Annotated in this window: 55 protein-coding genes and 1 tRNA gene (1 of these 56 only partly in view); 26 read left to right on the forward strand and 30 right to left on the reverse strand. The window is 71.3% G+C overall.

Features of this window, described 5'->3' with window-relative positions; translation table 11 throughout:
• Positions 1-168: 168 nt before the first annotated feature.
• Positions 169-672 carry an SRPBCC family protein gene (locus tag AB0M59_RS23955; protein WP_364618485.1) on the reverse strand — a complete coding sequence of 168 codons (504 nt, stop codon included), beginning with the start codon at positions 670-672 and terminating at the stop codon, positions 169-171.
• A 226-nt stretch (positions 673-898) separates the two neighbouring features.
• Here AB0M59_RS23955 and AB0M59_RS23960 point away from each other — a divergent pair, with 226 nt between their 5' ends.
• Positions 899-2,296 carry a S28 family serine protease gene (locus AB0M59_RS23960; RefSeq protein WP_364618487.1) on the forward strand — a complete coding sequence of 466 codons (1,398 nt, stop codon included), beginning with the start codon at positions 899-901 and terminating at the stop codon, positions 2,294-2,296.
• A 74-nt stretch (positions 2,297-2,370) separates the two neighbouring features.
• Entirely contained in the window at positions 2,371-2,760 is a 390-nt protein-coding gene (locus AB0M59_RS23965; RefSeq protein ID WP_364618490.1) for a VOC family protein, read from the forward strand.
• Here AB0M59_RS23965 and AB0M59_RS23970 read toward each other — a convergent pair.
• The 6 genes from AB0M59_RS23970 to AB0M59_RS23995 are packed head-to-tail and all read right to left on the reverse strand — an operon-like array spanning position 2,757 to position 8,386.
• Positions 2,757-3,104: an MmcQ/YjbR family DNA-binding protein gene (locus AB0M59_RS23970; RefSeq protein WP_364618493.1), complete on the reverse strand. Its 348-nt coding sequence runs from the start codon at positions 3,102-3,104 to the stop codon at positions 2,757-2,759. The two genes, AB0M59_RS23965 and AB0M59_RS23970, sit on opposite strands and share 4 nt — an antisense overlap.
• Positions 3,101-3,499 carry a type II toxin-antitoxin system VapC family toxin gene (locus AB0M59_RS23975; protein WP_364618495.1) on the reverse strand — a complete coding sequence of 133 codons (399 nt, stop codon included), beginning with the start codon at positions 3,497-3,499 and terminating at the stop codon, positions 3,101-3,103. Before AB0M59_RS23975 ends, AB0M59_RS23970 begins: the two co-directional genes overlap by 4 nt.
• Positions 3,496-3,771, reverse strand: a complete 276-nt coding sequence (locus AB0M59_RS23980) for a type II toxin-antitoxin system VapB family antitoxin (protein ID WP_364618497.1) — start codon at positions 3,769-3,771, stop codon at positions 3,496-3,498. Before AB0M59_RS23980 ends, AB0M59_RS23975 begins: the two co-directional genes overlap by 4 nt.
• Before the next feature lie 48 nt (positions 3,772-3,819).
• Positions 3,820-5,976 (reverse strand): excinuclease ABC subunit UvrB, encoded by a 2,157-nt coding sequence (gene uvrB, locus AB0M59_RS23985; protein WP_364618500.1) that lies wholly within the window; start codon positions 5,974-5,976, stop codon positions 3,820-3,822.
• 46 nt (positions 5,977-6,022) lie between these two features.
• Complete coding sequence (locus AB0M59_RS23990; RefSeq protein WP_364618503.1) at positions 6,023-6,643, reverse strand: carboxymuconolactone decarboxylase family protein; 621 nt, start codon at positions 6,641-6,643, stop codon at positions 6,023-6,025.
• Between the two features lie 12 nt (positions 6,644-6,655).
• Positions 6,656-8,386, reverse strand: a complete 1,731-nt coding sequence (locus AB0M59_RS23995; RefSeq protein WP_364618506.1) for a DUF5685 family protein — start codon at positions 8,384-8,386, stop codon at positions 6,656-6,658.
• A 105-nt stretch (positions 8,387-8,491) separates the two neighbouring features.
• Between AB0M59_RS23995 and AB0M59_RS24000 the strand changes: the two genes are divergently transcribed.
• The 7 genes from AB0M59_RS24000 to AB0M59_RS24030 all read left to right on the forward strand — a co-directional run bounded on the left by AB0M59_RS24000 (position 8,492) and on the right by AB0M59_RS24030 (position 15,773).
• The gene (locus AB0M59_RS24000) at positions 8,492-9,010 is read left to right on the forward strand and encodes a DUF402 domain-containing protein (protein ID WP_364618509.1); all 519 of its coding nucleotides are present in this window, start codon (positions 8,492-8,494) and stop codon (positions 9,008-9,010) included.
• A 116-nt stretch (positions 9,011-9,126) separates the two neighbouring features.
• Positions 9,127-10,032 (forward strand): ABC transporter ATP-binding protein, encoded by a 906-nt coding sequence (locus AB0M59_RS24005; protein ID WP_364618512.1) that lies wholly within the window; start codon positions 9,127-9,129, stop codon positions 10,030-10,032.
• Positions 10,033-10,042: 10 nt separating this feature from the next.
• Entirely contained in the window at positions 10,043-10,786 is a 744-nt protein-coding gene (locus tag AB0M59_RS24010) for an ABC transporter permease (RefSeq protein ID WP_364618514.1), read from the forward strand.
• Positions 10,777-12,282, forward strand: coding sequence for a glycosyltransferase family 39 protein (locus AB0M59_RS24015; RefSeq protein ID WP_364618517.1), 1,506 nt, complete (start codon positions 10,777-10,779; stop codon positions 12,280-12,282). Before AB0M59_RS24010 ends, AB0M59_RS24015 begins: the two co-directional genes overlap by 10 nt.
• Before the next feature lie 94 nt (positions 12,283-12,376).
• Entirely contained in the window at positions 12,377-13,885 is a 1,509-nt protein-coding gene (locus AB0M59_RS24020) for a glycosyltransferase family 39 protein (RefSeq protein WP_364618519.1), read from the forward strand.
• Positions 13,882-15,153, forward strand: a complete 1,272-nt coding sequence (locus AB0M59_RS24025) for a sensor histidine kinase (RefSeq protein ID WP_364618522.1) — start codon at positions 13,882-13,884, stop codon at positions 15,151-15,153. The genes AB0M59_RS24020 and AB0M59_RS24025 overlap by 4 nt, the downstream gene beginning before the upstream one ends.
• Positions 15,150-15,773 (forward strand): response regulator transcription factor, encoded by a 624-nt coding sequence (locus AB0M59_RS24030; RefSeq protein WP_364618524.1) that lies wholly within the window; start codon positions 15,150-15,152, stop codon positions 15,771-15,773. The genes AB0M59_RS24025 and AB0M59_RS24030 overlap by 4 nt, the downstream gene beginning before the upstream one ends.
• Here AB0M59_RS24030 and coaE read toward each other — a convergent pair.
• Positions 15,770-16,954 (reverse strand): dephospho-CoA kinase, encoded by a 1,185-nt coding sequence (gene coaE / locus AB0M59_RS24035; RefSeq protein WP_364618527.1) that lies wholly within the window; start codon positions 16,952-16,954, stop codon positions 15,770-15,772. The two genes, AB0M59_RS24030 and coaE, sit on opposite strands and share 4 nt — an antisense overlap.
• A gap of 205 nt (positions 16,955-17,159) precedes the next feature.
• On the opposite strand from coaE, the gene AB0M59_RS24040 reads away from it, so the two are divergent.
• On the forward strand, positions 17,160-17,414 hold the full coding sequence (locus AB0M59_RS24040) for a hypothetical protein (protein ID WP_364618530.1): 255 nt from the start codon (positions 17,160-17,162) through the stop codon (positions 17,412-17,414).
• A gap of 122 nt (positions 17,415-17,536) precedes the next feature.
• Here AB0M59_RS24040 and AB0M59_RS24045 read toward each other — a convergent pair whose 3' ends face one another.
• Both AB0M59_RS24045 and AB0M59_RS24050 read right to left on the reverse strand, forming a co-directional pair.
• Positions 17,537-17,983: an OsmC family protein gene (locus AB0M59_RS24045; protein WP_364618533.1), complete on the reverse strand. Its 447-nt coding sequence runs from the start codon at positions 17,981-17,983 to the stop codon at positions 17,537-17,539.
• A gap of 5 nt (positions 17,984-17,988) precedes the next feature.
• Complete coding sequence (locus tag AB0M59_RS24050) at positions 17,989-18,609, reverse strand: HD domain-containing protein (protein ID WP_364618535.1); 621 nt, start codon at positions 18,607-18,609, stop codon at positions 17,989-17,991.
• A gap of 181 nt (positions 18,610-18,790) precedes the next feature.
• On the opposite strand from AB0M59_RS24050, the gene AB0M59_RS24055 reads away from it, so the two are divergent.
• Positions 18,791-19,405 (forward strand): TetR/AcrR family transcriptional regulator, encoded by a 615-nt coding sequence (locus AB0M59_RS24055; protein WP_364618917.1) that lies wholly within the window; start codon positions 18,791-18,793, stop codon positions 19,403-19,405.
• Between the two features lie 228 nt (positions 19,406-19,633).
• On the opposite strand, the gene rpsA is transcribed toward AB0M59_RS24055, so the two are convergent.
• Positions 19,634-21,145: a 30S ribosomal protein S1 gene (rpsA, locus tag AB0M59_RS24060; protein WP_364618537.1), complete on the reverse strand. Its 1,512-nt coding sequence runs from the start codon at positions 21,143-21,145 to the stop codon at positions 19,634-19,636.
• A 304-nt stretch (positions 21,146-21,449) separates the two neighbouring features.
• Here rpsA and AB0M59_RS24065 point away from each other — a divergent pair, with 304 nt between their 5' ends.
• From AB0M59_RS24065 to AB0M59_RS24090, 6 genes are all read left to right on the forward strand, one after another.
• Positions 21,450-22,301, forward strand: a complete 852-nt coding sequence (locus AB0M59_RS24065) for a class I SAM-dependent methyltransferase (RefSeq protein ID WP_364618539.1) — start codon at positions 21,450-21,452, stop codon at positions 22,299-22,301.
• A complete protein-coding gene (locus tag AB0M59_RS24070; RefSeq protein WP_364618541.1) occupies positions 22,298-23,212 on the forward strand; it encodes a GNAT family N-acetyltransferase in 915 nt (304 codons plus the stop codon). The genes AB0M59_RS24065 and AB0M59_RS24070 overlap by 4 nt, the downstream gene beginning before the upstream one ends.
• 20 nt (positions 23,213-23,232) lie before the next feature.
• On the forward strand, positions 23,233-24,153 hold the full coding sequence (locus AB0M59_RS24075) for a GNAT family N-acetyltransferase (RefSeq protein WP_364618543.1): 921 nt from the start codon (positions 23,233-23,235) through the stop codon (positions 24,151-24,153).
• A 151-nt stretch (positions 24,154-24,304) separates the two neighbouring features.
• Complete coding sequence (locus AB0M59_RS24080; RefSeq protein ID WP_364618546.1) at positions 24,305-24,994, forward strand: ABC transporter ATP-binding protein; 690 nt, start codon at positions 24,305-24,307, stop codon at positions 24,992-24,994.
• Complete coding sequence (locus tag AB0M59_RS24085; protein ID WP_364618548.1) at positions 24,991-26,886, forward strand: YhgE/Pip domain-containing protein; 1,896 nt, start codon at positions 24,991-24,993, stop codon at positions 26,884-26,886. Before AB0M59_RS24080 ends, AB0M59_RS24085 begins: the two co-directional genes overlap by 4 nt.
• Positions 26,883-27,455, forward strand: coding sequence for a TetR/AcrR family transcriptional regulator (locus tag AB0M59_RS24090; RefSeq protein WP_364618551.1), 573 nt, complete (start codon positions 26,883-26,885; stop codon positions 27,453-27,455). Before AB0M59_RS24085 ends, AB0M59_RS24090 begins: the two co-directional genes overlap by 4 nt.
• A 169-nt stretch (positions 27,456-27,624) precedes the next feature.
• Here AB0M59_RS24090 and AB0M59_RS24095 read toward each other — a convergent pair whose 3' ends face one another.
• The 3 genes from AB0M59_RS24095 to polA all read right to left on the reverse strand — a co-directional run bounded on the left by AB0M59_RS24095 (position 27,625) and on the right by polA (position 32,836).
• Entirely contained in the window at positions 27,625-29,235 is a 1,611-nt protein-coding gene (locus AB0M59_RS24095) for a trypsin-like peptidase domain-containing protein (RefSeq protein WP_364618554.1), read from the reverse strand.
• 213 nt (positions 29,236-29,448) lie between these two features.
• The gene (locus AB0M59_RS24100; RefSeq protein ID WP_364618557.1) at positions 29,449-29,982 is read right to left on the reverse strand and encodes an EF-hand domain-containing protein; all 534 of its coding nucleotides are present in this window, start codon (positions 29,980-29,982) and stop codon (positions 29,449-29,451) included.
• A gap of 103 nt (positions 29,983-30,085) precedes the next feature.
• Entirely contained in the window at positions 30,086-32,836 is a 2,751-nt protein-coding gene (gene polA / locus AB0M59_RS24105; protein ID WP_364618560.1) for a DNA polymerase I, read from the reverse strand.
• A 62-nt stretch (positions 32,837-32,898) separates the two neighbouring features.
• Between polA and AB0M59_RS24110 the strand changes: the two genes are divergently transcribed.
• Together AB0M59_RS24110 and AB0M59_RS24115 are read left to right on the forward strand one after the other, a co-directional pair.
• On the forward strand, positions 32,899-33,339 hold the full coding sequence (locus AB0M59_RS24110) for a hotdog fold thioesterase (protein ID WP_285480053.1): 441 nt from the start codon (positions 32,899-32,901) through the stop codon (positions 33,337-33,339).
• Between the two features lie 4 nt (positions 33,340-33,343).
• The gene (locus tag AB0M59_RS24115; protein ID WP_364618564.1) at positions 33,344-34,315 is read left to right on the forward strand and encodes a LysR family transcriptional regulator; all 972 of its coding nucleotides are present in this window, start codon (positions 33,344-33,346) and stop codon (positions 34,313-34,315) included.
• Here AB0M59_RS24115 and AB0M59_RS24120 read toward each other — a convergent pair.
• Entirely contained in the window at positions 34,281-35,051 is a 771-nt protein-coding gene (locus AB0M59_RS24120) for an alpha/beta hydrolase (protein ID WP_364618567.1), read from the reverse strand. The two genes, AB0M59_RS24115 and AB0M59_RS24120, sit on opposite strands and share 35 nt — an antisense overlap.
• Before the next feature lie 561 nt (positions 35,052-35,612).
• Here AB0M59_RS24120 and AB0M59_RS24125 point away from each other — a divergent pair.
• The 5 genes from AB0M59_RS24125 (at position 35,613) to AB0M59_RS24145 (ending at position 40,447) form a co-directional block, all read left to right on the forward strand.
• Complete coding sequence (locus AB0M59_RS24125) at positions 35,613-36,767, forward strand: branched-chain amino acid ABC transporter substrate-binding protein (protein ID WP_364618570.1); 1,155 nt, start codon at positions 35,613-35,615, stop codon at positions 36,765-36,767.
• Positions 36,768-36,878: 111 nt separating this feature from the next.
• The gene (locus AB0M59_RS24130) at positions 36,879-37,850 is read left to right on the forward strand and encodes a branched-chain amino acid ABC transporter permease (RefSeq protein ID WP_364618573.1); all 972 of its coding nucleotides are present in this window, start codon (positions 36,879-36,881) and stop codon (positions 37,848-37,850) included.
• Positions 37,847-38,974, forward strand: a complete 1,128-nt coding sequence (locus AB0M59_RS24135) for a branched-chain amino acid ABC transporter permease (RefSeq protein WP_364618576.1) — start codon at positions 37,847-37,849, stop codon at positions 38,972-38,974. The genes AB0M59_RS24130 and AB0M59_RS24135 overlap by 4 nt, the downstream gene beginning before the upstream one ends.
• On the forward strand, positions 38,971-39,744 hold the full coding sequence (locus AB0M59_RS24140; RefSeq protein WP_364618579.1) for an ABC transporter ATP-binding protein: 774 nt from the start codon (positions 38,971-38,973) through the stop codon (positions 39,742-39,744). The genes AB0M59_RS24135 and AB0M59_RS24140 overlap by 4 nt, the downstream gene beginning before the upstream one ends.
• Entirely contained in the window at positions 39,734-40,447 is a 714-nt protein-coding gene (locus AB0M59_RS24145; protein WP_364373441.1) for an ABC transporter ATP-binding protein, read from the forward strand. The genes AB0M59_RS24140 and AB0M59_RS24145 overlap by 11 nt, the downstream gene beginning before the upstream one ends.
• Positions 40,448-40,488: 41 nt before the next feature.
• Here the strand turns inward: AB0M59_RS24145 and AB0M59_RS24150 are convergent, their stop codons facing one another.
• Positions 40,489-41,016 (reverse strand): DUF4352 domain-containing protein, encoded by a 528-nt coding sequence (locus AB0M59_RS24150; protein ID WP_364618920.1) that lies wholly within the window; start codon positions 41,014-41,016, stop codon positions 40,489-40,491.
• A 31-nt stretch (positions 41,017-41,047) separates the two neighbouring features.
• A complete protein-coding gene (locus AB0M59_RS24155) occupies positions 41,048-41,662 on the reverse strand; it encodes a response regulator (protein ID WP_364618582.1) in 615 nt (204 codons plus the stop codon).
• Positions 41,663-41,836: 174 nt separating this feature from the next.
• On the opposite strand from AB0M59_RS24155, the gene AB0M59_RS24160 reads away from it, so the two are divergent.
• Both AB0M59_RS24160 and AB0M59_RS24165 read left to right on the forward strand, forming a co-directional pair.
• Positions 41,837-41,910, forward strand: a tRNA-Leu gene (locus AB0M59_RS24160).
• Positions 41,911-42,294: 384 nt separating this feature from the next.
• Positions 42,295-42,753, forward strand: coding sequence for a hypothetical protein (locus AB0M59_RS24165; RefSeq protein WP_364618585.1), 459 nt, complete (start codon positions 42,295-42,297; stop codon positions 42,751-42,753).
• Positions 42,754-42,790: 37 nt separating this feature from the next.
• Here AB0M59_RS24165 and AB0M59_RS24170 read toward each other — a convergent pair whose 3' ends face one another.
• The 13 genes from AB0M59_RS24170 to AB0M59_RS24230 all read right to left on the reverse strand — a co-directional run.
• A complete protein-coding gene (locus AB0M59_RS24170) occupies positions 42,791-45,160 on the reverse strand; it encodes a penicillin acylase family protein (protein ID WP_364618588.1) in 2,370 nt (789 codons plus the stop codon).
• Positions 45,161-45,238: 78 nt separating this feature from the next.
• Positions 45,239-46,396 carry a TetR/AcrR family transcriptional regulator gene (locus tag AB0M59_RS24175; protein WP_364618591.1) on the reverse strand — a complete coding sequence of 386 codons (1,158 nt, stop codon included), beginning with the start codon at positions 46,394-46,396 and terminating at the stop codon, positions 45,239-45,241.
• Complete coding sequence (locus AB0M59_RS24180) at positions 46,393-47,928, reverse strand: long-chain-fatty-acid--CoA ligase (RefSeq protein WP_364618594.1); 1,536 nt, start codon at positions 47,926-47,928, stop codon at positions 46,393-46,395. Before AB0M59_RS24180 ends, AB0M59_RS24175 begins: the two co-directional genes overlap by 4 nt.
• A gap of 23 nt (positions 47,929-47,951) precedes the next feature.
• A complete protein-coding gene (locus AB0M59_RS24185) occupies positions 47,952-48,179 on the reverse strand; it encodes an acyl-CoA dehydrogenase family protein (protein ID WP_364618597.1) in 228 nt (75 codons plus the stop codon).
• On the reverse strand, positions 48,179-48,544 hold the full coding sequence (locus AB0M59_RS24190; RefSeq protein WP_364618600.1) for an acyl-CoA dehydrogenase family protein: 366 nt from the start codon (positions 48,542-48,544) through the stop codon (positions 48,179-48,181). Before AB0M59_RS24190 ends, AB0M59_RS24185 begins: the two co-directional genes overlap by 1 nt.
• Positions 48,541-49,368, reverse strand: coding sequence for an SDR family oxidoreductase (locus AB0M59_RS24195; RefSeq protein ID WP_364618603.1), 828 nt, complete (start codon positions 49,366-49,368; stop codon positions 48,541-48,543). The genes AB0M59_RS24190 and AB0M59_RS24195 overlap by 4 nt, the downstream gene beginning before the upstream one ends.
• Before the next feature lie 15 nt (positions 49,369-49,383).
• On the reverse strand, positions 49,384-49,788 hold the full coding sequence (locus AB0M59_RS24200) for a MaoC/PaaZ C-terminal domain-containing protein (RefSeq protein ID WP_364618606.1): 405 nt from the start codon (positions 49,786-49,788) through the stop codon (positions 49,384-49,386).
• A complete protein-coding gene (locus AB0M59_RS24205; protein WP_364618609.1) occupies positions 49,785-50,246 on the reverse strand; it encodes a MaoC family dehydratase N-terminal domain-containing protein in 462 nt (153 codons plus the stop codon). The genes AB0M59_RS24200 and AB0M59_RS24205 overlap by 4 nt, the downstream gene beginning before the upstream one ends.
• A gap of 1 nt (position 50,247) precedes the next feature.
• Entirely contained in the window at positions 50,248-51,429 is a 1,182-nt protein-coding gene (locus AB0M59_RS24210) for a lipid-transfer protein (RefSeq protein ID WP_364618612.1), read from the reverse strand.
• A 122-nt stretch (positions 51,430-51,551) separates the two neighbouring features.
• Positions 51,552-52,361: a DUF3592 domain-containing protein gene (locus AB0M59_RS24215; protein ID WP_364618614.1), complete on the reverse strand. Its 810-nt coding sequence runs from the start codon at positions 52,359-52,361 to the stop codon at positions 51,552-51,554.
• A 9-nt stretch (positions 52,362-52,370) separates the two neighbouring features.
• Positions 52,371-52,901, reverse strand: coding sequence for a hypothetical protein (locus tag AB0M59_RS24220; RefSeq protein ID WP_364618616.1), 531 nt, complete (start codon positions 52,899-52,901; stop codon positions 52,371-52,373).
• A gap of 52 nt (positions 52,902-52,953) precedes the next feature.
• A complete protein-coding gene (locus AB0M59_RS24225) occupies positions 52,954-55,914 on the reverse strand; it encodes a hypothetical protein (RefSeq protein ID WP_364618619.1) in 2,961 nt (986 codons plus the stop codon).
• A gap of 1 nt (position 55,915) precedes the next feature.
• On the reverse strand, positions 55,916-56,190 hold the final stretch of the coding sequence (locus AB0M59_RS24230; RefSeq protein ID WP_364618622.1) for a hypothetical protein. Its footprint extends 727 nt past the window's final position; the window shows 275 of its 1,002 coding nt (coding positions 728-1,002); its start codon lies off the right edge, out of view — the gene reads right to left on this strand; its stop codon occupies positions 55,916-55,918.

The following is a 56,190-nucleotide window of genomic DNA, read 5'->3' on the forward strand; positions in this document are numbered from 1 at the left end:
TTGTTCCCTAGACAAGAACAATCATCCCAGGTCAGAGGGCATCTGCGCGTCTACGACACCGCCTCACCCACCACATTCACCGGTGGATCCAGGTCGGAGGTCCTGAATGACTCATTCAAGACGTTCGCACTCGCCGTCGCGCTGTCAACGAACCTCGGACGCGCGACACTAGGCGGCGTGCACGCCGGTCTCGGCGAGGGCCTTGATGCCTTCGACCGTCTTCTGCATGTTGCTCTGCAGCTCGCCCAGCCGCATCGCGACGATCTCCTCCTCGTGCTCGGGCATCGAGCCGATGATCGTCGTCAGGTTGGATGGGCCGGGACCGATCTGGGCCCACTGGCGCAGGATCGTGCCGTCGCCGTCGGGGACGAGCTCGAAGCGCCACGACGCGGCCGGGTTCGTCACGTCCATCACGGCCCACGCGAACAGCCGCTCGGGCTCGTAGCCGGTCACGGTCGAGACCGTCTCCCACTCCCCGGCGACCGGGTGGGAGTTGCGGCCGCGGAACCGCGCGCCCAGGCCGGGCTCGGCGCCCTCGACCCAGCCGCCGCCCTGGAACTCGTTCGAGAACCGGGCCGGCAGGTCGATGTCCAGCAGCCAGGACCAGACCTCGGCCGGCCGCGCAGCGATGTGCACTTCGACCTGTGTCGTAGGGCAGTCGGAAACCTTCATGGCGGACCCCTCGCTCGATGCCGGTGCCTACGGTTCCGGACCGTAACGTGGCGCTGATCACCCGGACAACTCGCACGGTGCCCGCGGTTGCGCACGGCGGAGGACGCGCGCGCCACCCGACGAAAGTCGGAACCTGACCGAATCTGGCCCCGGACAGCCGATTGCCGACCGCGGCCGGTTCTGTGAGGGTCCCACGGTGGGATCCGAAGCCGGGAAGGGTGCGTCCATGCGCAGACTGTTCACTGCCGCCGCGGCCGCCGTGCTGGCCGTGGTGGGGCTCGCGCCCCCCGCGGGCGCGGCGACCGACATCGAGACCGCCCTGCGGAAGATCCCCGGCCTGACGATCGTCAAGGAGGACGCGGCGCCGGCCGGGTTCCGGTTCTTCGAGCTGACCTTCACCCAGCCCGCCGACCACCGCCACCCCGGCGCGGGCACGTTCCAGCAGCGGTTCACCCTGCTGCACCGCGACTTCGCGGCGCCGACGGTCGCCTTCACCAGCGGCTACAACGTCAGCACCGCGCCGAACCGGTCGGAGCCGACGCAGATCGTCGACGGCAACCAGCTGTCGATGGAGTACCGGTACTTCACGCCGTCGCGGCCCCAGCCGGAGAACTGGGCGAAGCAGCTGACGATCTGGCAGGCCGCCGCGGACGAGCACCGCGCGGTGCAGGCGTTCAAGGCGATCTACCCGGGCAAGTGGCTGGCCACCGGCGGCAGCAAGGGCGGCATGACCGCGACGTACTTCCGGCGCTTCTTCCCCGACGACGTCGACGGCACGGTCCCCTACGTCGCGCCCAACGACGTCATCGACCCGATCGACGTCTACAACAAGTTCCTCTCCCGCGTCGGCAACGACCCGGGCTGCCGCGACGCGCTGAAGGCGATCCAGCGGGACGCGCTGAAGCGACGTGACGAGCTGGGCGTGATCGCCGCGGCGGACGCAGCGAAACGCGGGCTGACGTTCTCGATCGTCGGCTCGGCGGACAAGTCCCTCGAGATCTCGGTGATCGACTCGTACTTCGCCTTCTGGCAGTACCAGAAGCAGGCGGACTGCGCGACGGTGCCCGCGCCGGGTGCGCCCGCGGTCGACGTCTACGCCTGGTACGAAAAGGTGGAGAGCCTCAACACGTACTCGGACCAGGACCTCGAGCCGTTCATCCCGTACTACTACCAGGCGGCCGCGCAGCTGGGTTCGCCCGAGGCGTACGACGGCTACCTGCGCGACCTGCTCCGCTACCCCGGCGCCGACCAGCCGAAGACGTTCGTGCCTTCGTCGGTCAAGATCCCGCGGTTCGACTACCTGGCGATGCCGGACATCGACTTCTGGGTGAAGTCGCGCGGCACCCGGCTGCTGTACGTGTACGGCTCGAACGACCCGTGGGGCGCCGAGCCGTTCGAGCTGGGCTTCGGCAGCCGCGACTCGTACCGCTACTACGTGCCGGGCGGCAACCACGGCTCGAAGATCGCGCAGCTGCCCGCGGCCGACGCCGCCGCGGCGACCGCCACGGTCCGGCGCTGGGCGGGTCTGCCGCCGGCTTCGGCGGCCTTGACGGCTCGCAGCGCCCCGGCCGGGTTCCCGGACTTCGACGCCGACCTCACCCTTTCGGCGCGGCCACCGCTGTGAATTTCCCGGCTGGGACTTTCCTCGGGCCGGGCGTACTCTCACGGCACCCTGCCGGCCCGGCCTGAGGAGGCGGCATGCCTCGTCCCGTCCACTTCGAGATCCACGCGGGCGACCCCGAACGCGCGGTCGCCTTCTACACGGCGGTGTTCGGCTGGAAGTTCGAACGCTGGGGCGACGTCCCGTACTGGGTGATCACGACCGGCGAAGGCGACGGCATCGACGGCGGGCTGGTCCCCCGAGTCGGCCCGGCTCCCGAGGAGTCGGCGCCGGTGCACGGTTTCGTGAACACGATCGACGTCGCCGACCTCGACCACGCGCTCGCCGCGGTGACCGAGGCGGGCGGATCGCTGGCCCTGCCGAAGAACCCGGTGCCGGGGGTCGGGTGGCTGGCGTACGTCAAGGACACCGAGGGCAACATCTTCGGCATGTTGCAGCCGGACCCGGAGGCACCGGCGCCGGGCTAGGGCCGCTTCGCCTTCGGCAGCCGCCGGACGACGTCGTCGTAGGAGGCATCGATGAGTTCTTCGAGTTCGGCGCCGGGGACACCGGCGCCGAGTTCGACGCGGTTCCAGCCGTAGCGGCCGAGGTAGTCCATGACGGTGACGGAATCCGGGTACCGTTCCCGGACCTCGGCGGCTTCGTCCTTGGTGGCCCCGCACTTGACGGCGACGCTGCCGGGCTCGTCCTGCCCGATGAAGGCGAAGCCCTTGCCGCCGACCTTCGCGACGAGCACGTGGTCGCCGAAGGGGTAGGTCTCCTCGGCCCCGCGCTTGCCGAGGCAGTACGCGACGACGGCTTCGACGTTCACGACTCGAGCTTGACGAGGTCGAGGTCGGTCTGCGGGAAGTCCTTGCCGATGCAGAGCAACGGTTCCCTGGCTATCTTGGCCGTCGCGTAGCAATGGCAATCGCCCAAGTTGAGCTTCGCCGAGTGCCTGCCCTTTCCGAACCTCTGGAACGCCTCGATGGCAACTTCGGCATGGCGGTGGTCGAACGGGAGTGTGACCACCCCCCACTCCTGCAGGAACCGTTCGAACAGGCTCCGGCCACGCATTCCGAACTTGGCCTGCAGCACGATTCCCGCCTCCGCCCTGGTCGGTGCACCGATCTTGGGCTCGGCGGCCGTGATCAGTGCCCGCTCGAGGACCATGCTTTCCGGCTCGCGGTTGATCATCGCGATGATGGCCGACGAATCGATGATCACACGCCCTCCGGTCCGAAGCCGAGGATGTCTTCCTGCTCTTCCTTGGTGATCGGCACGCCCAGCTGATCAGGTGGCAACTGGGACCAGACCTCCTCCTCCAGGAAGCGATGCAACCGCGCAAGGCGCTCTTCGGGCGTTTCCGTGTCCGCGAGCAGCTGGTCACGCCGCAGACGCAGCGCCTCCCGGACGGCACCGGTCTTGGTGTTGCCCGTCAGCTCGGCGACCTCGGCGGCCAGGCGCTCGGCCTCCGGGTCCTTGATGTTCATCGCCATGGTGTAACCATACCGCGAAGGGTGTAATACTCGGTCGGGTGATCGGTGTCACTTGATGCCGGCGGCGTCCATCCCCCGGAGCTCCTTCTTCAGGTCCTGGATCTCGTCGCGCAGCCGGGCGGCCAGCTCGAACTGCAGGTCCCGCGCCGCTTGCATCATCTGGTCCGTCATCTGCTGGATCAGGTCCGCCAGCTGGGCGCGCGGCATCGCCGACACGTCCTTGTCCACCAGCATTCCCGAGCTGCGCACCCGGTCGCCCTGTTCCGGCTTCTTGCCGCGGGAGGAGTTGCGGCCCGAGCCGCCCACCGAGACCTGCTCGGTGTCCTCGGCCTCGCTGTAGACCCGGTCGAGGATGTCGGCGATCTTCTTCCGCAGCGGCTGCGGGTCGACCCCGCGCTCCACGTTGTAGGCGACCTGCTTCTCGCGACGGCGGTCCGTCTCCTCGATCGCGTGCTTCATCGAGTCGGTGATCTTGTCCGCGTACATGTGGACCTCGCCCGACACGTTTCGCGCCGCGCGGCCGATCGTCTGGATCAGGGACGTCCCGCTCCGGAGGAAGCCCTCCTTGTCCGCGTCGAGGATCGCCACGAGCGACACCTCCGGCAGGTCGAGCCCCTCGCGCAGCAGGTTGATGCCGACCAGCACGTCGAAGTCGCCCGCCCGCAGCTGACGCAGCAGCTCAACCCGGCGCAGCGTGTCGACCTCCGAGTGCAGGTAGCGCACCCGGATGCCCAGCTCCAGCAGGTAGTCCGTGAGGTCCTCGGACATCTTCTTGGTCAGCGTGGTGACCAGGACGCGCTCGTCCTTGTCCGCGCGCTCGCGGATCTCGTGCACCAGGTCGTCGATCTGGCCCTCAGTCGGCTTCACGACCACCTTCGGGTCGACCAGGCCGGTCGGCCGGATGACCTGCTCGACGAACTCGCCGCCCGCCTGGCCCATCTCGTACGGCCCCGGCGTCGCCGACAGGTACACCGTCTGCCCGATCCGGTCGGAGAACTCCTCCCAGGTCAGCGGCCGGTTGTCGACCGCGCTCGGCAGCCGGAAGCCGTACTCCACCAGGTTCCGCTTCCGGGACATGTCACCCTCGTACATGCCGCCGATCTGCGGGACCGTCTGGTGCGACTCGTCGATCACCAGCAGGAAGTCGTCCGGGAAGTAGTCGATCAGCGTCGCCGGCGCGGTGCCCGCGCCGCGGCCGTCGATGTGCCGCGAGTAGTTCTCGATGCCGGAGCAGAACCCGACCTGCCGCATCATCTCGATGTCGTAGGCCGTGCGCATCCGCAACCGCTGCGCCTCCAGCAGCTTGCCCTGCTTCTCCAGCTCGGCCAGCCGGTCTTCGAGCTCCTGCTCGATGCCCTTGATCGCCTTTTCCATCCGCTCCGGGCCCGCGACGTAGTGCGTCGCCGGGAAGATCCGGACCTCGTCGACCTCCTTGACGATGTCCCCGGTCAGCGGGTGCAGGTAGTACAGCTTCTCGACCTCGTCGCCGAAGAACTCGACGCGGATCGCCAGCTCCTCGTACGCCGGGATGATCTCGACCGTGTCCCCGCGCGCCCGGAACGTGCCGCGCGCGAAGGCGATGTCGTTGCGCGTGTACTGCACGTCGACCAGCGCCCGCAGGAACACGTCCCGGTCGAGCTGCATGCCGACCTTCAGCTTCGACGACCGGTCGAGGTAGGACTGCGGCGTGCCCAGGCCGTAGATGCACGACACGCTGGCGACCACGATGACGTCCCGCCGCGACAGCAGGTTCATCGTCGCCGAGTGCCGCAGCCGCTCGACGTCGTCGTTGATCGACGAGTCCTTCTCGATGTACGTGTCCGTCTGCGCGATGTACGCCTCGGGCTGGTAGTAGTCGTAGTAGCTGACGAAGTACTCGACCGCGTTGTGCGGGAAGAGCTCGCGCAGCTCGTTGGCCAGCTGAGCGGCCAGGGTCTTGTTCGGCGCCATCACCAGTGTCGGCCGCTGGACGCGCTCGATCAGCCACGCCGTCGTCGCCGACTTGCCGGTACCGGTGGCGCCCAGCAGCACGACGTCCTTCTCGCCCGCCCGGACCCGGCGTTCGAGGTCGTCGATGGCCGCCGGCTGGTCACCGGCGGGCTGGTAGTCACTGACCACCTCGAAGCGGCCGCCGGTCCGGGGGATCTCCGAGACGGGCCGGAAGTCGGACTGGGCGAGCACGGGGTGTTCGGTTGCGAAAGCCACGTCGACCAGAGTACGACGCACCACCGACAATTTCCGTCGGCCCTGGTCAGCGGGGTCGGAACACCATGACGGACGCTACTTCGGCGCCGGTCACCGAGCAGTGCAGCACGGCCCCGGGCGCGGGTTCGTCGCCGAAGCACGTGACCAGCACCCGGTCGGGCCCGGTGGCCTGCACCTCGGTGCGCGGGAACTCCGCGAGCACCTCGGCGACCTCGGCTTCCACGGCTTCCGGCTCCGCGAGGTACGCCAGCACCACCTCGCGGGGAGAGGGCGGCGGTGGGATCGGGAGGCCGTGGCCTTCAAAGAGGCGGTTCAGCTGGTCGGCCGCCGAAACCGCGCGCGGGAAACCCGCGAACGCGGCCGTCTGGACGACGACTTCGCAGACCTCGGCCGGCGACAGTCCCGAGGCGAGGCCCGTCCGGAGGTGGACGCTCAGCGGCGGCCCGACCATCCCGGCCGCGACGATCGCCGCCAGCGTGGCCGCCTCGCGCGTCCGGGCGTCGAGCGCCGGGCGTTCGTGCAGGTGGCCGTAGACCGTGCCGACCGCCAGCTCGCCCAGCGCCGGGACGGTGGCGAACAACGCGTCGAGCCGCTGCGCACCGCCCTCGACGAGCCCGGCGAAGGTCTCGCGGCCTCGGTCGTGCAAGTCCGCCATCGGCTCGGTCATCGCGATCCCCTCTCAGCAGTTGCAGTCGCAACAGGAGCAGCAGTCGCAACAACCGTCACAGCCGCAGTCGCAGCCGCCGCAGTCGCAGCCCGCGGTCGTGTGCGGTTTCCCGCTCCACGGCCCAGGATAGGGATCGCGGCAGCAGAATTGGCAGGTGCAGCACATGTAAGGGGTGAGCGCGCAGCCGAGGAAGAGGTTGCGCTTCTTCGGCGGGACGGCGAACTTCGGGTACCAGAGGCCGCCACCCTTGCCGTCGAGCGGCTCCGGACCACCGGAATCACCGGGCCCGCCCGGCCCACCAGGTCCACCCGGGCCGCTGGGCCCGCCCGGGCCACCAGGTCCCCCGGGGCCACCCGGACCACGGCCGCCGGGAGCGCCCGGTGGCGGAACCGGCCCCGGCGGCGGAAAGCCCTGCGGCGCACCGGATCCCGGACCACCCGGAGGCTGGTGCGGGTACTGCTGAGGAGCCGGTCCCCGGCCGATCCACCCCGGCGGCGGCTGCTGGGGGTGCTGCGGCGGCGTGGGCCCCGGCCCGATCCACCCGGGCGGCGGCTGCTGCCCGGCGAGGCCACCCGGCCGCTGTTCGCCGGGTGCGAACGCGGAGCCGGCCCCCGAGTCCGAACCGGCGCCGGAACCCGAGCCCTGCGCGAAACCCAAGCCGCTTCCAGTCGCCGAACCGGCACCTGAACCCGAGCCATGCCCGAAGCCCAAGCCGCTTCCGGCCACCGAATCCGCACCAAAATCCGAGCCCGGCGCGAAACCCAAGCCGCTTCCAGTCGCCGAACCGGCACAGGAAGCCGAGCCATGCCCGAAACCCAAGCCGCTCCCGGCCACCGAACCGGCGCCGGAGGCCGAGCCGTGGACATGGGCCGAACCATGGACGTGAGCCGAACCGTGGCCGAAGGCGCGCCGCACCGCCTGCCGCAGTTCGTGGACCAGCAACGCGTGCACCAGCCCCGGCTGCGCGAACTCGGCTTCCCGCAACGCCAGCTCCACCCCGAGCACCGCGTCGTCGCACAACCGGCGCGCCTCGTCCAACGATGTTCCCGTGGCCCGCAACGGATTCCACGCACCTACGGCCGCATCCGCCGCGTGGTCCTCGACCGCGTCCAGGAGGTGCGCCACCCGCCCGAACATCCGGCCGGCCTCCGCCAGCGGGGCCACGTTCCCGGGCCGCCCGGCCAGTTCGGCCGTTCGCGCGAAAGCCGCGGAGGTGGCCAGCTCGGCGGGCTCGGTCGCGAGGAGCGCCGAGTCACCCGGGCGAAGGGACCGCTCCAGCGAACCCTGCCGGGCGACGGCCTCCACCACCACCGAGGTGTCGAACCCCACCCGGCCGCCGGTGCTGCTGCCCTGCGAAGCCCACCGGGCCGCGACGCGCCGCGCGGCCACGGCCACCGGACGCCGGCCGAAGGCGCCGTCGCGGTCCTCGACGTGGTCGCCCACCTTCGCCGCGGCCAGCACCAGGGACACCGCGGCGGCGAGCTGGGCGCCCTCGCCGCGCGCCACCGACGCCGTCCGCATGCCCCGCAGCGGGCACGGTCCGGCGTCCCGGCGCAGGCCCGCCCGCTGCGTCTGCGCCTCGACCAGCGCGGAGATGATCAGCCCGTCGTAGTTGGTGACGACCCGGGCCAGCTGCCCGTGTTCGTCACGCAGCGTGAGGCACAGCCCGCACAGGTGCGCGAGCCAGTCCGCGTGCAGGCTTTCGGACAGCCGGTGCCGGCACGGCCTGATGATCCCGAACATCCCCAGTCCCCTCGACTCCCCTGATCGTCGGCGCACCTTAGCCCGAACGTGTGGCGCGCGCGTCGCTTGTACGCGATTCGTGACCGGCCCGGCAGGATGAGCGCCATGGCCGAACTGCACCCGCCGAAGGTCGAGATCTTCGACCCCGCCGCGCGCGCGAACATCGACCCGAAGGGGATCCTCCGAGAGGTCGAGGAGTACCGCGAGGAGCCGTTCGGCCTGTACCTCGCCCGCCCGGCGCCCGGCCGCGCCCAGTTCCACTACCTCGAGTCCTGGCTGGTGCCCGGGCTCGGCCTGCGGTTCACCGACTTCTGGTTCTCCCCCGGCCACGAACGCGACCAGGACTTCTACCTCGACGTCGTCCGCGTCCGCCGCGACGGCCCGCGCTGGGTCGCCACCGACCTCTACGTCGACCTGGTGCTCAAGGACAAGCTCTCGCTGCGGGTGATCGACACCGACGAGCTCCTCGAGGCCCACGCCGCCGGTCTCGTCACCGCCGAAGACGCGCAGTACGCGCTCGAGACCACCTACGCGGCGGTGGAAGGGCTGGCCGCGCACGGGTACGACCTCGCCGCCTGGCTGTCCACCAAGGACATCACGCTGACCTGGCGACGCCACCCCTGAGGGTCGCCGCATCCTCCGAACGATGGATGCGATGCCGACCGTTCCGTTGACGCGCCGGGCCGGGCCGCCACGGGATTCTCGATCTGTCGGAAACGGATCGAGAGGGGGACGGCGCCATGCCGGTCATCGAGGTCGAGCACCTCCACAAACGGTACGGGGACAAGGTCGCGGTCGACGACGTGTCTTTCACCGTCGAGCGCGGGGAGATCTTCGGGATCCTGGGCCCGAACGGCGCGGGCAAGACCACGACCGTCGAGTGCCTGGAGGGCCTCCGGACGCCCGACGGCGGCCGGCTTTCGGTGCTGGGCCTCGACCCGCGCCGCGACCGGGCCGAGCTGCGCCAGCGCGTCGGCGTCCAGCTCCAGGAGGGCCGGCTGCAGGACAAGCTGCGGGTCGGCGAGCTGCTCGACCTCTACGCCGCCTTCTACCGCACCCCGGCGGACCCGGACGAACTGCTCGACACGCTCGGGCTCACCGAGCAGCGCGGCACGGCGTACAAGAAGCTCTCCGGCGGGCAGCAGCAGCGGCTGTCCATCGCGCTCGCGCTGGTCGGGAGCCCGGAGCTGGCGGTGCTCGACGAGCTGACCACCGGCCTCGACCCGCAGGCCCGCCGCGACACGTGGGACCTCATCGAGGCCGTGCGCGCCCAGGGCGTGACGATCCTGCTGGTCACGCACTTCATGGCCGAAGCCGAACGCCTCTGCGACCGGATCGCGGTGATCGACGCCGGTCGCGTCGTCGCCGTGGACACGCCGGGCGGGCTGGTCGCGCGGGTGAGCGACGAGCAGGTCGTGCGCTTCCGGCCGTCGGCCCCGCTGGACCCGGCCGTGATCGAGGCGCTGCCCGAGGTCCGGACGGCCGAGCGACACGGCGACCGCCTCGTGGTCACCGGCAGCGGGAACGTGCTGCACGCGGTGACGTCGCTGCTCGCCCGCCTCGGCGTGATCGCCGGGGACCTGCGCGTCGAGCAGGCCGGCCTCGACGACGCCTTCGTCGCACTCACCGGCCACCGGCCGGAGTGAAGGGGAAACCATGTCCGTCCTGACCAAGCTGACCGCCGCCGAGGCCAAGGTGTTCCTGCGGGACCCGGGCGCCCCGGCCGTTGTCGTCGGCATCCCGCTCGCGTTGCTGCTGGTGTTCGGGCTCATGCCCGGCGCGAACGAGCCGGACCCGAAGTACGGCGGGCACAGCGCCCTGGCCACGGTGATCGCGCCGATGGCCGTCACGATCCTGCTGGCGATGCTGGCCCTGACGCTGTTCCCGAACGCGATGGCCACCTACCGCGAAAAGGGCCTGCTCAAGCGGCTTTCCGCGAGTCCGGTGCCGCCGAGCCGGCTGCTCACCGCGCAGCTGCTGGTGAACCTGGCCGCGGCCGTCGTCGTGGTCCTGCTCATCGCGGGCGTCGGCGGGCTCGTGCTCGGCATCCCCCTGCCGGGCGACCCGGGCGGCTTCCTGCTGTCGATCGTGCTCGGCGCGCTGGCGCTGTTCTCCGTCGGCCTGCTGGTGGCCGCCCTCGCCCCGACCGGTCGCGCGGCGAGCGGCATCGGCAGCGCGCTGTTCTTCCCGATGCTGGCGCTGGGCGGGGTCTGGGTGCCGAAGGAGCAGCTGCCGGTCTTCCTGCAGCACGTCGCCGACGTCCTGCCGCTGGGAGCCACGCTCAACGCGCTGCGCGCCACCTGGGCCGGCGACGCCCCGGAGCTGCTGCAGCTCGGCGCGATGGCGGCGTTCGCCGTCGGCTGCACCACGATCGCGGTGCGGGTGTTCCGATGGGAGTGACGACCGCGCTCGCCCCGGCCCGGGTCCGGCCGGTCGCGCCGGTCGCCGTCGGCGGAGTGGCGATCGTCGCGACGCTGATGGCGATCCCGTTGCTGCTGACGGCGAACCGCTACGGCTACTTCGGCGACGAGCTGTACTTCCTGGCCGCCGGACGGCACCTGGCCTGGGGGTACGTCGACCAGCCGCCGCTGCTTCCCCTGCTGGCCAGGATCATGGACGAGGTCGGGCACTCGCCGTTCGTCCTGCGGATCCCCGCAATGCTGGTGATGCTCGGCGGCGTCGTGCTCACCGCGCTGATCGCCCGGGAGCTCGGTGGCGCCACCAAGGCGCAAACGCTTGCCGCGGCGACCTTCGCCGTCTCGACGAACTTCCTGGCGGGCGGGCACTACCTCGCGACGTCCACAGTGGACCCGTTCCTGTGGACGCTGCTGCTGTGGCTGCTCGTCCGGTGGCTGCGCACCCGTGCCGACGGCCTGCTCGTCTGGGCCGGCGTGGTGACGGCGGTCGCGCTCTACGCGAAGTTCCTCATCGGCGGCTTCTGGCTCGCCGCGGGCGTCGCGCTCCTCGTCTGCGGTCCCCGCGAGCTTCTGCGCCGGCCCGCGTTGTGGGTCGGCGCAGCGATCGCCGTGGTCGCGCTGGTGCCGACGCTCGTCTGGCAGGCCACGCACGGCTGGCCGCAGCTGGGCATGGGCGCGGCGATCTCGCAGGAGGTCGGCGGGACCTGGGGTGGCCGGCTGACGTTCCTGCCGACGGCCCTGCTCACCGCCGGCCTCCCGGTGGGTGCCGTCCTGCTGGTCTACGGCCTGTGGCGGTTGCTGCGCAGCCGTGAGCTGCGCTTCCTCGGCTGGACGACGCTGCTGCTGACCGTCGTGTTCCTGGGGGTCAACGGCCGGTTCTACTACGTCGCCGGGATGTACCCGCTCTGCTGGGCGGTGGCCGCGGTCGCGCTCGAACGCCGGGAACCGGCACGCTGGTGGCGGTGGATCGCGACCTGGCCCGGTTACGTGCTCGCGGTGGTGCTGGTGCTGCCCGTCGCGCTGCCGATCTGGCCGCGGGCGTGGCTGACCGAGCACCCGGCGCTGCCGGCGCCGGTGTTCGCCTTCGCCGAGATCGGCTGGCCGGAGGGTGCCCGGTCGGTCACCGACGCGTTCGCGCGACTGCCCGGCCGGGACCACACGGCGGTGGTGACCGAGACGTACTGGGAGGCCGGTGCGCTCGACCGCTTCGGCCGCGACCTCGGCCTGCCCGAGCCGGCCAGCGGGAACCGCGGGTACGCGACGCTCGTCGTGCCGCCCGAAGGTACGACGGACGTCCTGTTCGTCGGCGCCGACCCGCGGCCGCTGCGCGGGCACTTCGCGGACCTGCGGCCGATCGGCACGGTGGACACCGGTGCCGCGAAGCCGGGCTACTTCGACGGCGTGCCGCTGTGGCTGGCGACCGGCCGGACCGAGCCGTGGTCCGCGCTGTGGCCGAAGCTGGTGAACACCCACACGTGAGCGGCGTGCCCGGCGTCACCATCGGCACGGTGGCGCCGGGTGGGCCCCCGTAGGGTGCGGGAAGGACCGGCGCCGACCCAGGACAAGGAGCACGATGGACGCCGTAGCCACGGCCCCCGACCAGGCGAAAGCCGCGCTCGCCCCCTTCGCCCGGCTGCCGGTCGCGCTGCTGGCGCTGGGCACGGCCGCCGCCCTGCTGCTGACGGCCGGCCGTTACGGCTACTTCGGCGACGAGCTGTACTTCCTCGCCGCCGGGAAGCACCTCGCTTGGGGCTACGCCGACCAGCCGCCGCTCGTCCCGTTCCTGGCCTGGGCGATGAACACCCTCGCGCCCGGCTCGCTGGTCGTCTTCCGGCTGCCGGCGATCGCCGCGACGGCCGCCGGAGTAGTGGTCGTCGCGCTGATCGCCCGAGAGCTCGGCGGGCAGCGCAAGGCACAGGCGCGCGCCGCGGCGGCGTACGCGATCTGCGGGCAGTTCGTCGGCAGCGGCCACTACCTGGCGACGTCGACGATCGACCCGCTGCTGTGGACGCTCGTGCTGTGGCTGCTGGTCCGCTGGGTCCGCACCCGGGCCGACTCGCTGCTGGTGTGGCTCGGCGTCGTGACGGCCGTGGCGCTCAACGACAAGCTGCTCATCGGCGCGTTCTGGGTGGTGGCCGGGCTCGCGGTGCTGGTGTTCGGGCCGCGGGAGCTGTTTCGCCGGCCGAAGCTCTGGCTGGGCGCGCTGATCGCCGCCGCCTCGCTGGTGCCCACGCTGCTGTGGCAGCGCGCGAACGGCTGGCCGCAGCTCGGCATGGGCGACGCGGTCGGCGCCGAGGTCGACGCGGCGGGCGGCCGGGAAAGCTTCATCCCGAACCTCCTGGCCGGGGCCGGCTGGGTGATCGGCGCGCTCGGCGTCCTCTACGGCGTCGCCGTGCTGCTCGGGAGCAAGCAGCTGCGGCCGTACCGGTTCCTCGGCTGGACGGCGCTGGGGGTCGTCGCGGTCTTCCTGATCGCCAACGGGCGGTACTACTACGCCGCCGGGATGTTCGGCGTGCTGTGGGCCGCGGCCGCCGTCCACCTGGAAGGACGTGAGCCCGCACGGTGGTGGCGGTGGGTCCCGACCTGGCCGGTCTTCGTGCTGTCGGCCCTGTTCAGCCTGCCCTTCACGCTGCCGCTGTGGCCGGCGCACTGGCTGGCCGACCACCCGGGCGCGCCGCGGCCCGCCTACGCGGCCGAAGAGATCGGCTGGCCGGACCTCGCCGGCGACGTCGCCGCGCTGTACCGGACGGCGCCGCCGGACACCGCCGTCGTCACCGGCGGCTACTGGCAGGCGGGCGCGCTCGGCCGCTACGGGCCCGAGCACGGCCTCCCCGAGGCCTACAGCCCGAGCCGCGGATTCTGGTACTTCGGCCGCCCGGCCGACAACGTCGACACGGTCCTCTTCGTCGGCTACGACCCGTCGAAGCTCGCGAAGTACTTCGGGAACGCGCACATCGTCGGGCAGGTCGGCAACCGGCTCGGCGTCGCCAACGCCAGCGAGCACATGCCGGTCTGGCAGCTCAGCGGCCGGACCGCGAGCTGGGCGGCGATCTGGCCCCGGCTCAAGGACATGAGAGCGTGAGCCTCAAGGTCGACTGGAACCGTGCGATGTGGCCGCCGGCGTCGGCGAAGGCCGCCGCCGGCTGGCAGCCGTGGCTGACCCGGGTCGAGCAGTACCTGGCCGGTGCGCTGCTCGCCACCGCGACCCTGGTCACCTTCGGTTTCGGCGGACACGACGGCCGCTGGTGGGCGACCACCGGCGCGCTGGTCGGCGTGACCGCGGTCTGGCTGCTCGCCACGATCAACCTCCCGGCCCCGCGGGTGCGCGAACACCCCGCGTTCGCCCTGCTGAGCTTCCTCGGCGTGATCGGGCTGGGCAGCGCCCTCGAAAGCCGGGACGTCACGTACCTGATCTTCATGATCTTCGCGTTCTTCGCCGCCATGCGGCTGCGGCCGACGTGGCTCGCCTTCACCGCCCTCGCGGTGACGTCGCTGCTGATCAACACCCTCGGCAACGGCGGGCCCGTCCACGCCCTGCGGGAGCGGCCCGGCATCTGGATCACGATCGTCGTCGTGCAGACCGCGGCCATCGGCGGCGGCGGCATGCTGTCGGCGGCCGTCGCCCGGCAGAACGAGGAACGCCGGCGCATGCTCGACGACCTCGCGGCGGCGCATGCGGAAAACGAAGGCCTGCAACGACAATTGCTCAGCCAAGCCCGCGAAGCCGGGATCCTCGACGAGCGGCAGCGGCTGGCCCAGGAGATCCACGACACCCTGGCCCAGGGCTTCACCGGCATCATCACGCAGCTCGAGGCCGCCGCGCTGGCCCAGGACGAGCCCGCCGAACGGCAGCGGCACCTGGACTCCGCGACCGCGCTCGCGCGGGAGAACCTCACCGCCGCCCGGCGTTCGGTGCACGCCCTGCACCCCGAGCCCCTGGACGCCGCGACGCTGCCCGACGCGCTCACCGGCGTCGCCGCGCGGTGGAGCGGGCGGACCGGCGTGCCCGCCGCGTTCACCGCCACCGGCGACCCGCGGCCGTTGCACCCCGAGATCGAGTCGACCATCCTGCGGGTCACCCAGGAAGCGCTGTCCAATGTGGACAAGCACGCCGCGGCGGGGCGCGTCGGCCTCACGCTGTCCTACATGGACGACGAAGTGACCCTGGACGTCCGCGACGACGGCGCCGGGTTCACCCCCGGACCCGGGCCCGGCTTCGGGCTGCCCGGCATGCGGCGGCGCGTCGAGCGGCTCGCCGGTACGCTCCACGTCGAGTCCGAACCCGGCGGCGGCACCGCGATCTCGGCCGTCCTGCCCGCCGTCCCTTCCCCGCCGGAGGCCTCCGCATGACGATCACCGTGCTCATCGCCGACGACCACCCCGTCGTCCGCGACGGGCTGCGCGGCATCTTCGCCGGCCGCGGCTTCGAGGTCGTCGGCGAGGCGGCGAACGGCACCGAAGCCGTCACGCTGGCCGAGCGGCTGCGCCCCGACGTCGTGCTGATGGACCTGCGGATGCCGGGCACCGACGGCGTCGCGGCGATCACCGAGCTGGCCCGCTTGGGCAACCCGGCGCGGGTCCTGGTGCTCACGACGTACGACACCGACTCCGACGTCCTGCCCGCCATCGAGGCCGGTGCGACGGGCTACCTGCTCAAGGACGCGCCGCGCGAGGACCTCTTCCGCGCCGTCGAAGCCGCCGCCCGCGGGGAGGCCGTGCTCTCCCCCGCGGTCGCCAGCCGGCTGATGGGCCGGATGCGCGAACCGGCGCGGGAACCCCTGTCCCAGCGCGAGCGCGAGGTGCTCACGCTGGTCGCCCGCGGGTCGACGAACAAGGAAGCGGCGAAGAAACTCTTCATCAGCGAAGCGACGGTCAAGACGCACCTGATCCACGTCTACGCGAAGCTCGGCGTGAACGACCGTGCGGCGGCGGTCGCGGTCGCGTTCGAACGCGGACTGCTGGGCTCCTAGGGCTTCCAGCCGGTGGCCGCGGCCCACTTCTCCCCTCGGGTGAACACGCCGTTGACGAACTCCTGCTTCTCTTCCGCGTAGGCAGCGACGTTGCCGTCCTCGGCGTGCGCGTCGGCCAGCCGCAGCTTGACGTCGCGGTAGTCGTCGCGCTCGTCCGGGTTCGCGCGCAGGTAGTCGCGGAAGAGCAGCGCGAGCCGCCATGCGGGCGTCTCCTCGGACCGGACGTGCAGGTTCACCGCGCGCTTCGGGTCAGCACCGACGTGCAGGCGCTTGGGCCACGTCCCGCCGCCGTCCACGGCGTCGTCGCACCAGTCGCCCTCCAGCCGCGGGAACCCGGCGTCGCACAGCAGCTCCCGCAGCGTGTCGGCGTCGTCCAATGTGGACACGGTGAGCTGGAAGTCGAGGACGTCCTTCGCGGGCAGGCCGGGGACAGCGGTGGAGCCGATGTGGTCGGCGCGCCGGGCGAGTCCTCCCGTCGCGGCGCGGATCCGGGAAAGCACCCGCTCGGCCTGCGCCGGCCAGGTGAGGTCGTACTCGGCGATCTTCGGGGACACCGGCGTCCGCGGCCGGCGCAGCCGGATGTTCGCCTCGAACGGCACGAGCCGGTCGGCCCACAGCGCGTCGACGTCGGCGAGCACGGCGTCTTCGGCGCCGCCGTTGTCCAACCAGACGTCCGCGACGGCGCGGCGCTGCTCGTCGCTCGCCTGCGCCCGGATCCGCGCCCGCGCGTCCTCCTCGGCCATGCCCCGCGCCGTCACCAGCCGCCGGACCCGCACCTCGACCGGCGCGTCGACGACCACGACCAGGTGGTACGCCGTCGCGAGACCGTTTTCGACCAGCAGCGGGATGTCGTGGACGATGACGGCGTCCGGCGCGGCGGCGGCCATCAGCTCGCCGGTGCGGGCGCCGACCAGCGGGTGCACGATCGCGTTCAGCCGGCGCCGCGACTCGTCGTCGGCGAACGCCTTCGCGGCGAGCGCGGGCCGGTCGAGCGAACCGTCGCCGGCCAGGATCTCCGGACCGAACTCCTCGACGAGCCGGGCGAGCCCCTCGGTCCCGGGCTCGACCACCTCGCGGGCGATCCGGTCGGAGTCGATCAAGACCGCACCGTGTTCGGCGAGCCGGTTCGCCACGGTCGACTTGCCTGCCCCGATTCCACCCGTCAACCCCACACGCAGCATGCCGATCACCCTAGTCAGGCCTTCGAGACCCGCCGGTGGTGCACCCACTCGTGTGACGGCGTAACGAGTGCATACGAACGGGTGACCCGCAAGGCGATCGTGACGCGTGACTCAACCGATATCCCAACACGCCGCGTTGCTTACTCACCTTTACCGGCCGGGCTGCGTACCGTCCGCGCGACAGGGTCGCCCACACGGAGGAACGATGGCGGACAGGAAGCACGCCGGGAAGCACCGGCTCGGCACGCCGGGACTGGTGCACTGCCTTCTCCACCGCACTGTGGGCGACGCGCTGGCGGACTACCGCCGGACCTGGCTCAGCGCCCTGCTCGTCCCGGCCAAGCACAGCTTCGCCGGCCTCCGCCGCAAGGCCCGCGCGGCCGCACTCGAGCGCATCTGGGTCCCGGCCGTGGGCACCGTGACGGTGCGGCCGGCGACCGTCCACGCGGCCGCCGCCTGACGACCGACCCCGGTGCCGCACGGCTTCGGGTCACGCCGGCGCACCGATGTCTTGAATGAGTCATTCAGGTCGTCGGACGTCTTGAATGACTCATTCAAGACACCACCCGGGGGCCGATCGCCTCAGCGGCCGACCTCGAGCGTGTCGATGGCGATCTCCGAGGACAGCGTCCGGTGCACCGGGCACTTGTCGGCGATCACCATGAGCTTCGCGCGCTGGTCGTCGTCGAGGTCGCCCTCCAGCTCGATCTCGCGCGTGATCCGGCTCAGCATCCCGCGCTCGGTCTCGCACTTGGCGCAGTCCTCCGCGTGGATGCGGTCGTGCCGGAGCCGGATCGTCGCGCGGGTCAGCGGGATGCCCTTGCGGTCCGCGTACATCCGCAGCGTGATCGCCGTGCACGAGCCCAGCGACGCGAGAAGCAGCTCGTACGGGTTCGGGCCGGCGTCGGCGCCCCCGACGGCGACCGGTTCGTCGACGAGCAGCTCGTGGGTCGCCGTCGTGACCTGCTGCGTGTAGGTGCCGTCGCCGCTCGCGGTGACGACGACCGTGCCGAGCTCGGGGTGCTCCATCCGCGTCAGTCCTCCCAGGGTGATGCCAAGATCGTGGTGACGAAGTCCGTGCGCTCGAAGCCTGGCACGAACCGGGCCAGGACGTCGGCTTTGACGTTCCCGAAAGTCGTGTCGGGCCGATCACGGATGCCCTCGGTGAACGCCGCGAGGATGCGCCGCTTGAAGTCCGGGCGGGGGTGCGCGGCCACGACCGCGGCCCGGGCCTCGGCGGGGAGGTCGTGGTAGCCGATGCCCAGGACGTCGTACTCGACTCCGGCCGTCACCAGCGCGACCTCGGGTTCCATGTGCTCGGGGATGCCGGGGGTGGTGTGCAGCGCGATGGCCGTCCAGGCGATCCGGGCGCGTTCGGCGTCGATGCCGTGGCCGAGCAGGAAGCGTCGGGCCTCGTCGGCGCCGTCGAGCTCGAAGCGCCGGTCGGTGCGGTGGCCGGCGACGAGCCCGAGGTCGTGGAACAGCGCCGCCACGTAGAGCAGCTCGGCGTCGAAGTCGAGGCCGCGGCGCCGGCCCTGGAGCGCGCCGAACTGGTAGACGCGAGCGGAGTGGTCGTAGAGGAGCGGGCCCACGGTGTCGCGGACGTACTCGGTGGCCTCGCGGGCGAGGGCGCTGTCGGGGATGTCGATGGTCATGACGCCGACGATGCCCGCCCGCGCGGTGCTCGGACATGCGTCCGGCGGACGAGAACCCCGCACATCCGGACATCCGGCACATTCCCAAGACGCGCCGGATATCGTATCTTTTGCTGCGGGTGGGTCACCCGGACGTCGTTGTGCGCGAAGGGGGTGCGCCGTGGCCACCAGGCACCTGTCGATGCGTCCCGTCGAGCAGGGCAACCGCGAGCGCTTCCTGGACACGGCGCTGACGGTGCTGTTCGACCGCGGCGTCTCGGCGCTGACCGTGCGCGGCGTGGCCGAGGCGGCCGGCGCGTCGACGATTTCGGTGTACGCCCGCTTCGGCGGGCGCGCGGGCCTGCTCGACGCCCTGTACGAGCGGACGTTCGACTCGCTGCGGGAGCTGCTGGAAGGCCTGCCGCCGGCGAGCCCGGACGGGGTCGCGGACCTGCTGCACCTCGCGCTCGAGTACCGGCTGTTCGCCCGGGAGAGCCCGGTCCGCTACGCGCTGATGTTCGAGCGCCCGGTGCCGGGGTTCGATCCCGACCCGGCGCTGCGGTCGGCGGTCGTGCGGACGACGTTCACCCTGTTCATCGCCCGGGTCCAGCGGGTGTGCCCACCGGAAGCGGACGCCCGCGAGACGGCGTACCAGCTGTGGACGGCGATGCACGGCCTGGTCGGGGCCGAGCTGATGCTGGCTTCGCGGACGCCGCTGCCGGACTGGTTCATCCCGCCGACCGAAGAGGCCAACGAGCGGATGTACCGCCGGGGAGTCACCGCGATGATGACCGGCCTGGGTCTGCGCAACAACTGAGCCGGGCAGAGGTCTCCGCCGGCCGGCGACGCACCCAATGTGGCATTCGGTGCGTCCAGCGCACCCAATGTGGCGTTGGGTGCGTCCCACGCACCCAACGCCACATTGGGGCGCTCGGGCCGGCACCTGCCCCGGCGCTCGCGGACCGCACCCGCATGAGCCGGGAACGCAGCGAACCCCCGGTCCACTCGGGACCGGGGGTTCGCTGTCAGCTCAGAGCGCTAGTGCTCACGCACCGCCGGAGAGCTTCTCGCGGAGCGCCGCGAGCTGCTCGTCGGAGGCGAGGGTGCCGCCGCTGCTCTTCGTGTCGGTCGAGGTCGAGCCCGAGGTGTAGCTCTGCTCGCCACCGCTGCTGCCACCCTCGACGCCGGTCGCGGCGTCGGCAGCGGCTTCCGCGTCGGCCTCGACGGCCTTCACGACCTGCTTCATGTGGGCCTCGTAACGAGTGTGCGCCTCGGCGTACTGGCGCTCCCACTCCTCACGCTGCTTGTCGAAGCCTTCCTGCCACTCCTGGGTGTCCGGGTCGAAGCCCTCGGGGTAGATGTAGTTCCCCTCGGTGTCGTACTCGGCGGCCATGCCGTACTGGGCCGGGTCGAACTCGGTGTCGGGCGTGACACCCTCGTTCGCCTGCTTCAGCGACAGCGAGATGCGACGGCGCTCGAGGTCGATGTCGATGACCTTGACCATGACGTCGCCGTTGACCTGGACGACCTGCTCCGGGATCTCCACGTGGCGCTCGGCCAGCTCGGAGATGTGGACCAGACCCTCGATGCCCTCTTCGACGCGCACGAACGCACCGAACGGAACCAGCTTGGTGACCTTGCCCGGCACGATCTGGCCGATCGCGTGGGTGCGGGCGAACTGGCGCCACGGGTCTTCCTGGGTCGCCTTCAGCGACAGCGAGACGCGCTCGCGGTCCATGTCGACGTCCAGGACCTCGACCGTGACCTCCTGGCCGACCTCGACGACCTCGGACGGGTGGTCGATGTGCTTCCAGGACAGCTCGGAAACGTGCACCAGGCCGTCGACGCCACCCAGGTCCACGAAGGCACCGAAGTTGACGATGGACGACACGACGCCCTTGCGGACCTGGCCCTTGGCGAGCGCGTTGAGGAACTCGCTGCGCACCTCGGACTGGGTCTGCTCCAGGTAGGCGCGGCGGGACAGGACCACGTTGTTGCGGTTCTTGTCCAGCTCGATGATCTTCGCCTCGAGCTCGCGGCCGACGTACGGCTGCAGGTCGCGGACGCGGCGCATCTCGACCAGGGACGCGGGGAGGAAGCCGCGCAGGCCGATGTCCAGGATGAGGCCGCCCTTGACGACCTCGATGACGGTGCCCTTGACGGGCTCGTCCTTCTCCTTGAGCTCCTCGATCGTGCCCCAGGCGCGCTCGTACTGCGCGCGCTTCTTGGACAGGATCAGACGGCCTTCCTTGTCCTCCTTCTGGAGAACGAGGGCTTCGACCTCATCGCCGACGGTGACAACCTCAGCCGGGTCGACATCGTGCTTGATGGACAGCTCACGCGAGGGGATGACGCCCTCGGTTTTGTAGCCGATGTCGAGCAGGACCTCGTCGCGGTCGACCTTGACGATGGTGCCTTCGACGATGTCACCATCGTTGAAGTACTTGATCGTCTTGTCGATAGCCGCGAGGAAATCTTCCTCCGACCCGATGTCGTTGATGGCGACCTGCGGGGCCGCGTTCGGGGCGGTCGGGGCGGTGGCGGTGTCGATGGTCATTAGGCGGGTTGCTCCGGTGGATGGGATCGAGGGTTGGCAGTTGTCGGCGCGATGGGTTGCTGGGAGCATGCGACGACCCTGCGAGCAAACGTCCACCAGTGAACGACCGCGGCATGACCCGCATAACGGTGCGCGACCCGGAGCCCGACCAAGAAAGCTGAGCGGAAGGCAGCGCGAACCCACTGCGCTAACACTTATCCTACGCGGCGGCCGCTAGGCGGCACAATCAGGGTCCCCCTCGGTCGCTAAGGTCCTCGCGGAAGCAAACCGCACGCACCAGGACGCAGGACCGGAGACCACCATCATGCCACCGGAGGAGCCGCCCGCGCCGGGGCGCCACGACGCGGCCGAGGACCGGCTGGGCACCACGGCCGTCGCCTACCGCGCGGTCGAAGGTCCCGAAGCCGCCGCCGCGAACCTCGCGTGGTGGGACGCCGACGCCGACGACTACCAGGCCGAACACGGCGGGTTCCTCGGCGACGCCGACTTCGTCTGGTGCCCGGAAGGCGTTCGGGAAGCCGACGCGCGGCTGCTCGGCGACGTCCGCGGCAAGCGCGTCCTGGAGGTCGGCTGCGGGCAGGCCGCGTGTTCGCGCTGGCTGGCGGCGCAGGGCGCCCACGCCGTGGCGACCGACCTGTCCGCCGGCATGCTGCGCCACGCCCGCGAGGGCAACGAGCGCACCGGCGCCCACGTCCCCCTCGTGCAGGCGAACGCCGAGTACCTGCCGCTGGCGTCCGGCAGCTTCGACGCCGCCTGCTCGGCCTTCGGCGCGATCCCGTTCGTCGCTTCGGTGGACGCCGTCTTCGCCGAGGTGCACCGGGTGCTGCGGCCGGGTGCGCCATGGGTGTTCTCGGTGACCCACCCGATGCGGTGGATCTTCCCGGACGACCCCGGCCCGCAGGGGCTCACCGTCACCCAGCCGTACTTCGACCGCACGCCGTACGTGGAGGTCGACGACGAGGGCACCGCGACCTACGTCGAGTACCACCACACCCTCGGCGACTACGTGCGCGCGCTGGCCGCGGCCGGGTTCACCCTCACCGACCTGGTCGAGCCCGAGTGGCCGGCGGGGCACACGCGGGTCTGGGGCCAGTGGAGCCCGCTGCGCGGCCGGCTCTTCCCGGGCACCGCGATCTTCCGCACGCACCGCTCGTGAACCCCCTGGAAGAGGAGCAGAACGCCCGGTTCGCCGCGCTCGACCCGCTGCTGCCGCCGATCGCCGCCCCGCCGGCGGCGGCGAACGAGCCGCTGGTGGTGACCACCGGCGGGCGCCGGGCGGGCGGCCTGCTGGCGCACGTCGTGCACGCGCCGGGGTCGTGGCCCGCGCTGTGGGGCCCGCTGGAGATCTGGGACCTGACCGCGGTGCCGGGCGACAGCGGCGCGGCGGGCCTGACCGCTCTGCTGGGGGCTTGGCGCGACCGGATGCGCGGGACGCGGCCCGAGCCGGACTCGGGGTGCACCCTGGCCTGGCCGAGCCGCGACGCCGAGGCGTCGGCGGTCTTGCTGGCCCACGGCTTCGCGCCGATGACGTGCCTGGCCGTGCGGACCCCCGCGCCGCCCGCGGACGAGGGGCCGTCGCGGGTGACCGTCCGCCTCGCCGGCGAGGGCGATGTGGAAGCCCTCACCGACCTTCGCCTGGCGGAATGGCGCTACACGTCGCTGGTCGGCACGGCGGTGCCGCGGGCCGGCGCGCGGGAGCTGCTGCGCGCGGAGGTCGTCCGCGCGCTGCGCTTCAGCGGCCTGGTCTGGCTCGCGGAGGACGACGGCGTGCCGGTGGGCCTGGCGGCCTGCGCACTGGCCTCGCCCGCGCCGGGCGACAGCATCCACGGCCGGCTGCACCCGGGTCGCTGGGGATACGTCGACACGCTGTCGGTCGCGCCCGGGGCGCGTGGGGGCGGCGTGGGCCGGGCGCTGATGGCGGTGGCCCATCACGAGCTGCTCCGGACCGGGGTACGCGGTACGTTCCTCTTCTACCACCCGGCGAACCCGCTCTCGCCGGTGTTCTGGCACCGGCAGGGCTATCGTCCACTGTGGACGATGTGGATCCGGCGACCCGCCTGGTCCTGACCGACGCACCAGGGGGGTCCATGGACATCGCCGAGCCACTGCTCGCCGCCCACCGCGCGCGCTTCGCGGCGGTCGACGCGCTGCTGCCGCCCGCCGCGCCCCCGGCCGTGGGACGGCGGCTCGACGCCGCGACCGCCGACGGCACCCGGGTCTCCGGCGTGCTGCAGCGGCACCGGCTGGACCCCGGCGACGTCGCGATGCTGTGGTCGGCCGCCGACACCTGGCAGCTGTTCCCCTACTTCGGCGACACCGGCACCGAGGGCGCGGGCCTGCTGCTGCGCCGGCTCCAGGACCTCGTGGAGGAAGAGACGGCCGGCGATGATTCGTCGTGCGTCGTCGTCTGGCCCAGCCGGGACGCCGAGGCGATCCGCGCCTTCCTCGACCACGGCCTGGTCCCGCTGGGCGCGCTCGGCGTGCGTACGGCTCCCCCCACCGAACCGGACCCGGCCGTCGCCATCCGCCGCGCCGGGCCGGACGACTTCGCCGCCGCGCTGGAGCTGGCCACCGCGACGTTCGACTACACCGGCCTCGTAGCGGCGGCTCGCCGGACGAACACGGCCGAGCTGCTAGCCCCCGCGCTGCGGGACGCGCTGGCCGAGGACGAGCCGGCGGTGTGGCTCGTGGAGGAGGACGGCGAGGTCCGCGCCCTGGCGCACTGCGCGTGGGTCGACGCGACCGAGGACAACGAGGCGGGCGAGCTGCTCCCGGCCGGGCGCTGGGGTTACGTGAACAACGTCGTGACGGCGCCCGGTGAGCGCGGCAGCGGCTTCGGCCGGGCGCTGATGGCCCACGTGCACCGGGAGCTGCACCGCGGCGGCGCCACCCGCACGTACCTCTACTACAACCCGACCAACCCGCTGGCCTCGGTGTTCTGGCACCGGCAGGGCTACCGTCCACTGTGGACCAGCTGGGAAGTGCGGCCGGCGTCGGCGCTCCGCTGAGCGGGACCGGGTCCGTCGGCGCGGGACCGCTTCGCCCGGTGTGTCACCCACGAGTGTGACGTGCGTCCGGTGATCTTGCCGCACCCCTCCGCGAGGACTAGCTTTTTGAACTGACCGGTCAGTTCAAAAAGTTCCCGACGCTGGAGTAACCGTGCAGGTCCGAGCCGATCGGGTGTCCCTCGAAGGACACCACGGCCCCTTGTTACCGCCCACCTCGCTGACCGTCGGCGAGGGCGACCTGGCGATCGTGCACGGCGAACCCGGCGTCGGCGTCACCGCGTTCGGCCTGGCGCTGGCCGGACGGCTGAAGCCGACGACCGGCACGGTGCACGCCGAGGGAACCGACGCCGGCCTGGCCGAGCTCGTCGCGGTCGTCGACGCCCCCGGCGTCAGCGAGCCCGACGACGCCCTCGCGCTGCGCGTGGTCGTCGGCGAGGAGCTGGCGCTCGCCCACCGCCCGGCGGGCAAGGAGGACGTCGCCCGCTGGCTCGCCGAGCACGACGCCGCACCGTTCGCGGGCACGCGGTTCGAGAACCTCGCCCCGGCCCTGCGCACGCGGCTGCTCACCGAGCTGGCCGCCGGGCGCAAGGGCGTGCGGCTGCTCGTCCTCGACACCCCCGACCGGCACACCAGTGACGTCGACAGCTGGGCCGGCCTGGCGCGCGAGCAGGCCGAGCGCGGCCTGGCCGTCGTGGTGCTCGCCGCGACGACGCCGCTGTCCGCGCTGCCCTTCCCGCCCGCGCGCCTCGGCTCGGCCGAGCAGCCCGAGCCGCAGCACCACGCCCCCGAACCCGCCCCCACCGAAGAGCTCCCCGAGAGCACTGACGGAGTCCCCGAATGAACGCCTTCCGGATCGCGCGCAACGAGCTGCGCCGCCTCTCCACCGGCACGATGCCCAAGCTCGCGCTGGTCGCGCTCGTGCTGGTGCCGCTGCTCTACGCGTCCTTCTACCTCTACGCGAACTACGACCCGTACGGCCGGCTCGACAAGCTGCCCGCCGCCGTCTTCACCAGCGACACCGGCGCGCAGGACTCCGGCGGGCAGCAGCGCAACGTCGGCCGCGAGGTGACCGACGAGCTGGTCAAGTCCGGCACCTTCCAGTGGCACGAGGTGTCCGAGCAGGAGGCGCGCGACGGCGTCCGCGACGACAAGTACTCCTTCGCGATCGGCATCCCCAGCGGCTTCTCCGCCGCGCTGCTCTCGGTCGGCAACTTCCAGCCGCAGCAGGCGACGATCACGCTGACCACCAACGACGCCAACAACTACCTGTCCGGCACCATCGCGAAGCAGGTGGCCGAGCAGGTCCGCAAGACGATCGCGGAGAAGGTCGGCAGCGAGGCCGCGGACCGGTTCCTGGTCGGCTTCTCCACGATCTACGCCAAGATCCAGGAAGCCTCGACCGGTGCGTCGCAGCTCGCCGACGGCGCCGACCAGCTGAAGTCGGGGCAGCAGCAGCTGGCCGACGGTGCCGCGAAGCTCGCGGACGGCTCGTCGACGCTGGCGACCGGCCTGGGCACGCTCAAGAGCAGCACCGCGGATCTGCCTTCGCAGACGCAGAAGCTGGCCGACGGCGCTTCGCAGGTGGCGACCGGGGACCAGAAGGTCGCCGACGCGGCGTCGCTGGCCGCCACGGCGTCCTCCGGCATCCAGGGCAAGCTCGACGGCTACCGCACCCAGCTCATGACGGACCTGCGCGACGCCGGCGTGCCGGAGGCCCAGGTCCAGGCGATCGTCGCCAAGGCCGACGAGCTGCGCTCCCCCGTCGACCAGGCCAACACCAAGATCCAGCAGGCCAACGGCGACCTCGCGAAGCTGGCCGACGGCGCCCGGCAGGTCTCCGACGGCGCGGCCAAGCTCGCCGCCGCGTCGCCGCAGCTGGCGAACGGCATCGCGCAGGCGTCCGACGGCGCGAACCAGCTGCGTGACGGCGCTTCGCAGCTCAACGACGGCGAGAAGACCGCCGTCACCGGCACCAACCAGCTGGCCGACGGCGCGGTGAAGCTGCGCGACGGGCTGGCCGCCGGGCTCCAGCAGATCCCGAACCCGGACGACCCGACGCGCGCAGCGACGGCCAACACCATCGCCGACCCGGTGGCGGTGAACGCCAACGGCGAGGCGTCGGCGGGGACCTACGGCGCCGGTCTCGCGCCGTTCTTCATCTCGCTGGCCACCTGGATCGGCGCGTTCGTGCTGTTCCTCATCCTGCGGCCGCTCTCGACGCGGTCGCTGACCGCGGGGGCGGCGCCGTTCCGGGTCGCGGTCGGCGGCTGGCTGTCGTCGGCGCTGCTCGGCATCGCGCAGGTGGTCGTGCTGTTCGGCGCGGTGACGTGGCTGGTCGGCATCCACATCGCGCACCCGCTGGGCGCGATCGGGTTCGCCGTGCTGGTGTCGCTGACGTTCACGTCGGTAGTGCACGCGCTCAACGCGTTCTTCGGCGCGGTCGGGAAGTTCCTCGGGTTGGTGCTGCTCGTGCTGCAACTGGTCAGCGCGGGCGGGACGTTCCCGTGGCAGACCATCCCGGACGCGCTGTACCCGCTGCACGTGGTGCTGCCGATGGGCTACGCGATCGACGGCTTCCGCCACCTCTTCTACAGCGGGGCGACGGTGCAGATCCTCGGCGACATCGGGGTGCTGCTGGCGTACCTCGTCGGCGGGGTCCTGGTGTCCACGCTGGCCGCGCGCAAACGTCGCGTTTGGACGGTGTCCGCGCTCAAACCCGAGCTGAGCCTGTGAGCGGCGGGACGAAGCAGAAGCTCTTCGAGGCCACCCTGCGGCTCTCGAAGAGCCGGGGCCTGGTCGGGCTGACGGTCGACGACATCGCCGCCGAGGCCGGCGTCGCGAAGGGCACGGTCTACTACAACTTCGGCTCGAAGGACGGCCTGGTCGACGGGCTCCTGCGGTACGGGGTGGACATGCTCGCTCTTCGGCTGCGCGCCGCGGTTTCGGATGCGGATCCGCTCGACGTGATCGAGGCGCAGGTCGACGTGACCTTGGAGTTCATCGCCCAGTACCCGGGGTTCTCGCAGATCCTGGTGAGCGAGCTGTGGCGGACGCCGGGCCAGTGGCACGGCACGCTTTCGTTGCTGCGCGAGGAGATCATCTCCATCGTGAAGCACCAGCTGTCGCGCTTGGACGACGCCGGGCGGCTGCCGGAGGGAGTGGAGATCCCGACGGCGGCGGCCGGGTTGTTCGGCACGATGCTGGTGGTGGCGCTGGACTGGCAGGTGTTCGGGCCGCAGCGGACGCGGGCCGAGGTGCGGGAAGCGGTGATGGTGCTGATCCGGGGGCTGGGCCGCCGCTGAGGCCGGTCGCCGGTGTCTTGAATGACTCATTCCTGTCGCCGGACGACAGGAATGAGTCATTCACTGCATCCGGAGACAAGTGCGCACGGGCCCCACCGCCCGCCCGGCCCGCGGGGCGCCCCCCGTTTTCCACTTTACCGTTCGGCACCGACAGTTCCGGCGCCGAACGTCAGCCGCGGTCTTCGATGCGGGCTCGGACCGCCGCCGCGTACGTGTCGACCGCCGTGGCCGCCGCCGTCAGCTCGCAGGGGCCGTCGATCAGCAACCTCTTCGCCGGCACGTAGGCCTGCTCCAGCTCGGGGTCACCCTCGAGGCCGTGCTCGCGGGTCAGTTCGTTGTCCGCGGCCAGGCGCGCCCGCAGTTCCTCGCGGCGGGCGACCAGGCCGTCGAGCACCGCGCGCTGGCGGCGGCCGTCCTCGACCGCCGGGGCGACCGCGTGCTCGTGGCCGCCGATGTGCTTCTCGACCCACTCCGCGTCACCGTCGACCTCGGCCGACCGCAGCTGCTTCAGCGCGCCGCGCAGTCGCTGGGCCCGGGCCGGCAGCATCGCGACGCCGGTGAACCGGGTCGCCACGCGCAGCTGGTACGCCTCGATCTCGGCGAGCTCCTCGACGGACTGGGTCAGCACGTCGAGCCGGCCCGAAAGGTCGTCCGGCGCCGGGCGGGCCCCCAGGGTGCTCGCCTGCACCGCCGCGACGCCGGGCGAAGACTCCTCCCGGAAGCCGAGCAGCAGGCGGATGCCCAACTCGGCCGCGCGGCCGGCGAGCGGCGCCAGCACCTCGCCGACGAGCCGGTCCGGTTCGGCGGAGTCGTCGATCGCGTCGACGACGAGGGTGCGGCCCGCGACGCCGGTCGTGAGCCGGTCGGCGATCCGGTGGCGGACGGCGTCGGCGGTGCGGCCGGTCGCGTCGACGGCGAGGTCGACGCTGCCCGCCGGCGGCATTTCGCCGAGCGCGGGCGGCAGGCCGGGCACGCCGAGGGAGCGTTCGCGGTCGGCGAGGACGATCCCGAACCGCAGCGCCGCGGCGACGGGCGAACCGGCCTCGCCGGTGTCGACGACCCAGACGGTGCCGGGCTCGGCCTTCGCGAACCAGTCGGCGACGCTCTGCACGAAGGAGACGTCGACGGCTTCGCCGACGGGGCGCGAAAAACTGGCGTCGACGGCCGGGCTGCCCGAGGTCCAGATGCTCAGCTGCGGCAGGTGCCCGAGCATGGTCTCGACGGGGATCATCCAGGTGCCGGTGTCCTTGCCGACGACGACACCCACGACGTGGCCGGTTGCCTCGTCGAGCACCGCCGTGCCGCCGAAACCGGGGCCGAGCGGTTCGGCTTCGGCGGTGCGGAACAGCCGCACCCACTCGCCCCCGGGACCGCCCGGGTGCTCGGGACCGCCGAGCCGGGCGTGGGTCCATCGGCCGACCGAGCCCGGCGGGAACCCGAAGGCGCGCACGAGCTGGTGCTCGCCGAGCGGCATGCGGTGCAGCGGCGCGCGGAAGACGCGGGATTCGGGGCGATCGAGGCGCAGCACGGCGAGATCGCCGCGGCCGCCTCCGTCGGAGGGCACCCAGCAGCCTTCGACGACGGTGGCCGTGCCGGGCATCGCCTCGGCGAGGCCGACGAAGTCGACGCTCAACGACGACCGCGGTCCCCCGGCGGTTTCGACGACGTGCGCGCTCGTGAGGACGTGGTACTCGTCCAGCACCGTGCCCGCGCCGCACACCCGGCCGAGTTCGTCGTGCAGCCGGACCCGCCAGCGTCGTCGCTCACGCTCGAACCCCATTCGGCGGACCCTACGCCGTGATCGTCGCGCCTCGGGCGCCGACCTCCCTACCCAGCGGTAATGGCTCACCCGAACGGAGTCCTCCGTTCGTCGTAATGCCAACGGTTTTGTGCGCAAGTGAGTACGCAAGGTCCTCCGGAGACCGCTCAGCGGGACCATGGCCCCGTCCGGCGGTCTGCCCGAAAGATCACCCGGCACTGCACCGCCTGACCGTCAGACCCGGCCGAAGGCCGCGCTCCCCGGCGCCGCCGGGTCGTCGCCCGCCCAGAACTCGTACCAATGGCCGGTGAACTCGTCGTGGGACAGGCGGCCGTCGCCGTCGGTGTCCAGGAAGGCGAACACCTCGTCCGTCGGGGTGCCGACGCCGCTCCAGGCCTCGATCATCCGGCGGTACTCCGCCGCCGAGATCGTCCCGTCGCCGTTTTCGTCGACGGCTTCGAACATCGCGGCCGCGGTGCTGGTGACCGCGCCCGGCGTCTTCGGGAGTTCGTCGACGACGCCGAGGACGTCGTCGAGGCTGACCTTGCCGTCGCGGTCGCGGTCGGACGCGTCGCGCAGCGTCGTCCACCAGCCCATCATCACGGCGGCGAGCTTCTCCCCCTCAGGGGTGCTGCCGTCGGTGCCACGGAGGTCGAGCCATCTCGCCGTGAGCGCCCGGAAGTCGGACTCGGTCAGGTAGCCGTCGTCGTCGGCGTCCATCGCGCCGAACACACCGGAGATCTTGCGTCGCTGGAAGTCACTGGCCATGCACGCCAGCATTGCCGCGACCGGCAGCGCCCCACGACGTCCGCCCGAGTACACCCGCGCCACGACCCGGTGATCCGGGTCGCGACGCAGCGTGAGACTCAGGTCAGTGCGCGGCTTCGTTCCAGGACCGGCCGTAGCCGACCGAGACCTCCAGCGGCACCGCCAGCTCGTAGGCCGACCCCATGCCGTGGCGCACGAGCTTCTCCAGCTCTTCGCGCTCGCCTTCGGCGACCTCGAGCACCAGTTCGTCGTGCACCTGCAGCAGCATCCGGCTCTTCAGCTTCGCCTCGACCAGCGCATTGTGGACGTTGAGCATCGCGACCTTGATGATGTCGGCCGCACTGCCCTGGATCGGGGCGTTCAGCGCCATCCGCTCGGCCATCTCACGGCGCTGGCGGTTGTCGCTGTTGAGGTCCGGCAGGTAACGGCGGCGGCCGAAGACCGTCTCCGTATACCCGTTCTTCGCCGCGATGCCGACGACCGAGTGGAGGTAGTCGCTGATCCCGCCGAAGCGGTCGAAGTACGCCTCCATCTGGGCCTTGGCGTCCTCGGTGGAAATCCGCAGCTGCTGCGAGAGCCCGTACGCCGACAGCCCGTACGCGAGGCCGTACGACATCGCCTTGACGCGGTAGCGCAGCTCCGGCGTGATCTCCTCCGGCGGCATCGAGAACGCGCGCGACGCGACGAAGGTGTGCAGGTCCTCGCCGGAGTTGAACGCCTCGATGAGGCCCTCGTCCTTCGAGAGGTGCGCCATGATCCGCATCTCGATCTGGCTGTAGTCCGCGGTCATCAGCTCGGTGAAGCCCTCGCCGACCACGAAGGCGTCGCGGATGCGGCGGCCCTCTTCGGTGCGGACCGGGATGTTCTGCAGGTTCGGCTCGGTCGAGGACAGCCGCCCGGTGGCCGCGATGGTCTGCAGCAGCGTCGTGTGGATGCGCCCGTCGTCGGCGACGGACTTGATCAAGCCCTCGACGGTGGTGCGCAGCTTCGTCGCGTCCCGGTGCTCCAGCATGTGCTGCAGGAAGGGGTGCTCGGTCTTCTCGAACAGGCCCTGCAACGCCTCGGCGTCGGTGGTGTAGCCGGTCTTGGTGCGCTTGGTCTTCGGCATGCCGAGCTCGTCGAACAGCACGACCTGCAACTGCTTCGGCGAGCCGAGGTTGATCTGCTTGCCGATGACCGCGTACGCCTCTTCGGCCGCCTGCGTGACGCGCGAGAGGTAGTGCGCCTCGAGAGTCGTCAGCTGCTCCAGGTCGACGGCGACGCCGGCGATCTCCAGCTCGGTGATGACCTCCAGCAGGGGCAGCTCCAGCTCGGCGAGCAGACGCGCGCCGCCGATCTCGTCGAGCTCCTTGTCGAGCGCGCCGGCCAGCTCGAAGATCGCGCGGGCCTTGACCAGCTCCTCGTCGATCTCCTTCTGCTCCAGGCCTTCCGCGCCGCCGTCGAGCAGGGACAGCTGCCCGTCGCCGCCGTCGGTCTCCGAGCGCAGCTCGCGGTGCAGGTACCGCAGCGCGAGGTCGTCCAGCTCGAACGTGCGCTGCCCGGGCCGCACGAGGTACGCGGCGAGCGCGGTGTCCATGGCGAGCCCGGCCAGCGCCCAGCCGCGGGAGCGGATCGCGTGCAGCGGGACCTTGAGGTCGTGGCCGGTCTTGCGGATCTTCGGGTCGGCCAGCCACGCGGCGAGCGCCGCGTCGTCGGCCTGGTCCATCGCCGTCACGTCGACGTACGCGCCTTCGCCGTCGGCCGAGGCGAAAGCGACCGCGCGCAGGTCGGACCGGACCGACGCGCCCGCGGTGCGGAAGGCCAGCGCCACCGGCTCGCCCTCGCCCGCGTGCGCCGCGAGCCAGGCCGCGAGCTCGCCCGGGGCGAGCGCGGACCCCGAGACCTCGAAGCCTTCGTCGGCCTCCGGCTCGGCGCTCTGCAGCGTCGCGAACAGCCTGTCCCGCAGGACGCGGAACTCCAGCTCGTCGAACAGCGCGTGCACCGCCTCGCGATCCCACGGGCGCAGCTCCAGCCCCGCCGGGCCGATCTCCAGCTCGACGTCGCGGATCAGCTCGGTGAGCTGCCGGTTCAGCTGGACCGAGCTGAGGTGCGCGCGCAACGCCTCCCCGGCCTTGCCCTTGACCTCGTCGACGCGGTCGATCAGGTCGTCGAGCGAGCCGAACTGCTTGATCCACTTGGCCGCGGTCTTCTCGCCGACGCCGGGGATGTTCGGCAGGTTGTCCGAGGGGTCGCCGCGCAGCGCGGCGAAGTCCGGGTACTGCCGCGGGGTGAGCCCGTACTTCTCCTCGACGGCGTCCGGCGTGAACCGCGTCATCTCCGAGACGCCGCGTTTCGGGTACAGCACGGTGACCTGGTCGGTGACCAGCTGCAGCGCGTCACGGTCGCCGGTACAGATGAGGACGTCGAAGTCCTCCGCCGTCGCCTGCGTCGTGAGCGTGGCGATGATGTCGTCGGCTTCGAAGTTCTCCTTCGTCAGCGACGGGATGCCGAGCACGTCGAGGACTTCCCGGACCAGGTCCACCTGGCCGCGGAACTCGTCCGGGGTCGCGCTGCGGTTCGCCTTGTAGTCCGCGAAGGTCTCCGAGCGGAACGTCTTGCGCGAGAGGTCGAACGCCACCGCGAGGTGGGTCGGCGTCTCGTCGCGCAGCAGGTTGATGAGCATCGAAGTGAACCCGAAGACCGCGTTGGTGACCTGCCCGGTCTTGGTCTTGAAGTTCTCCGCGGGCAAGGCGAAAAACGCCCGGTAGGCCATCGAATGACCGTCGATCAGCAGCAGCTTCGGCCGCTCGGTGCTGGTTCCGGTCGCGGTGGTTCCTGTGGCGTTGGCAACGGTCGTCTTCTCACTCGGGCTCACGGGCCCGAGTCTAGGCTGAGGGTCCGACACTCTTACGTGTCGCATAGGAACAGGAGCTTTGCGTGACCGAAAGTGCCGCCCCCATCGACGTGGACCGGCTGTCGGGCATCGACCCGGCGGCCGCGGACCAGCAGCTGAACGACAAGGTCGGCATGAAGCTCCTGGAAGCGACCGCCGAACGCGTGGTCGGCACGATCCCGGTCGAGGGCAACCTCCAGCCGTACGGCCTGCTGCACGGCGGCGCCAACGCCGTGCTCGCCGAAGCGCTGGGCTCGACGGTCGCCGCGCTGAACGCGGGCCCGGACCGCGCCGCGATGGGGCTGGAGCTGTCCTGCACGCACCACCGGGCCGTCCGCTCGGGCACCGTCACCGGCGTCGCGACGCCGCTGCACGTCGGCCGCGGCACCATCACCGCGGAGATCGTGCTGACCGACGACGAGGGCCGGCGCACCTGCACCGCCCGGCTGACCTGCGTCGTCCGGGACCGCCCGCCGGGCGCCTGAGCCGGTGGACCTCGACCTCGCCCAGGTGCGGGCCTTCGTCGTGACCGCGGAACAGCGTCACTTCGGGCGCGCGGCCCAGGCGCTGTTCCTCACCCAGCAGGCGCTGTCGAAGCGGATCCGGAAGCTCGAGGACGCCCTCGCCACGCCGTTGTTCCTGCGCACCAACCGTTCGGTGGAGCTCACCGCCGACGGCGAGCGGTTCCTCCCGCACGCGCGCGAGCTGGTGCGGATGGCCGACGCCGCGGTGGCCGCCATGGGCGCCGAGGACCGGCCGCTGCGCCTCGACGTCGTCGACTTCCGGTTGTCCCCCATGTTCCTGCTGCGCCGGCTCGCCGAGCGGGAGCCGGCGCTGCGGATCGACCGGGTCGCCGGCGGGGGGTTCGCCAACGCCGTCGAACCGCTGCTGTCCGGCCGGCTCGACGCCGCCGTCGGCCGGGTCACCGGCTTCGGCGGGCCGCTGCCCGACGAGCTGGAGCACCGGATGATCCGGCTCGAGCCGCTGGTCGCGCTGCTCGCCCCGGAGCACCCCCTGGCCCAGCAGGACGTGCTGCGGCTCGACGAGCTGCGCGCCGAGGGGATCTGGCTGCCCGGCTCCGGCGGGGCCGCCGAATGGCTGTCCTACCTGCAGGCGATGTGCGACCGGTTCGACGTGCCGATCGACGACTCCGGCGTCAGCTACGACCTGCGGCACACGCTGGAGCAGACCCGCTACGGCAAGCGACGCGTCACCCTCGCCGGGGCGGACATGGAGCTCGCACCGGACCTCGACCTCAAGGTGCTGCCGTTCGAGCCGTCCCCGCTGTTCCCGTGGTCGCTGGTCTGGCGCCGCGGGAAGGCGCACCCGGCGCTGCGGCGGCTCCTCGCCCTGGCCGGGCGCACCAGCCGTGAAGAGGACTGGTGCGCCTACGACCCGGAGCACGCCTGGCTGCCGGAGGACGACCTCAGGCTGGCAACCGCCGCGCGAACCACTCGCTGAACGCCGCGTCGACTTGCTTCGCGGCCGGCGTCCCCGGGGCGAACTCGTGCGCCATCCCGTCGACCGTCACCAGCTCGGTCCCCAGCTTCTCGCGCAGCGCCTCCGCCGGCTCACGCACGGCGACGTCGTCATCCGCCCCGGCGACCAGCAGCAGCGGCGTGGTCAGCTCCCCGGCCCGGCGCACGAAGTCGTAGTGGCCGGCGACCTCCCGGGACCGCGGGGTCCACGGGTAGGTGACGTCGAAGAGCCGCTCGTTGCGGCCGATCACCGGCGCCAGCTGCGCGACCGGGCTGACCACGGCGGCGGCCTCGACGGCTACGGCCCCGCGGGCGAGCACCTCGAGCGCCACCAGCGAGCCCGCCGAGCCGCCGAACACGCCGAGCCGGCCGTCCACGCCCGGGAGCCGGTCCCGCAGCTCGGCCAGTACCGCAGGGAACTCCGCCACCGCCTGTTCGGTGACCGGCTGGAAGACGTTGAGCACGGCGTCCTCGCTCGCCCGCCGGAACAGCTCCGCCGGGCCGCCTTCGGGCAGCCGGGCCCCGGTCAGCGGCAGGCCGAAGTACACCCGCCACGCCTGCAGGCCGGCCATCGGCACCGCATCGGCGAAGGCCTGCTCGCTCGCGGGCACCTCCATCAGGTGCCAGCCCGCCACCAGCGCGGCCGGCGCCTCCGGGTCCGCCGGCGCCAGCGCCACGAACGGCACGCCCGCCGCGACGCCCTCGACCACTTCCCGCATCCTTCTCTCCCTGTCTCTCGGCTGCCTCCAGCCAACCGCCGGGGAGCGGGGCGGGTCCAACAGCCGTTCCGGCGGCCACGACAACCGGTGGTTGTGGCCGCGGGTGCCCGGGGAGGCGGCCGTTCGGGCAGACCTGAGGTTCCCGGTGAGCGGGGGGCTGGTCCGTTCGCCGCCCGAACCGGACGTAAGGTGCATCCCTACGGCGGTGCCCGCCCCGCGGGGCCCCCGCCAGGGTGAACAGCGGATCGCCGGGAAACCGGCCACGCACCGGCAGCCGAAATGGGCCATGACATACCGAGGAAACACGGCTGTCACCCATTCGCAGAACGAGCGCCGATACTTAGCATCGCTGCGTGACCAGCGGCGGGCTGTAACGAAACGTCGTTCGCCTTTTCGTGCAATTCGTGTCGGTTGCGATCGTCACGATGTGGACACAGAGTAGTGAGGCCGCCTGTGCACATGACGGGCGAGAGGGATATCTTCCTGCCCTAACCTAGCCCCTGTGTCGGGGGCAACGCCTACCGGCGGCTGGTTGGTCATGGGAGGTAGTCGGTGTCAGGAGTGCGTTTTGGACGGGTTCTCGCCCTCGCAGCGGCGACGTCGCTCGCGCTGGCGGGCTGCGCCGGCGGCGGCTCGTCGAGCAACAGTGGCGACAGCAGCACGTTGAAGATCGGGTTCATGGGCGACCTGACCGGGGAGAACTCCGGGATCGTGATCCCGCCGAACAACGGTGCCAAGCTCGCGATCGACGAGTACAACGCCACGAACCCCAGCGTGAAGCTCGAGCTGAAGAACTACGACAGCCAGGGCAAGCCGGAGCAGGCCACCTCGCTGGTGCAGACCGCGATCGGGACGGACAAGATCACCGCCCTGATCGGCCCGGCCTTCTCGGGTGAGTCGAAGGCCGTCGGCGGCGTCCTCGAGCAGGGCAAGGTTCCGAGCGTGTCGCCGTCGGCGACCAACCCGGGCCTGGCCGCGAACGGCTGGAAGTACTGGCACCGCGTCGTCGCGAACGACAACGACCAGGGCCCCGCGATCGCGAACTTCCTCATCACGGCGAAGTCGCCGAAGAACGCGTACGTCCTCTCGGACGACCAGGAGTACAGCGTCGGCCTCGCGGACGCGTTCGAGAAGACCTTCAAGGACAAGGGCATCACGACCGAGCGCGACAAGTTCGCCAAGGACGCGTCGGACTACTCGTCGACCGTGCAGAAGGTCAAGGCGGCCAACCCGGACGTCATCACCTTCGGTGGTTACTACGCCCAGGGCGGCCGGCTGCTCAAGCAGCTCCGCGACGGCGGCGTGAAGGCCATCTTCGCCACCGGTGACGGTTCGCTCGACCCGCAGCTGGTCTCGGGCGCGGGTGCCGCGGCCGCCGACGGCGCGGTCATCGGCTGCCCGTGCAACATCCCGGACGCCGGCGCCACCAACGAGTTCGCCACCAAGTACAAGGCGAAGTTCAACGTCGACCCGGCGATCTACGCGACCGAGGGCTACGACGCGGCGACCGCGATCATCAACGCGGTCAAGGCGGGCAACACCACCGGCGAGAAGATCAACGAGTTCCTCAAGACCGAGGACTTCAAGGGCGCGTCGAAGCAGATCAAGTTCAAGGAGAACGGCGAGCCGCAGACGAACGCGATCTACGTCTACCAGGTCGTCGGCGGGGTCATCAAGAACCTCGGCGCCTCGACCGACGCCAAGATCACCGGCTGACGGAGCTAGTTAACACCTAACGGGAGCGGGGGCGCTGTGCTCGGACACAGCACCCCCGCTCCCCGCCAATGTGGCGACCATCCTCGCCCCGTCAGGTAAGGCAACTACGTCATGTTCCAAGATCTGCAGAGCCAGTTTCTGGGCAGCACCATCGGCGGCCTGGTAGCCGGCTCCATTTACGCCCTCATCGCCCTTGGCTACACGATGGTCTACGGCGTGCTGAGGCTGATCAACTTCGCACACTCCGAAATCTTCATGATCGGGACGATGACGTCCCTGTTCATCCTCATCGCCATCGCCGGTGGCACCGCCCCGATCACCGTCGGCGTGTTCGGGATGATCGGCATCCTCCTGCTCATCGCGGTGTCCTCCGCCGCCGTGTCCGGCGGGTCGGCCATCGTGCTGGAGCAGCTGGCCTACCGGCCGCTGCGCAAGAAGGGCGCGACCCGGCTGGCCGCGCTGATCTCCGCGATCGGCGCCTCCCTGTTCCTGCAGGAGCTGTTCGGGCTCGCGATCATCCCCGCGCTGTCGGACAAGGCGGGCAAGGTCCAGCAGAACGCGCCCCGGTTCGTGCCGCACGAGGAGCTGTTCCGGATCGGCAACGGCGTCGTGCGCACCGACCACGTCTTCGTCATCATCGCCGCCGTCGTCGTGATGGTCGTGCTCGACCAGCTGGTCAGCCGCACGCGCATCGGCCGCGGCATCCGGGCGACCGCGCAGGACCCCGAAGCCGCCGTCCTCATGGGCGTCAGCATCGACCGCATCGTCCGGATCACGTTCCTGCTCGGCGGCGCGATGGCCGGTGTCGCCGCGGCGCTGTACGTCATGGAGTACGAAAACACGGACTACCGGGTCGGCTTCCTGCTCGGCATCAAGGCGTTCACCGCGGCCGTCCTCGGCGGTATCGGCAACCTGCGCGGCGCCCTCCTGGGCGGCATCGTGCTGGGCCTGGTCGAGAACTGGAGCTCCATCTTCCTCGGTTCCGAGTGGAAGGACGTCACCGCGTTCGTGGTCCTCGTCCTCGTGCTGATGCTCCGGCCCACCGGCATCCTCGGTGAATCCCTCCAGCGAGCACGCGCATGAAAGGCGACGGAGTGGCTGACAACAACGAAACCCCGGCGCGCAAGGGTTTCCACCCCGTCGACGGGATGCGCGACTGGTGGGCCGACGCGCCCGCGTGGCAGCGCTACGGCGTGTACCTCGCCCTGATCGTCCTGGTCCTGATCCTGCCCGCGCCGTGGATCGGCTCGTTCATGTCGCCGTACTCGGACTGGACGACCGTCCTGATCTTCCCGGTCGGCACCTACATCCTGCTGGCCGTCGGCCTCAACATCGTGGTCGGCCACGCGGGCATGCTCGACCTCGGGTACGTCGCGTTCTTCGCGATCGGCGCCTACACGTGGGCGTCGATCGGCACGACCTACGGCTGGTCCTTCTGGCCGACGGTGGTGATCGGCATCTTCCTGGCCTCGGTGTCGGGCGTCATCCTCGGCGCACCGACGCTCCGGCTACGCGGCGACTACCTGGCCATCGTGACGCTGGGCTTCGGTGAGATCGTCCGGATCACGGCGAACAACACCGACGGCATCGGCGGCGCGCGCGGCATCACGAACGTCCCGCACCCCGAGCCGCTGTTCGGCATGGAGTTCTTCCTCGACCCGGCGCCGTACTACTACCTGATGGTGTTCGCGATCGCGCTCGTCATCGTCTTCTCGGTGCGGCTCACCAAGAGCCGGGTCGGGCGGGCGTGGGCGGCGATCCGCGAGGACGAGGACGCGGCCGAGCTGATGGGCGTGCCGACGTTCAAGTTCAAGCTGCTCGCCTTCGCGATCGGCGCGATGATCGGTGGCTTCGCCGGCACGATCTACGCCAGCAAGGCCGTGTTCATCGAGCCGAACAACTTCCCGTTCATCCTGTCCGCGACCATCCTGGCCGCGGTCGTGCTGGGTGGGTCCGGCAACCTGCCGGGCGTCATCCTCGGGGCGTTCGTGATCGCGTGGCTGCCGGAGCGGTTCCGCCAGTTCAACGACTACCGCGTCCTGATCTTCGGTGCCGTCCTGGTGCTGATGATGGCGCTGCGGCCGGAGGGTCTGCTGCCGTCGCGGCAGCGCAAGGCCGAACTACGGGAAGGAACCGGCGGCATGGGCGCCATGGGCGCGGAAGTGGCCGGCCCCGACTCCGAGGCTTCGGCGGAGGTGACGAAGTGAGCGCACTGCTCGAATTCGACAACGTGACCATGCGCTTCGGCGGCGTCACGGCGTTGCGCGAGGTCAACCTCACGATCAACGAAGGCGAGATCTTCGCCCTGATCGGCCCGAACGGCGCCGGCAAGACCACGGTGTTCAACGTGGTCACCGGCGTCTACCAGCCGACCGAGGGCGAGGTCCGCTTCGACGGCGACCGCATCGACGGCATGAAGCGGTTCAAGGTCACCAAGCGCGGCATCGCCCGGACGTTCCAGAACATCCGGCTGTTCCACAACATGTCGGCGCTGGAGAACGTCATGGTGGGCGTCGACGCCCACCACAAGACGGGCGCGATCGGCGCGACGCTCGGCCTGCCGTGGCACCGCAAGGAAGAGAAGCACGGCCGCGAGCGGGCCCGGGAGCTGCTCGACTTCGTCGGCATCGGCCGGGTGGAGCACAACGTCGCGAAGAACCTCTCCTACGGCGACCAGCGCCGGCTGGAGATCGCGCGAGCCCTCGCCACGGATCCGAAGCTGCTCCTGCTCGACGAGCCGGCCGCGGGTATGAACCCGGCGGAGAAGAACTCGCTGCAGGCGCTGATCCGCAAGATCCGGGACGACGGCCGCACGGTGCTGCTGATCGAGCACGACATGGGCCTGGTCATGCACATCAGCGACCGGCTGGCGGTGCTCGACTTCGGCCAGAAGATCGCAGAAGGGCTGCCGCACGAGGTGCAGAACAACCAGAAGGTGATCGAGGCTTATCTGGGGGTGTCCGAAGATGCTTCTTGAGGTCGAGGACATCAACGTCCACTACGGCAAGATCGCGGCCCTGAAGGGCATGAGCATCCAGGTCGGCGAGGGTGAGATCGTCTCCCTCATCGGGGCCAACGGCGCCGGCAAGACCACGACGCTCAAGACGATCTCCGGGCTCCGTCCGCTCACCAGCGGCCGGATCCTGTTCAACGGCCAGGACATCTCGAAGACCCCGGGGCACAAGCGCGTGCTGCTCGGGATCGGCCAGTCGCCGGAAGGCCGGGGCGTGTTCCCCGGCATGACGGTGCAGGAGAACCTCCTGATGGGTGCCTACACCCGCAAGGACGACCTCCAGGCCGACCTCGCCGAGGTCTACGAGCTGTTCCCCCGGCTCGCCGAGCGCAAGACGCAGTTCGGCGGCACGATGTCGGGCGGCGAGCAGCAGATGATCGCCATCGGCCGCGCGCTGATGACGAAGCCGAAGGTGCTGCTGCTCGACGAGCCGTCGATGGGCCTGGCGCCGATGCTGATCGCGCAGATCTTCGACATCATCCGCGAGATCAACAAGCGCGGGACGACGGTGCTGCTGGTGGAGCAGAACGCCCAGCAGGCGCTGAAGCTGTCGGACCGGGCGTACGTGCTCGAAACGGGCCGCGTGGTCCAGAGCGCGCCCGGGGCCGAGCTGCTGAACGACCCGAAGGTGCGGGCCGCCTACCTCGGTGGCGACCTCGGCGTCTGAGTGTGTTTTCGGGGGCCCGGCTTCGTGCCGGGCCCCCTTTTTCACAGCTTGATGTCGGTGCCGTTGGCGTTCTTCATGTCGGTGATGGTGGGGCCGCCGAACACCCGCAGCGTCACCGGCTTCCGGTCCTTGGGGATGTCCCAGTAGAGGTCGAACTCGACGCGCACGCCGTGCCCGAGGTCGAACTGGCCGGGCTGGCGCTTGATCAGCATGGCCTGCTCTTCGGGCGGGTGCGCGGCGCCCTGGTCGTCGACCAGCAGCTGCCGTTTCGTGTCGAACAGGACGCTCGAGGTCCCGGTGTTCGTGATGACGAGCCGCAGCCGGACGAACTGCCCCGTGGCGGGGAACTCGGTGTGGCTCCCGGTGATGCTGGGCAGCCCGGCGGCCAGCCCGATCAGGGTGAACTCGGTGTCGCCGTTCTTCGCGGGCGGCAGCTTGAGGGCGGTCTCGTCGGGCCGGACCTGACGCGGCGGCAGCTCGTAGGTCGTCGGCGCGGGAGTACTCGGCGCGGCCGCTTGGCAGCCGCTCACGAGTACCAGGACGACGACGGCCGGCAGGAGTCTCACCAGGGTGATTCTGCCCCGCCGGCCGTCGGTCCGGCTAGGCTCCGATGCTTTCCACGACGGCCTCGGCGACGGCCTTCATGGTGGTCCGGCGGTCCATGGCGGTGCGCTGGATCCAGCGGAAGGCGTCGGGCTCGGTGAGCCCCTGACGGCTCATGAGCAGGCCCTTGGCGCGGTCGATGACCTTCCGCGTCTCGAGCCGGTCGGTGAGCCCGGCGACCTCGGCCTCGAGGGCCTGCAGCTCGGAGAACCGGCTGACGGCGAGCTCGATGGCGGGCACGAGGTCCCGCTTGGCGAAGGGCTTGACGAGGTAGGCCATCGTGCCGGCGTCCCTCGCCCGTTCGACCAAGTCACGCTGGCTGAACGCGGTGAGGATCACGACGGGCGCGATCCGGTCACCGGTGATCTTGGCCGCGGCCTCGATCCCGTCCAGCTTGGGCATCTTGACGTCGAGGATCACGAGATCGGGCTTGAGATCGGTGGCGAGGGAGATGGCCTGCTCGCCATCCCCGGCCTCCCCGACCACCTCATAGCCCTCTTCACGCAGCATTTCGACGAGGTCCAGCCGGATGAGCGCCTCGTCTTCCGCGACGAGCACCCGACGCTGCGGCACGGTGGCGGCACCGTTGGCCTCGGTAGCCTGATCGGTCACCGGGGTCCTCCTGAAGACTCGGCGGGACGGTCGGTTTCGCGGCTTCCCGCGAACCTGAAGCCTACCGGGAACGATCCAGAAGCAGAGATGGCGTTCACCACGTAGTGGCGGGCGCGACACTCCGCGCCCCGGTAACTCGCCGGACACACTGATCCCGTAGAGTCACTGCGTCACGCCCCCGTAGCCCAACTGGCAGAGGCAACGGATTCAAAACCCGTCCAGTGTGAGTTCGAATCTCACCGGGGGCACACCTTCTGACCAGCACAAACCGGCCTCGCGACCAGATCAGGCAGGTGCGGGGCCGAACTCGTTTCGTCCGGCGACAACCGGCCTTGAACGACTGTTCACCCCCGGTACGCCCCCAGCTTCGTCGCGAAGACGTCACCAGAGGGCTACTCGCCGCACCAGGACTCACTGGCCACTGTGGACGGGTGGACCCAGCTCGGACCGACAACACCCGCCGCGCCAAGATCGCTTACCCCCTGCATCGACAGTGCTCACGCCGCTCCTCGACGCCTTACTCTGGTCCGACGGGACGCGCTGACCGGATCCCTACCGGCGAAGCACGAGGGGTGCAACCCGGCACCCGGTTCGTCCCGTCCGAGGAGCAACGAAACCGAGGTGGGCTGCTCATGCGAAGACTGTCGTGCGTGTTCCTTCTCGTCCTCGTCGCGGCCGCGTGTGGCCGTGACGAACAGGCGTCCACGGGCAGCGAGGCGCTGTGCTCCCCGTCGTACGAACCCCGGGAGCTCGTCGACCACGGTCCGCGGTACCCGGCGCTTCCCTCCGGCCTGCCGAGCGCACCGGAACGCACACCGACCGGAACCCGCACCACCGACGCCGCCGCGATCGGGAAGATCGCCGCCGCCGCGTGCGGCCTGCCCACCCCACCGTCGGACTTGGCCTGCACCCTCGAACTCGGACCGACCTACGAACTCCGCTTCCTCGACGCCCAAGGCCGGACCACGACCCTCACCGCCGAAAGCTACGGCTGCCAGTTCGTCGAAGGACTCGGCTCCCGCCGATTCGACGCCAAGCCCCTCTGGGAAGCCCTGATCGCGGCCGGTCTCCCCGCACCGCGCCCCCGCTGACCGTCCGGCGCTGGTCGCGCGACCGCGACCACGGCCGTCACCCGGCCGGCTCCAGCCGGATCCGGACGTCCAGGTTCCGCTCGACCTCACTGCGGCTGTACAACAACGGGAACGAGCCACCCGAAGCCCACAGCGCGTTCAAATCGCTGTAGTGCGAGCTGCGCGGGTCTCCCGACTGCCCGGGCGCGTTGATCGCCGCCGAGCCGTTCCAGTTGCCGACGTCCAGGGCCATCTTGAACGTCGCCCCGATGATCTGGGCGTACGTCAGCGGGTGGAAGAACGACGGGTGGATCGTGTGGTAGTCGCCGCCGATCGGGGTGGGACCGACGTTCGGGGCGCCCAGGGGGTGCTTGAACTCGTTGTGGCTCAACGAACCCCAGTGCCACGTGGCGGGGTCCGGGCCGAGCTGGCCGGCGACGTCTTGGAACGCCGGCGTGAACGAGCTCAGGATCAGCTGGTCACGCACCTGCGCGCCGTTCGGGCCCAGCCAGCCGGCCGGGTCGCGGAAGGACGAGATGATCAGGCTGAAGTCCGGGTTGATGGTGCGCACCAGCGCGTCCGCCGCGGCCTGCGGCAGCACCGCGTGCGCCCAGACGTAGTGCAGGTACTTCATGATCCACGTCTCGTACAGCGCGGCCGCCGCGGAATCCGCCGAGGTGACGCCGTCCCAACCGCGCAGCAGCTCCAGAGCCTTCGCGGTGTCCGGGTCCGTCGACGACAGTCCCCGGACGAACTCGAGCAGCTGCGTGGCCACCAGCGACTTCTCGTCCTTCTGCAGTGCCAGCGAATCGGCGACGGTCGCACCCGGCTTCGACTCGATCAGCTCGTCGATGCGCTGCTTGCGGTAGGGCAGCTGCCATTCGTAGTTGGACACCACCGGGTGGCCCGGCGGGATGTTGAAGTCGTTGGCCGAGGCGAAGTAGCCGGACGCCGGGTTGTACTGCCCCGGCAGTTCGCTGTTGGCGTAGAAGCCGTTCCAGTCGTAACGCCCGTCGCCGGGGACGGGCAGCAGGCCGTCGTAGTCCGCACCGGTGCGGCGCGGCGTCAGGCCCGCCGGGACGTAGCCGATGTTGCCGCGCACGTCGGCGTAGGCCAGGTTCGAGCCCGGCGTCCCCCACGTACGCATGCCCGCGGTGAACTCGCGGAAGTTCGTGGCCCGCTGGTAGTTCAGGCTGCCCAGGTACGCCGAGGCACCCGGCTGCGTCCACGCCGTGCGGACCGCGAACGCCCGGTGCGCCGCCTCGTCGACCTTGACGACCGGGCCGTGCCGGGTGAACGACAGCTGCCGGGCGACCGGCGTGCCGCCGCGCACCGGGATGGGCTCGGTGATCGTGGTCATCCGCTCCCAGCCGGTGCCGTAGCGGTAGCGGGTGGGGTCGTTCGGGTCGAGCTCGTAGACGTAGAGGTCGGTCTGGTCGATCGGCAGGTTGGTCAGGCCGAACGCGATGTTTTCGTTGTGCCCGATGGCGATCCCCGGGTTCCACGGCTCGCCCGCGCCGGCGAGGTTCAGCCCGGGCGCCGACAGCTGAGCGACGTACCGGCCCGACGGCAGGGCGTCCGCGCCGCGGTGCGGGTCGTTGGCCAGGATCGGCCGGCCCGACGCCGTCCGGTCCGGCCCGATCGCCCAGGCGTTGCTGCCGGAGGTCGCGTCGGCGATGTCCTTGGTCTCGGTCCGGAAACCGGCGCCGGTGAAGTTCACCGCGGCGGTCGCGAGGTCGTACACCTTGAGCACGTCGTCCGGCACCGAGCACGGGTCGAGCCCGGCGGGCACCGCCGCTTCGTGGTCCGGGTGCAGCGAGCGCAGGTAGCGGCTCGCGCCGGGACCGGCCAGGCAGACCTGCTTCGCGCGGGCGACCTCCCACATCAGGTTCTCCCCGATGGCGTGCGTGCGGATCCGCACCACGTCCTGCGGGCGCCAGCGGGCGGGCTGGTAACCGAGCTTGGCGAACTCCGGCGGGAGCGCGGAAGGGTTGCGGCCCAGCCAGTCGACGTAGGAGTTGATGCCCTCGGCGAACCGGGTGGCGGCGAGCCTGCCCTCCGGACCGTAGGACGCCCACTCGGCGTCCATGTCGCCGCGGTAGAGGAACAGCCGGGCGGCCCGGTCTTGCTCCACATAGGACGGACCGAGCACCTCGCTGAGCGTGCCGAGCCCGCGACGGCGCCAGGTGTCGACCTGGAACAGCCGGTCCCGGGCGATGTTGAAGCCCTGGGCGAAGAAGAGATCGCTGGTGTCGGCCGCGTAGATGTGCGGCACGCCCCACTTGTCGACGAGCATTTCGACCGGCCGGCGCAGACCGGCGACGGCGTACCGCGGGCCGGTCGCCGCCGCCACGCCCGGAACGGGCGCAAGGCAGAGCACGACCAGGGCGAGGATCAGGCCGCGGAAGATCGGCCGGCGTCGGGCCATGGTGATCTCCTCGTTCGGGAGTCGGGACCGGGTTCGTCCGGTATGTCTACCCGTCGCCGACGCGGTCCCACGAGCCCCTTAGGGGGTCCGGGGAACCGCTGTGCCCGTGAGGATCGCGTACACCACCGCGGCGAGGTTGGTGTTGGCCGAGGTGTACCGGGCGACGTGCGGGGTGCGCAGCAGGTCGTTGACCACCTTGAGGCCGATCTGCACGCGCAGCCGGGCGGCCGCCGGCTCGAGGCCGGGCGAGATCTCCTGCACCAGCGCGATCCACTCGGCCGCGTACTCCCGTTGCGCGCCGCGGGTTTCCGCCTCGACCTCGCGTTCCCCGGACCGGCCGACCTCCAGGGATCCCCACTCGCGTGAATGCTCCACATAGGACTCCGTCACCAGGCGCAGGGCCTCGTGCGGGGTGCTCGCGCGGGCGAACGCGGCGTCCAAGGTGATCCACAGGTAGTGCGTGCCACGTTCGTAGACCGCGCGCAGCAGTTCGGCTTTGCTCTTGAAGTAGCCGTACAGGTTCGGGCCGGTGACGTCGGCGGCCGCGCCGATGCCGGCCATCGACGTCTCCTGGTAGCCCTTGGTCGCGAACTGCGTCGCGGCGGCCAGGAGCAGACGTTCGCGGCGGGACACCGGAGTCCGGATGCCACTCGGCGCGTACTGCGCCGAACCCGTCGGCGTGAGGGGCGCCGACGCGATGGCGAGCAGCGCGGCCCGGACCGCGGCGCGGCGGTGCGCCGGCGTGGCGTGGATGGTGCTGGTGCCCAGGCACGCGAGCGCGGACTGCATCGCCCAGACGAGCAGCTCTTCGTTGCCCTCGTCCAGGTCGTCGCGGTGCGCGCGCAGGACGCGCCCGAACTCCGCGGCCCAGGCGCGCATCGTGTCCACGTACTTGCGGCGCAGCCCGGGTTCGGCGTAACGCACTTCCCGATCCCACAGGTCGGCGACGTGGGGGTGCGGCGTGACGAGGTCGATCGCCTCGTCGATCGCGGGTTCGAGCGCCGTCTCGGTGATGGTCCGGTCGAAGCCGGCGAAGCTCTCCCGCAGCACCGCGTCGAGCAGGTCGCTCTTGGTGGCGAAGTGCCGGTACAGCGCGCCGGCCGTGATGCCCACCCGCTCGGCGAGGGCGGTCATCGTGACGTTCGGGTAGCCGAGCTCGACGAAGAGGTCGCACGCCTGCAGGACGATCTGCCGCTTGCGGTCCTTGGGCCGCCGGCGTGGTGGCTCGGCACTCACCCCTGCTTGCCTCCTCCGGCCATCGCGCGCAGCTCCAGCTTGAGGATCTTACCGGCCGCCGACATCGGGAACCGCGTCACGACCTCCAGGCTGCGCGGACACTTGTACCCGGCGATCTCCCGCTTGCAGAACTCCCGGAGCTCTTCGAGCGTCAACGTCGAGTCCGGGACCAGGCCGACGACGGCGTGCACGCGCTCGCCCCACCGGTCGTCGGGCACGCCGATCACCGCGACCTGCGCGACCGACGGGTGCTTCGCGACGGCGTTCTCCACCTCGATGGAGTACACGTTCTCGCCGCCGCTGATGATCATGTCCTTGATCCGGTCGACGATGTAGACGTACCCCCGCTCGTCCATGTAGCCGCCGTCGCCGGTGTGCATCCAGCCGCCGCGCACCGCCTCGGCGGTCTCCTCGGGCTTCTTCCAGTAGCCGAGCATGACGTGGTCGCCGGCGACCACGACCTCGCCGACCGTGCCACGGGGCACTTCCTCGTCGAACGGGTCCACGATCCGCACCCGCGCGTACGGGGTGGCCCGGCCGGCCGCGCGGCGCAGCACCGGGTCGTCGTGGTCCTCGTCGACCAGGAACGTCGTCGACGGCGACAGCTCGGTCATGCCGTACGCCTGCAGGAACCGCGCCGAGGCGAACACGTTCCTGGCCCGGGAGAGCACCGCGTCCGAGATCGGGGAAGCCCCGTAGATCACCAGCTCCAGGCTGCTGAGGTCGTGGTTCCCCACGTCCGGGTGGTCGACGACCAGCTGGATCATCGTGGGCACGAGGAGGATCTGCTTCGCGCCGTGCTCGGCGATCGCGCGCAGCACGGCGACGGGCTCGAACGCCGGGAGCGGCACGGTCGTCATGTCCACCAGCATCCCGGCGACCCACGCGCCGAACCCGGCCAGGTGGAACGCCGGGGCCACCAGGATGGCCGCGCCGCCGTGCGGCACCCGGCTCTGCGCCATCAGCATGCCCATCGCCGCGGTCATGACCTGGCGGTGGCCCAGCATGACGCCCTTGGGGAAGCCGGTCGTTCCGCCCGTGTAGAAGATGCCGAGCAGCGCGTCACCCCCGCGGTGCACGTCCTCGACGGGCTCGGCGGCCAGCAGCTCGCCGAGCGGCACCAAGCCGTCCGGGGTGTCACCGTCTCCACAGTGGACGATCGTGCGCAGTGACGGCGCCAGCGCCCGCAGCTCGTCGACAACGCCCACGAACGGGTCGTCGACGAACAGCACCGCCACGTCCGCTTCCTCGAGCGAGTAGGCGATCTCCTTCACGCTCCAGCGGGTGTTCACCGGCACGACGACCGCGTCGGCCCAGGCGATCCCGAAGACGATCTGGCAGAACCGGTCCGTGTTCGGCGACAGCAGGCCGACGCGGTCGTCCCGGCCGACGCCGAGCGACTGCAGGCCGCCGGCGATCCGGGAGACGAGGTCGCAGGTCTCGCGGACCGTGGTCCGGCGCTCGCCGTAGACGGTGAACACCTCGTCCGGTCGTTGCTGCGCCGCTCTGTGCAAGGGTTGGGTGAGGTACATGATCCGCTCCTTCGCGGCTGTTCCTAGAGCGACCGTGCGACGAGGTCTTTCATCGTTTCGTTGGAGCCGGCGAAGATCTTGGTGACCCGGGCGACGGCGTACATCCGCGCGATCCGCGCGGTTGTGGCCACCTCGGCCAGCACGAACTTCGTGTTCTGGAAGTCCCACAGGGACTGGCCGAACATGTCACGGGACTTCGCGTACTTGGTGGTGAGCGCGAGGAGCAGGCGCTCCTGGGCGAGCTGCGTCATCAGCTGCCCGAACCCGCTGCCCGTTGGAGATGAACGTCTTGGCGCCGGTGATGACGTACTCGTCGCCTTCGCGGACCGCGCGCGTGCGCCACGATGCCACTGTGGACACCGTTGCCCCAGCCCGTCTCGCCGAGGCGTGCCTGCGCCTCGAACACGGTCAGGTCGTGGGCGAAAGTCCCGCCGCCACCGCCGTACTGCTCGGGGATCGAACAGCACAGCAGCCCCAGCTCCCCCGCTTTGCGCCAGACGTCGCGGTCGACCTGGTGCTGCCGCTCGAACTCCTCCCGGTGGGCCACCAGTTCGCTTTCGACGAACTTGGCGGCGACCGCGGCGACCGCGGCGACCTCGTCGTCACGCCGGCTCACGATTCCCACCCCCCGCCCGTGACGATGATCTGCCCGCTCACGTAGTCGGCTTCGGGGTAGGTCAGCATGACCACCGAGCCCGCGGCTTCTTCGGGCGTGCCCGGGCGGCCCAGCGGGATCAGGGACTTCGCCGCCTCCAGGATCTGCGGGCTCACGCCCACCTTGATCTCCTGGCCTTCGATGTCGATCGTCGAGCTGCCGTCGGCGGGCGCCGCGGTGAGCCGGGTTTCGATGAAGCCGAACGCGACCGCGTTGACGTTGACCAAGTAGCGGCCCCACTCCTTGGCGAGGGTCTTGGTCAGGCCGACGATCGCCGACTTCGCCGAGGAGTAGTTGACCTGGCCGGGATTGCCGGAAAGGCCGGCGACCGAGGAGATGTTGACGACCTTGCGGTGCACCGCGAGCCCGGCCGCCGCCTCGGCCTTGGCGGCCTTGCTGATCACCGGCTGCGCCGCGCGCAGGATGCGGAAGGGCGCCTTCACGTGGACGTCGTGGATCGCGTCCCACTGCTCGTCGGTCATCTTCTGGATCACCGAGTCCCAGGTGTAGCCGGCGTTGTTGATGACGATGTCGAGCCCGCCGAAGGTGTCGGTGGCGGTGCGTACGAAGCGCTCGGCGAAGTCCGGTGCGGTGACGCTGCCCGGGCACGCGACCGCGTTGCCGCCCTTGTTCGTGATCTCGGTGACGACCTCGGCCGCCGGCGCGCTGTCCAGGTCGTTCACGACGACGTTGGCGCCCTCGGCCGCGAGCTTCACCGCGATGGCCTGGCCGATGCCGCGGCCCGCGCCGGTGACGATGACGGTCTTCCCGTCGAGCTTTCCCACTGGTGCCGGTCCTTTTCAGTCGATCGCCACGACGGCGTGGCCGCGCAGCGTGGTGGTGCCGTCGTCGAGGTCGACGGCGAGGTCGAGGGTGGCCCGCCGTTCGCCGGCCGCGTCGTCGATCGACACGACCCGCGCGTGGCAGACCGGCCGCGCCGCGACGGGCGTGATGGCGACGAACCGGACGCCGTAGGAGCGCAGCCGTTCCTGCGGGGCGATGCCGGTGAGCAGCCGCGCGAGGTAGGCCATCGAGAGCATTCCCTGGGCGAACACGTCGTCCAGCCCCGCGGACTTCGCGACGTCGAGGTCGAGGTGGATCGGGTTGTGGTCGCCCGAACCGCCGGCGAACAGCGCCAGCGTCGTCCGGGAGATCGGCTCGATCGGGAGCGGGTCGAACTCGTGGCCGGCGGTCCAGGTCGTCACGCGGTCACCTCGGCGGGCCGGCGGATCACGGTGGTGCCGATCGCGTCGGCGACCGGGAGTCCGTGCTGGTCGGTGATGCTCGTGGCGGTGACCAGGAACTCGAGCGCACCACCCCGCTTGGCGTAGACGTCGGTGATCCGCGCGGTCGCGGTCAGCTCGTCGCCGGCGTGGGCCACGCGGTGGTAGCCGAACTCCTGCTCGCCGTGCAGCACCGTGCGCAGGTCGACGCCGAGGTCGGTCAGCCAGGTGAACGGGTCGGCCGTTTCGAGGCTGACGGCGAAGAAGAACGTCGGCGGCACCGGGAGGTCCGGGTGCCCGGCGGCCTTCGCGGCGTCGAGGTCGGTGTAGACGGGATCGGTCTGCCCGGTCGCCTTGGCGAACAGCCGCAGCCGGCTGTGCGAGACGAGCAGGGTCTGCGTCCCGGTTTCGCGTCCGATGTGGACTTTGTCGATCGCCATCTCAAGCCTTCTCGTACATGGTCACCACACACGCGCCGCCCAGGCCCAGGTTGTGCTGCAGGGCCACGGTCACGTCGTCGACCTGGCGGTTTCCGGCCTGGCCGCGCAGCTGCCAGACCAGCTCGGCGCACTGGGCGAGTCCGGTGGCGCCGAGCGGGTGCCCCTTGGACAACAGGCCGCCGGAGGGGTTGGTCACCACCCGGCCGCCGTAGGTGTTGTCGCCGTCGAGGACGAACTTCTCCGCGGTACCCGCCGGCGTGAGCCCGAGGGCCTCGTAGGTCAGGAACTCATTGGTGGTGAAGCAGTCGTGCAGCTCCACCACCCGGATGTCCTCGGGTCCGACGCCGGCCGCCTCGTACACGTCGTTCGCGGCCTTGACGGTCATGTCGTAGCCGACCACCTGGCGCATGTCGCGGGCTTCGAACGTGCTCGGCGTGTCGGTCACCAGCGACTGGGCCTTGATCCGGACGCCGTCTTCGATGCCGTGCGCGCGGGCGAACTCCGGCGTGCACACGATCGCCGCGGCGGCGCCGCAGGTGGGCGGGCAGCACTGCAGGCGCGTGAGCGGGCCGTAGACCACCGGCGAGTTCAGCACGTCGTCGAGCGTGATCGGGTCGCGGAAGACCGCGTACGGGTTGTTCGCCGCGTGCCGGCGTGCCTTCACGGAGATCCGGGCGAAGACGGCCGGGTCGATGCCGTATTCGTCCACATAGGCCTGTCCGGCACCGCCGAAGAGCTGCGCGGCCTGCGGGGCCTTCTCGTCCTGTCCCCGGATCTCCCGCTGGGCCTCGTCGTGCCGGGCCAGCGGCGACACGCGGTCGGTGTAGACGCTGGAGAGCGCGCCCGGGGTCATTTGCTCGAAGCCCAGGGCGAGCGCGCAGTCGACCACGCCGCTCGCGACGGCCTGGCGCGCCAGGAACAGCGCCGAGGAGCCGGTCGAGCAGTTGTTGTTGACGTTGACGACCGGGATCCCGGTCAGGCCGACGCCGTACAGCACGGCCTGACCACAGGTTGAATCCCCGTATACATAGCCGGTATAGGCCTGGCCGATGGAGCCGTAGCCGAGCCCCGCGTCGGCCAGCGCCGCCCGCACGGCGGCCTCGCCGAGGTCGACGTAGCTGCCACTTTCCCGGGGCTTGGCGAACGGAACCATCCCCACACCCGCGACGACGACGTCGGTCACGTCAGCTTCCTTCCCTCCGATGACAGTGAATTCAGACTTACTTGTCATTCACTTAATGTCAAGGGAGAACAGGCTGAGCTGTGACTTGACCGCCCCGCCGTGGCTGGCTTGGCCTGAATCGACTACTGCGTCACCGGCTCGACCAGCACCGCTTCGGGGTCCTGCGGGTCGTACCGCACGGTCACCGCCGAGCCGCGTGCCGGCGCCTGGAACAGCGACGTCACCATCGTCGCCACCACCGTGCGCTCCCCCGTCTCCGCCGGGTACCGGACGTGGACGACGAACCGCGGGTTGCCCATCACCCAGACGTTGGTGAACTCGACGTGCACCACGTGCCCGGTGACCCGCCGCCCCCGCTGCCGCAGTGCCTCCGCCCGGTCCTCCGCCGCCCCTTCGCGCAGGAAAGCCCGCAGCAGCACCACGATCGACACCAGCGCCACCAGCGCGGCCACCGCCGGGACCAGGTACGGCTCGTAGTAGACGACCCAGTCCACGTCCGACCACGGCTCGGCCTTGCCATCGAGGAACGGCAGCCGCTGTCCCACCGACTCCGGCGGGGTCCACGACGGGATCGCAACGCCGCCGCCCAGCGCCAGGCCCAGTGACGCCGTCAGCGAGCCGGCCCGGAAACCGAGGCCGAGGCCGTTCAGCGAGATCCCGCCACCCCACAGCATCGCGAACCCCAGTGACGAGGCCACCGTGACTGCCACGCTGAAGAACAGCACCAGCGATGCCGCCGAGCCCGCATCGGCCCCCCACGCGTCGAGGCGGTTCAGCGACATCAGCCGGAAGCTGTCCAGGATCCCGAGCGACCCGGACCAGCCCGCGGCGGCCCAGGCGAGCGTCGTCGGGACCCCGAGCAGCCACAGCCGCCGCGCGGACCGGCGGCCCGGCCGGGGCGGGTCCGCGAGCCCGGGAACGAATCCGTACACGACGGCCGCCTAGTCGATCGGGCCGAACACGGCGACCTTCGCCGGGTCGGCCGGGTCGACGCGGGCCTCGTGCCGGGTGCCGGGCGCGTACTGCTGGATCGTCGCCAGTGGCGTGATCAGCCGGGACACCGTCCGGTAGGTCGAGCCGCCGGTGCGGGTGACCTCCAGCGTCGCCGTGTACTGCGCCTGCCCGGCGATCGTCCGGCCGGTCGGCTCCAGGGCGCGGATCACCAGCGTGGCCGGCTCGCACGTGTCGTAGAGCCGCCGCAGCTCGGTCCCGTAGGCAGCCTGCAGTTCCTGCTGCTGGCGCAGCTGCTCCTCCGCCGGCAGCGCCATGAACGCCGCCAGGTCCGGGTCGGCGGCCATGCCCCGCAACGCCTGCGCGGCCAGCTGCGGCGTCGGCAGCTGCGGGGTGATGTCGTACCCCTGTGCCGCCGCGGCCTGCCGGAACTGCTCCGCGTGCTGCCGGAAGTCCTGCGCGCCGCGCGCCGCGCCCTGCTGGGTGGCCTCGTTGACCTTGTCGCGGATCTTCTTGAACATCGGTCCCGCCTTTCGCTGTGTCGTGTGCACACAGCTTCGGGCGGGCCGACCGCTACCGAACCCAGGTTTGCCCGTCGTCGGAGGCATCGAGGCAGGTCAGCGCCGCCCAGAAGACCGGCGAGCGGGCCGGCTCGGCCCGTTCGCGCCACCGCGCGAGCCGGGTCCGCTGCCACGCGCAGAGCTCGGCAACGGGGTCGTCGCCGGCCAGCGCCGTGTCGACGGCGATCACCAGCTCGGCCATCGGGTCCGCGCCGGGCACCGCCGCCGACGTCGGCAGCGCCCACACCGTCGCGGCCACCAGCCGGGCCCCGGCCGCGACCGTCGCGAGCAGCACGCCGAACGGCTCGGCCAGGCCGAAGTCGCTCGCGCTGGCGCAGCCGATCAGCGCCACCCGTGCCGGCATCGCGGCCACTTCGGACAGCGCGAGGTCCGCGGCGGTGAAGGGCCGGTGCGCGCCGATCGGCTCGGCGGTGCCGGGCAGGTCGGCCGCACAGGACAGGTGCAGCGCGGTCTGCGCGCCGTGTTCGTCGCGGACGCGGCTGACGTGCCCCACGAACACCAGCCGCGAGCACGGCTCGGCCAGCAGCCGCGCGAGCAGCCGCCGGTCGGTGTCGGTGCGGCGGACCAGGTCGAGGCCCCGCGCGGCGGCCGGCCGGACCGGGCCGTCGGCGAGCCGCGCGTCCAGGTGACGGATCAGCGGCGACGCCGGATCCTGCTTGCCGAGCACCGAGCCCAGCTCGCCGAACGCGCTCTGGCCGGGGATCCGCGGGTCGAGCAGGTAGATCGGCGGCCCGGGCGGCGCCGGTGTCCGTCGCGGGATGCCGACGGGAGCCAGCAGCGAGACGTCGGCGACGTCGAGGGCGCGCTCGTCGCCGTCGAAGCAACTGCCTTCCGCGCCGGGTTCGAGCACGCGGTCCGGCCGCCGGTCGGGCAGGGCGAGCAGTCCCCACGGCACCGCGGCGAGGTTCGGCGACGGCTGTACGCGCAGCAGCGGCCGTCGTCCTCCGGCCGCGGACTCTCGCAGTCGCGCGACGAGATCGGCAGGCAGCAGGTTCAGGCCGAGGATGCGGGCCAGCCGTTGTTCATCGGCGAAGGCTTTCAATGCCCGCCTTACGGCGTCGGAGACGCTCTCGCCCTCCTGCGGCGTCGGGGACGCGGCGTCCAGGTACTCGCGGGCCGTCGCGACGAGGGCGGCGTCGACCGGATGGGTGTGGACGGTGTCGAGGTCGCCGGTGGTCCGCCAGGTGAGGTAGGTGTGCCCGGCGTCGGCGTACCGCAGGAGAAACGTCTCCCTCCCGGTGTCCGGCCAGGTGCGCACGACCGGGGTTTCCGGCCGGGACAAGGAATACCGCTCGGCGGCGACGTCGAGCCAGCGGTCGAGTTCCATCGGCGAGGCCGGGGACCACCGCAGGGCGGGCGGCGGGGCCAAGCGCAGCGGCAGCGACGACGTGACGGTGCCCAGCGCGGCGAGCGGAAGCCGGTCGCCGACCGGCGCGACCTCGAGCACGGGAACCGTCCCGGTGAGTTCGAGCGATGGTCCCTCCGTGTAGGCCCCGACGGCGCAGGTGCGTTCGATCAGCTCCGCGGCCAGCCTCGGCTCGTCCAGTCGGGTCAGCACCGCCATCAGCAACTCGGTCGCCGGTCCCGCGACGTCGCGCGCCCACGCCGTGCGGGCCCGCGGCGACGTGAACTCAAACCGGTAGTCCGTCGCCGCCAGCGCCAGCGGGAGCAGCAGGTCGAGCAGCGCGCGCAGGTCGTCGCCGCGCGCGTAGCCGATGGTGGCCGCGACGAAGTCCGTGTGCAGGCATTCCAGCCATTCGCCGGACGCGCGCGCCGATTCCCGCGCTCGCGTCGCGTGGTCCTCGGCCGTCTCCCAGTCGCCTTCCGCCGCGGCACACCGGGCCAGGGCCACGTCGAGCCGTCGCAGTCCGGGCGTGTCTTCGTGGGTCGCCCAGACCTTGCCCGCGTGCTCGAACTGGTCCCGCGCCTGCCGGGCGTCGCCCGCGAGCAGCAGCAGCGTGCCCAGCGCGTGGCTGGCCTCCGCGACGTCGCCGGTCGCGCCCGCGGCCGCGAGTTCGTCGCGGGCGGCGACGATCGCCTCGACCGCACCCGGGAAGTCGCCGCCCGACGCACGATCCGCGGCCAGGTCGATGGCGAACTTCGCGGAGTGGTCCGCGGTGAGCCGGACCAGGTCGGCGCGCGCGTCGGCGTCCTGACCGCCGGCCCGGCGAAGGCGAGCGCGTTCGGCCTGGGCCATCGCCTTCAGAGAGGGCGCCTGGTCGCAGGCCGGCGCGCTCAGGATCTCGTCGAGCGCGGTCAGTGCCCCGGCCGGATCGCCGGCCGCCACCTGGACGCGCGCCTCGAGGATCCGCAGCTCCAGCTCGTCGGTGCCGTGCGGGTCGAGCAGCTCGGGCGGGTACTGCTCCGGTCCGGCGGCCTTCCGCAGGGCCGCCCGGTGCCGCTGTCCCGCGATCAGCTCGCGGGCTCGCGCGACGTCACCCTCCTCCGTGGACAGTGAGATCAGCACACGATCGGCCACCTCGCGGGAACCTTCGATCATCCGGATCTCGGCGTACTGTCCGAAGTGGACGGCGGCCGCCGCGCTCACCGGAAAAGTCGTGAGGACGGCGTCGGCGCACTGCCGGGCGTTGCGCAGGTCTCCCGCGGAGTAACAGACTCCCGCCAGGTCGCTGATGGCGGCGAGTTCGAGGTCGCTCCGGTCCAACTGCTGCGCGATCTGCCGCATGCGGCCGTACATCCGTTGTGCACCGGCGATGTCCCGTGCCGCGGCGAGCTGCTTGGCTTCCTGCTGGACTGCCACAGCCTCGCCGAACAACCGCTGGTACTCGGCCTCGGTGAGCGAGCACGCGGGCAACTCCCCATGGGGCGCCGGGTCCAAGCCGAAGTGCGCCGCGACGCACTGACAGTTGTAGCCGTGCGAACTCGCCCCGGCCAGCTCGTCCGGCACCGGCCGGTCCGGTGGGTTCATCGGTGGCGGCAGACCCACGACCACGTCAGAACTCCCCGTCGACGGCCGCGCGCTCGGCCAGCGTCCGGGCCTCCGGCGGCAACGCCTCGCGTGCCCGGACGAGCGACACCACTTCGGCCCGGTCCGCCGCCGTCGTCCCGGTGACGTCCTCGGCCGTCACGCCGACGATGAGTCCGAAGTGGACGGAAGGCGCGGCGTCCAGGTCGACGGCACCGGCGAACTGTCCCGCGCCCAGGTGCAGGGGAATCTCCGCGACCACTTCGCCGTCGTGGGTCGCGAACGCGGACAGCGTGGCGTCGG

Origin of the sequence: Amycolatopsis sp. NPDC051371, from assembly GCF_040682155.1 — a bacterium.
Classification (GTDB): Bacteria; Actinomycetota; Actinomycetes; order Mycobacteriales; family Pseudonocardiaceae; genus Amycolatopsis.

Coding starts and splice junctions, on each gene's coding strand:
- AB0M59_RS24130 (WP_364618573.1), top strand. CDS start 36,879: ATGTTCCAAGATCTGCAGAGCCAGTTTCTGGGCAGCACCATCGGCGGC.
- AB0M59_RS24095 (WP_364618554.1), bottom strand. CDS start 29,235: ATGGGGTTCGAGCGTGAGCGACGACGCTGGCGGGTCCGGCTGCACGAC.
- AB0M59_RS24005 (WP_364618512.1), top strand. CDS start 9,127: ATGCCGGTCATCGAGGTCGAGCACCTCCACAAACGGTACGGGGACAAG.
- AB0M59_RS24015 (WP_364618517.1), top strand. CDS start 10,777: ATGGGAGTGACGACCGCGCTCGCCCCGGCCCGGGTCCGGCCGGTCGCG.
- AB0M59_RS24010 (WP_364618514.1), top strand. CDS start 10,043: ATGTCCGTCCTGACCAAGCTGACCGCCGCCGAGGCCAAGGTGTTCCTG.
- AB0M59_RS24170 (WP_364618588.1), bottom strand. CDS start 45,160: ATGGCCCGACGCCGGCCGATCTTCCGCGGCCTGATCCTCGCCCTGGTC.
- AB0M59_RS24040 (WP_364618530.1), top strand. CDS start 17,160: ATGGCGGACAGGAAGCACGCCGGGAAGCACCGGCTCGGCACGCCGGGA.
- AB0M59_RS24075 (WP_364618543.1), top strand. CDS start 23,233: ATGGACATCGCCGAGCCACTGCTCGCCGCCCACCGCGCGCGCTTCGCG.
- AB0M59_RS24135 (WP_364618576.1), top strand. CDS start 37,847: ATGAAAGGCGACGGAGTGGCTGACAACAACGAAACCCCGGCGCGCAAG.
- AB0M59_RS24205 (WP_364618609.1), bottom strand. CDS start 50,246: ATGGCGATCGACAAAGTCCACATCGGACGCGAAACCGGGACGCAGACC.
- AB0M59_RS24055 (WP_364618917.1), top strand. CDS start 18,791: ATGCGTCCCGTCGAGCAGGGCAACCGCGAGCGCTTCCTGGACACGGCG.
- AB0M59_RS23955 (WP_364618485.1), bottom strand. CDS start 672: ATGAAGGTTTCCGACTGCCCTACGACACAGGTCGAAGTGCACATCGCT.
- AB0M59_RS24065 (WP_364618539.1), top strand. CDS start 21,450: ATGCCACCGGAGGAGCCGCCCGCGCCGGGGCGCCACGACGCGGCCGAG.
- coaE (WP_364618527.1), bottom strand. CDS start 16,954: ATGCTGCGTGTGGGGTTGACGGGTGGAATCGGGGCAGGCAAGTCGACC.
- AB0M59_RS24085 (WP_364618548.1), top strand. CDS start 24,991: ATGAACGCCTTCCGGATCGCGCGCAACGAGCTGCGCCGCCTCTCCACC.
- AB0M59_RS24050 (WP_364618535.1), bottom strand. CDS start 18,609: ATGACCATCGACATCCCCGACAGCGCCCTCGCCCGCGAGGCCACCGAG.
- AB0M59_RS23965 (WP_364618490.1), top strand. CDS start 2,371: ATGCCTCGTCCCGTCCACTTCGAGATCCACGCGGGCGACCCCGAACGC.
- AB0M59_RS24020 (WP_364618519.1), top strand. CDS start 12,377: ATGGACGCCGTAGCCACGGCCCCCGACCAGGCGAAAGCCGCGCTCGCC.
- AB0M59_RS24045 (WP_364618533.1), bottom strand. CDS start 17,983: ATGGAGCACCCCGAGCTCGGCACGGTCGTCGTCACCGCGAGCGGCGAC.
- AB0M59_RS24180 (WP_364618594.1), bottom strand. CDS start 47,928: ATGTACCTCACCCAACCCTTGCACAGAGCGGCGCAGCAACGACCGGAC.
- AB0M59_RS24100 (WP_364618557.1), bottom strand. CDS start 29,982: ATGGCCAGTGACTTCCAGCGACGCAAGATCTCCGGTGTGTTCGGCGCG.
- AB0M59_RS24120 (WP_364618567.1), bottom strand. CDS start 35,051: ATGCGGGAAGTGGTCGAGGGCGTCGCGGCGGGCGTGCCGTTCGTGGCG.
- AB0M59_RS24030 (WP_364618524.1), top strand. CDS start 15,150: ATGACGATCACCGTGCTCATCGCCGACGACCACCCCGTCGTCCGCGAC.
- AB0M59_RS24165 (WP_364618585.1), top strand. CDS start 42,295: ATGCGAAGACTGTCGTGCGTGTTCCTTCTCGTCCTCGTCGCGGCCGCG.
- rpsA (WP_364618537.1), bottom strand. CDS start 21,145: ATGACCATCGACACCGCCACCGCCCCGACCGCCCCGAACGCGGCCCCG.
- AB0M59_RS24000 (WP_364618509.1), top strand. CDS start 8,492: ATGGCCGAACTGCACCCGCCGAAGGTCGAGATCTTCGACCCCGCCGCG.
- AB0M59_RS23995 (WP_364618506.1), bottom strand. CDS start 8,386: ATGTTCGGGATCATCAGGCCGTGCCGGCACCGGCTGTCCGAAAGCCTG.
- AB0M59_RS23980 (WP_364618497.1), bottom strand. CDS start 3,771: ATGGCGATGAACATCAAGGACCCGGAGGCCGAGCGCCTGGCCGCCGAG.
- AB0M59_RS24185 (WP_364618597.1), bottom strand. CDS start 48,179: ATGACGCAGCTCGCCCAGGAGCGCCTGCTCCTCGCGCTCACCACCAAG.
- AB0M59_RS23960 (WP_364618487.1), top strand. CDS start 899: ATGCGCAGACTGTTCACTGCCGCCGCGGCCGCCGTGCTGGCCGTGGTG.
- AB0M59_RS23990 (WP_364618503.1), bottom strand. CDS start 6,643: ATGACCGAGCCGATGGCGGACTTGCACGACCGAGGCCGCGAGACCTTC.
- AB0M59_RS24145 (WP_364373441.1), top strand. CDS start 39,734: ATGCTTCTTGAGGTCGAGGACATCAACGTCCACTACGGCAAGATCGCG.
- AB0M59_RS24220 (WP_364618616.1), bottom strand. CDS start 52,901: ATGTTCAAGAAGATCCGCGACAAGGTCAACGAGGCCACCCAGCAGGGC.